The following is a 45,408-nucleotide window of genomic DNA, read 5'->3' on the forward strand; positions in this document are numbered from 1 at the left end:
AGGAGAAGCTCCGCTTCGCCATCCGTGAGGGCGGCCGCACCGTCGGCGCGGGCGTTGTCTCCAAGATCCTCAAGTAAACCCCGGCAGTTCTGCTCCCAGGCGGCCGGGGGCCACGCGCCCCCGGCCGCCGACGTTGAGTTTCCTGCCTTTCGGAGAACCAGAGCCATGACAGGCCAGAACATCAGGATCCGCCTGAAGGCGTTCGACTACCGGGTGCTGGATGCCAGCACCCAGGAGATCGTCGACACCGCCAAGCGGACCGGCGCGCAGGTGCGGGGCCCCATCCCCCTGCCCAACAAGATCGAGAAGTTCACCGTTCTGCGCGGCCCGCACATCGACAAGAAGTCGCGCGAGCAGTTTGAGATCCGCACCCACAAGCGGCTCCTGGACATCGTCGACCCCACGCCGCAGACGGTGGACGCGCTGATGAAGCTCGACCTCGCCGCCGGCGTCGACGTCGAAATCAAGCTCTGAGGAGGGTATCATGCGCTCCGGAGTGATCGCCAAGAAGCTGGGCATGACCCGGCTGTTCATGGAAGACGGCCGCCAGATCCCGGTGACCGTTCTCCAGATGGAAAACGTTCAGGTCGTGGCCCAGCGCACGTCCGACAAGGACGGCTATTCGGCCGTCCAGCTCGGCGCCGGCGCGGCCAAGGCCAAGAACACCACCGCCCCGATGCGCGGCCATTTCGCCAAGGCGAACGTGGCCCCCAAGCGCAAGCTGGCGGAGTTCCGCGTGGCCCCCGAGAACCTCATCGAGGTTGGCGAGGAGATCACGGCTGACCACTACTTCGAGGGTCAGTTCGTGGACGTCGCCGGCACCTCGATCGGCAAGGGCTTTGCGGGCGCGATGAAGCGGCACAACTTCGGCGGCCTCCGGGCGTCGCACGGCGTGTCCGTCTCGCACCGCTCGCATGGCTCCACCGGCCAGTGCCAGGACCCGGGCAAGGTCTTCAAGGGCAAGAAGATGGCCGGTCACATGGGCGCCGCCCGCGTGACCGTTCAGAACCTGCAGGTGATCAAGACCGACTCCGAGCGCGGTCTGGTCATGGTCAAGGGCGCGGTTCCGGGCTCGCGCGGCGGTTGGGTGACCATCCGCGACGCGGTCAAGAAGGCCACGCCCGAGAACGTGATCCTGCCGGCCGCCCTGCGTTCGGCCGCCGAGGAGGCCCGCAAGGCCGCCGAAGCCGCCGCCGCCGAAGCCGCAGCGGCCGAGGCTGCCGCGGAGGAGGAGCGGCTCGCCGCCGAGGCCGCGGCTCAGGAGGCTGCGCTGAAGGAAGCCGAGGCGTCCACCGATGAGGACGACGCATCGAAGACCCCCGAAGGAGGCGATGAGAAATGAAGACCGAAGTGGTCACTCTCGACGCCGGCGCGGCGGGCGAGATCGAACTCGACGACGCGATCTTCGGGCTCGAGCCGCGCGCCGACATTCTGCACCGTGTGGTGCGCTGGCAGCTGGCGCGTCGCCAGGCCGGCACCCACAAGACCAAGTCGCGCGGCGAGGTCTCCTACTCGACGAAGAAGATCTATCGTCAGAAGGGCACCGGCGGCGCGCGGCACGGCGACAAGGCCGTCTCGCAGTTCCGCCACGGCGGCACCGTGAAGGGTCCGGTCGTGCGCTCGCATGCGCATGACCTGCCCAAGAAGGTCCGCAAGCTGGGCCTGAAGATGGCGCTGTCGGCCAAGGCGCGCGACGGCAAGATCATCGTCGTGGACAAGGCGGAGCTCGACGCGGGCAAGACCAAGTCGCTGAAGGCGGGGCTCGAGAAGCTCGGTCTGAAGCGGGTCCTGATCCTCGACGGGGCCGCGATCCAGGAGAACTTCTCCCGGGCCGCGCGCAACATCGCCGACGTGGACGTGCTGCCCTCCCAGGGCGCCAACGTCTACGACATCCTGCGGCGCGATACGCTGGTTCTGACCAAGGCCGGCGTCGAGGCTCTGGAGGCTCGACTGAAATGACCGCGAAGCACGAGCTCTATGACGTGATCCGCAAGCCGATCATCACCGAGAAGTCCACGATGGCGTCCGAGCAGAACGCCGTGGTCTTCGAGGTGGGGATCGACACGACGAAGCCGAAGATCAAGGAGGCCGTCGAGACTCTGTTCGGCGTCAAGGTGAAGGCCGTGAACACGACCGTCACCAAGGGCAAGACCAAGAAGTTCAAGGGCAAGCCCGGCCGCCGCAAGGATGTCAAGAAGGCCTACGTCACCCTCGAAGAGGGTAACACGATCGACGTGACGACCGGGCTCTGAGCCCGGTCATCACGCTGAACCCTATCCCCAGGCGCAAGCCTGGACGGCAACGGAAGACAGCAAGATGGCGTTGAAAACTTACAACCCCACGACGCCGGGCCAGCGCGGGCTGGTTCTGATCGACCGTTCGGAGCTGTACAAAGGTCGTCCCGAGAAGAAGCTCACGCACGGGCTTACGAAAAAGGGCGGCCGCAACAACACCGGACGGATCACGGCGCGTCGGATCGGCGGCGGGGCCAAGCGGCTCTACCGCATCGTCGACTTCAAGCGGCGCAAGTGGGACGTGCCCGCCACCGTCGAGCGGATCGAATACGATCCCAACCGGACCGCGTTCATCGCGCTGATCCGGTACGAGGACGGCGAGGTGGCCTACATCCTGGCGCCGCAGCGCCTGGCGATCGGCGACAAGGTCGTGGCCGGCTCGAAGGTCGACGTGAAGCCCGGCAACTCGATGCCCTTCTCGGGCATGCCTGTCGGCACGATCGTGCACAACATCGAGCTGAAAGCGGGCAAGGGCGGGCAGATCGCGCGCGCCGCCGGCTCCTACGCCCAGTTCGTGGGTCGCGACGGCGGCTACGCCCAGATCCGTCTGAGCTCGGGCGAGCTGCGCATGGTCCGTCAGGAGTGCATGGCCACGGTGGGCGCGGTGTCGAACCCCGACCACTCGAACCAGGACTTCGGCAAGGCCGGCCGCACGCGGCACAAGGGCAAGCGCCCCTCGGTCCGCGGCGTCGCGATGAACCCGATCGACCACCCCCATGGCGGCGGCGAAGGCCGCACCTCGGGCGGCCGCACGCCGGTCACCCCCTGGGGCAAGGACACGAAGGGTCGACGCACGCGCAAGAACAAGTCGACTCAGAAATACATCATTCGCTCGCGGCATGCCCGCAAGAGCGGCCGCTGAGGAGGGACGATAGATGGCACGTTCCGTCTGGAAAGGTCCGTTCGTCGACTCCTACGTCTTGAAAAAGGCGGAGAAGGCACGGGAATCCACGCGAGCCGAGGTGATCAAGATCTGGTCGCGTCGCTCCACCATTCTGCCGCAGTTCGTCGGTCTGACGTTCGGCGTCTACAATGGTCAGAAGCATATCCCGGTGAACGTCACCGAGGACATGATCGGGCACAAGTTCGGCGAGTTCGCGCCGACGCGCACGTACTACGGCCACATGGCCGACAAAAAAGCCAAGCGGAGGTAACTGGGCGATGAGCAAGTCTTCCAACCCCCGCCGCGTGGCGGACAACGAAGCGATGGCGGTCTCCCGCATGCTTCGCATCAGCCCGCAGAAGCTGAACCTTGTGGCGGGCCTGATCCGCCGCAAGCCGGTCGGCAAGGCGCTGAACGAGCTGGCGTTCTCCAAGAAGCGGATTGCGCTCGACGTGCGCAAGACGCTGCAGTCGGCGATCGCCAACGCGGAGAACAACCACGGGCTCGACGTTGACGAGCTGATCGTGGCCGAGGCCTGGGTGGGCAAGAACCTGGTGCTGAAGCGCGGGCGCCCCCGGGCGCGCGGCCGCTTCGGGCGGATCGAGAAGCCGTTCAGCCAGATCACCATCAAGGTCCGGCAGGTCGAGGAGAGCGCCTGATGGGCAACAAGGTCAATCCGATCGGGCTGCGCCTGCAGGTCAACCGGACCTGGGACAGCCGCTGGTACGCGAACGCCAAGGACTACGGCGCGCTGCTTCACGAGGACATCCGGATCCGGGAGTTCATCAAGAAGAAGTGCGCCAACGCCGGGGTCAGCCGCGTGGTGATCGAGCGTCCGCACCGCAAGTGCCGGGTGACGATCCACACGGCGCGTCCGGGCGTGATCATCGGCAAGAAGGGCGCCGACATCGAGAAGCTCCGCCGCGAAGTGGCGAAGCTGACCTCGTCGGAGCTGCACCTCAACATCGTCGAGGTGCGCAAGCCCGAGACCGACGCCCAGCTGGTCGGCGAGAACATCGCCCAGCAGCTCGAGCGTCGCGTCGCCTTCCGTCGTGCGATCAAGCGCGCGGTGCAGAACGCCATGCGCATGGGCGCGCTGGGGATCCGCATCAACGCCGGCGGCCGTCTCGGCGGCGCCGAGATCGCGCGGACCGAGTGGTATCGTGAGGGCCGCGTGCCCCTGCATACCCTGCGGGCCGACATCGACTACGCGCATGTCGAGGCGAAGACCGCCTACGGCATCATCGGGATCAAGGTCTGGATCTTCAAAGGCGAGATCATGGAGCACGATCCCCAGGCGCGCGACCGTCGCCAGCAGGAGCTGCAGGAGGGCGCCTCGCGCCCGGCCCGCGGCTGAGCCTGAGGAGTTGACAGGATGCTTTCTCCGAAGCGCACCAAGTTCCGCAAGCAGCACAAGGGTCGTATCCACGGCCTGGCGAAAGGCGGAACCGAGCTGAATTTCGGCTCGTTCGGGCTCAAGGCCATCGAACCGGAGCGCATCACCGCGCGCCAGATCGAGGCCGCCCGCCGCGCCATGACGCGTCACATGAAGCGTCAGGGCCGCGTGTGGATCCGGATCTTCCCGGATGTGCCCGTCACCCAGAAGCCCACCGAAGTCCGTATGGGCAAGGGCAAGGGTTCGGTCGAATACTGGGCCGCGAAAGTGAAGCCCGGCCGCGTCATGTTCGAGATTGACGGGGTGTCCGAACCTGTGGCACGGGAGGCCCTCCGGTTGGCGGCGATGAAACTGCCGATCAAGAGCCGATTCGTGCAGAAAGAAGACTGGTGATCCCGGGCCCGCTGAGGCGGGCCACGGCGGTCGCCTGACTGCTGCCGACAGGCATGAGGCGAGGGGCTGGCGTTGCCGGCCCCGCGTCTTCGTCAGATGAGATGGCCGGGGCGGATCCGGCGTGATTGCGGGCGCGGCCGGGACCGAACTCCCAGGCCCGCGGCCCGCTTGGATGCGAGAGAGAGGATTTGAGGCTCATGAAAGCCGCCGATCTGCGCGAGAAGACGCCCGATCAGCTGCGCGACGAGCTCGCGGCGCTGAAGAAGGAGCAGTTCAATCTGCGCTTCCGGGCCGCTACCGGCCAGAACGAGAACACCGCGCGGATGAAGACCGTGCGCCGCGATGTGGCGCGCGTGCTCACCGTCCTGAACCAGAAGGCCGCCGCTGCGGTCTCGCAGGAGGCCTGACATGCCCCGTCGCATTCTCCAGGGCACCGTCGTCTCGAACAAGAACGACAAGACCGTCACCGTGCTGGTGGAGCGTCGCTTCACCCACCCGCTGATGAAAAAGACCGTGCGCATGACCAAGCGGTACCATGCGCATGACGAAGGCAACGCGTGCCAGGTGGGCGAGACCGTTCGCATCACCGAGTGCCCGCCGCGCTCGAAATCGAAATCCTGGGAAGTCCTGACCGGAGAGGCTGGCGCCTCGCGGGACTGACCTACCAGTAGTCGAAACCGCAGGACGCGTTCCTGCAGGTCGGGAGAAACTGCCATGATCCAGATGCAGACCAACCTCTCGGTCGCCGACAACAGCGGCGCCCGTCGGGTTCAGTGCATCAAGGTGCTCGGCGGCGCGAAGCGCAAGTACGCTTCGGTCGGCGACATCATCGTGGTCTCCGTGAAGGAGGCCATTCCGCGCGGTCGCGTGAAGAAGGGCGATGTCCGCAAGGCCGTCGTCGTTCGCACCGCCAAGGAGGTGCGTCGCGCCGACGGCACCGCCATCCGCTTCGACGACAACGCCGCCGTCCTGCTGAACAACCAGGGCGAGCCGATCGGAACCCGCATCTTCGGGCCGGTCGTGCGTGAGCTGCGCTCGAAGAACTTCATGAAGATCATCTCGCTGGCGCCGGAGGTGCTCTGATGGCCGCGAAGCTCAAGAAGGGCGACAAGGTCGTCGTTCTCGCCGGCCGCGATCGCGGCAACGAGGGCGAGATCCTCAAGGTCATGCCGACCGAGAACCGCGCGCTGGTCTCCGGCGTGAACATGGTCGTGCGCCATCAGCGTCAGACCGCGCAGGCGCAGGGCGGCCGCATCTCGAAAGAGGCGACGATCGACCTGTCCAACCTGGCGCTCGTCGACCCCAAGACCGGCGGCGCGACCCGCGTCGGGTTCAAGATGGTCGACGGCAAGAAGGTCCGCTTCGCCAAGAAGTCGGGGGAGGTGATCGATGCTTGACGCAGCCGCTTACACGCCGCGCCTTCGCGCGCACTACCGCGATGTGGTGCGTCCCGCGCTGAAGGAAGAGTTCGGCTACAAGAACGACATGCAGATCCCCCGCCTGGACAAGATCGTCCTCAACATGGGCGTGGGCGAGGCGGTGTCGGACTCCAAGAAGATCAAGGCCGCGGCGGACGATCTGACCAAGATCGCCGGCCAGAAGGTCGTGATCACCAAGGCGCGCAACTCGATCGCCGGCTTCAAGGTCCGCGAGGAGATGCCCCTCGGCGTCAAGGTCACGCTTCGCAAGGAGCGGATGTACGACTTCCTGGACCGCCTGATCACCATCGCGCTGCCCCGCGTCCGCGACTTCCGCGGCGTGAAGGGCACGGCTTTCGACGGCCGTGGCAACTACGCCATGGGCCTGAAGGAGCACATCGTGTTCCCCGAGATCGAGTACGACAAGATCGATCAGATGTGGGGCATGGACATCGTGATGGCGACCACTGCCAAGACCGACGCGGAAGCCAAGGCGCTGTTGAAGCTTTTCAACATGCCCTTCGCGAGCTGAGCGCGGGAAAGGAATTCGACATGGCCAAGACGAGCATGATCGAGCGTCAGAAGAAGCGCGAGAAGCTGGTGGAGAAGTACGCCGCCAAGCGCGCCGCGCTGAAGGAGCAGATTCGCGATGAGAATCTGGGCCTGGCTGACCGCGTGAAGCTTTCGATGAAGCTGGCGAAGCTGCCGAGGAACTCCTCGGCGACCCGCCTGCACAACCGCTGCGAGATCACGGGCCGCCCCAAGGCCTACTATCGCAAACTGAAGATGTCGCGCATCGCGCTGCGGGATTACGCCTCTGTGGGCCAGATCCCCGGCATGGTGAAATCGAGCTGGTGAGGAGCGCACAATGAACGTGAACGATCCCATCGGCGACATGCTGACCCGCATCCGCAACGCGCAGATGCGTTTCAAGTCGACCGTCCGCACCCCCGCCTCCAAGCTGCGGGGCCGTGTGCTCGATGTTCTCCAGGCCGAGGGTTATATCCGCGGCTACGAGGGCGTCACCGTGGACTCCCACGCAGAGTACGAGATCAGCCTGAAGTACTTCGATGGCATGCCCGCCATCAAGGAGATCAAGCGCGTCTCCAAGCCCGGCCGCCGGGTGTACTCGCCCGTCGAGACGCTGCCCTCGGTCCGTCAGGGCCTGGGCGTTGCGATCGTCTCGACGTCCAAGGGCGTCATGTCCGATGCGCAGGCCCGCGCCGACAAGGTCGGCGGCGAGGTCCTGTGCACCGTGTTCTGAGGAGACTGTAATGTCCCGCATCGGAAAGAGGCCGGTCGAGCTTCCCAAGGGCGTGACGGCCACCGTCTCCGGCCAGACCGTCGAGGTGAAGGGCCCCAAGGGGACCCGCGCCTTCACGGCTACGGACGACGTGACCGTCGCGATCGACAACGAGACCATCACGGTCACCCCCCGCGGCACGTCCAAGCGGGCGCGCCAGCAGTGGGGCATGTCCCGCACCCAGGTCGCGAACCTGGTGCAGGGCGTGACCGAGGGTTTCAAGAAAGAGCTCGAGATCCAGGGCGTCGGCTACCGCGCCCAGGTTCAGGGCAAGGTCCTGAAGCTGGCGCTCGGCTATTCGCATGACGTCGAGTATGCGATCCCCGAGGGGATCGACATCGTCTGCGCGAAGCCCACGGAGATCGCGATCACCGGCACCGACCAGCAGCAGGTCGGCCAGGTGGCGGCGAACATCCGCGACTGGCGCCGCCCGGAGCCCTACAAGGGCAAGGGCATTCGCTACAAGGGCGAGTACATCTTCCGCAAGGAAGGCAAGAAGAAGTAACCGGAGGCCGACATGGCACTGAGCAAGCGAGAGCTGTTTCAGCGGCGCCGCCTTCGGGTGCGCAACCGTCTGAAAAAGGTGGCGAACGGACGTCCGCGTCTGTGCGTTCACCGGTCTAACAAGAACATCTCGGTCCAGGTGATCGACGACGTCGAGGGCAAGACCCTCTGCGCGGCGTCGACGCTGGAGAGCGCCCTGGGCGTGATCGGGAAGAACAACAAGGATGCCGCCGCCAAGATCGGCGCCGCGATCGCCGAGCGCGCCAAGGCCGCCGGCATCGAGGAAGTGGTGTTCGACCGCGGCGGCTACCTCTTTCACGGGAAGGTCCAGGCGCTCGCCGACGCCGCCCGTGAAGGCGGCCTGAAGTTCTGAGGAGGGCGACCATGGCCAGGGAAGACAACCGCGGCAATCGTCGTCGCGACCGGGACGAGGATCCTGAGTTCCAGGATCGCCTCGTCGCGATCAACCGCGTGTCCAAGACGGTGAAGGGCGGCAAACGCTTCGGCTTTGCAGCGCTCGTCGTCGTGGGCGACCAGAAAGGCCGCGTGGGCTTCGGCAAGGGCAAGGCCCGCGAAGTCCCCGAGGCGATCCGCAAGGCGACCGAGCAGGCCAAGCGCGGCCTGATCCGGGTGCCCCTGCGGGAGGGCCGGACCCTGCATCACGACGTCAACGGGCGTCATGGCGCGGGCAAGGTGGTGATGCGGACGGCCGACGCCGGCACCGGCATCATCGCCGGCGGCCCGATGCGCGCGGTGTTCGAGATGCTGGGCGTTCAGGACGTGGTGGCCAAGTCCATCGGGTCCCAGAACCCCTACAACATGATCCGCGCCACCATCGACGGGCTGCGCAACGAGGCGTCTCCGCGCCAGGTTGCCTCGCGTCGTGGCAAGAAGGTCGCCGACATCCTGCCCAAGCGGGACGAGGCCCCCGAGGCCAAGACCGCTGGCGAGGCCGTCGAGGCCGCCGGCGCCGAGGCCTGAGGAGCGAGAGCATGGGCAAGACCATCGTGGTGAAGCAGATCGGGTCCCCGATCCGCCGTCCGAAAAGCCAGCGCGACACCCTCAAGGGTCTCGGGCTGAACAAGATGCACAAGACCCGCGAGCTCGAGGACACCCCCTCGGTGCGCGGCATGGTCAACTCGATCCCGCATCTCGCGGTGATCGTGGAGGAAAAGGGCGAGTAATCGTCCGCTTCGCCCGGGCGCTTCCGGCGCCCGGGCCCTTTATCGCAGGTCGATGGCCCGCCGCGGATGACGCCGCAGGCAGGGTCCGACAGAAGGAATACGCGTCATGAAGCTCAACGAACTCCGCGACAATCCCGGGGCCACGAAGGCGCGCAAGCGCGTCGGCCGCGGCCCGGGCTCGGGCGTCGGCAAGACCGGCGGCCGCGGCATCAAGGGCCAGAAGTCCCGCTCCGGCGTGGCGATCAACGGCTTCGAGGGCGGCCAGATGCCGATCTATCGGCGCCTGCCCAAGCGCGGCTTCACCAAGCCGTTCCGGGACGAGTTCGCCGTGATCAACCTCGACAACCTCTCCAAGTTCATTGAAGAGGGCAAGATCGACGCCTCGGCCAAGATCGACGAGGACGTGCTGGTCGCCTCGGGCCTGGTGCGCCGCAAGCGCGACGGCGTGCGTCTGCTGGGTCGCGGCGAAGTCACGCAGGCCCTGACGATCGAGGTCACCGGCGCCTCCAAGTCCGCGCTGGCGGCCGTGGAAAAGGCCGGCGGCTCGGTCACCGTCCTCGCCCCGGCGAAGCCGGCGGCCGAGAGCGACGCCGAATGACATTGCGGGCGATCAGCCCCTCCTTTAACTAAACCGCGACGCCGCCGCGGGGCTCGTCCCCCGGCGGCGTCCGTATGACAGCCTGCGGGAGAGAAGCATGGCGTCCGCCGCCGAGCAGATGGCCCAGAACATGAGCTGGAGCGCCTTTGGCAAGGCCAAAGAGCTCCAGAGCCGGATCCTATTCGCGCTGGGCCTGCTGGTGATCTACCGGCTGGGGACCTACATCCCGATGCCCGGGATCGACCCCGTCCAGCTCGCGAGATTCATCGAACAGACGCAGTCCGGTATCCTGGGCGTGTTCAACATGTTCGCCGGCGGCGCGGTCAGCCGCATGGCGATCTTCGCGCTGGGCATCATGCCCTACATCTCCGCCTCGATCATCATGCAGCTGATGACCTCGATGGTGCCGTCGCTGGAGGCTCTCAAGAAGGAGGGCGAGGCCGGCCGCCGCAAGATCAACCAGTACACGCGCTACGGCACGGTCGTGCTGGCCGCGGTGCAGGCCTACGGCATCGCCGTGGGTCTCGAGGGGCAGGGCCTGGCGCTCGATCCCGGCTGGTACTTCCGCGCCTCGACCGTGATCACGCTGGTCGGCGGCACCATGTTCCTGATGTGGCTGGGCGAGCAGATCACCGCGCGGGGCATCGGCAACGGCATCTCGCTGATCATCTACGTCGGCATCATCGCCACCATGCCCAGCGCGCTGGCGCAGCTGTTCGAGCTGGGCCGCACCGGGCAGCTGGCCGCGGGAATCGTCGTGGCGGTGATCGTGGGCGCGGTCGCGGTGATCGCGGCCGTGGTCTATATCGAGCGGGCGCAACGGCGGATCCTGGTCCAGTATCCCAAGCGCCAGGTCGGCCAGAAGATGTACGGGGGCGAGAACTCGTTCCTGCCGCTGAAGGTCAACACCGCCGGCGTGATCCCGCCGATCTTCGCCTCGTCGCTGCTGCTGCTGCCCGCCACCGTGGCCGGCTTCTCGGCGGACGGCGGCGCGGGCGGGGTGATGGGCTACGTCTCGGCCTACCTGGGCCGCGGGCAGCCGCTGTACCTGCTCAGCTTCGTGGCGCTGATCGTGTTCTTCGCGTTCTTCTATACCTCGGTCGTGTTCAATCCCGACGATGTGGCGGACAACCTGAAGAAGAACGGCGGCTATGTGCCGGGGATCCGTCCGGGCGCCAAGACCTCGCAGTATCTCGACTATGTGCTGACGCGACTCACGGCGGTCGGCGCGATCTACCTGTCGATCATCTGCGTGATGCCCGAGATCCTGATCTCGAACGTCGGCATCCCGTTCTACTTCGGCGGCACATCGCTGCTGATCGTGGTCTCGGTGACGATGGACACCGTCACGCAGGTTCAGAGTCACCTGCTGGCGCACCAGTACGAAGGACTGATCGAACGGTCCCGTCTTGGACGGCGAGGGAAGAGGAAAAAATGAACATCATTCTGCTCGGGCCGCCGGGGGCCGGCAAAGGCACCCAGGCGCGGCGGCTGGTCGAGGAGCGGGGCATGGTGCAGCTCAGCACCGGCGACATGCTCCGCGAGGCGCAGGCCTCCGGCTCCGAGATGGGCGAGATCGTCAAGGACATCATGGCGCGCGGCGACCTGGTGACCGACGAGATCGTCATCGGACTGATCAAGGAACAGCTCGAGAGCGGCGTCGCCGCCAAGGGCGCGATCTTCGACGGCTTTCCCCGCACGCTGGCCCAGGCCGACGCGCTGGGCGAGCTGCTGAAGGCGCAGGGCCTGGCGCTCGACGCCGTGGTCGCCATGCAGGTGGACGACGAGGCGCTGGTGGACCGCGTCTCCGGCCGCTTCACCTGCGCCAGCTGCGGCGAGGTCTATCACGAGACCGCGCACCCCCCGAAGGTCGAGGGCGTATGCGACAAGTGCGGGTCGACCGAGTTCAAGAAGCGGCCCGACGACAACGCCGAGTCGATGCGCACGCGGCTCCTGGCTTACTACCGGGACACCTCGCCGCTGATCGGCTACTACCACGCGCTCGGCAAGCTGACGCGGGTGGACGGAATGGCTCCGCCGGACGACGTGGCAGGCCAGGTCAAGGCCGCGCTGGACGGTTAAACGCCATCCGGATGCGCGGAGAGATAAAAAGGGACTGGATCCGGGCCCGCCCGGGTTGACGCGGAACCATCCCTTCATATACTCCGCGCCTCCGAACAAGGGGAGTCGTCGGACGGCGCTCTGGACCCCGGTCCAGAGAATCGCCGGGCCGGCGCTCGTTCGCAGACCGGGCAGGGGGTCGCTTGACCCTCCCCGGTTCGACCCGCGAACAGGATTTCAGCCCGACGCCGCCGGCGGGGGCGACGACAGGAACGTTGGAACCTTCGGCCCCCCGGGCGGCGGACCGGATCGAGATACGGAGCAGCACCTTGGCGCGCATCGCTGGCGTGAACATTCCCACGAACAAGAGGACGCACATCGCCCTCACCTACATCCATGGCATCGGCCATTCCTCCGCGAAGGAGGTGTGTTCGGCCGTGGGCATCGCTGAAGAGCGTCGGGTCAACGAACTGTCCGACGCCGAAGTTCTGGCGATCCGCGAGTACATCGACGGCAACCTCGCTGTGGAAGGCGACCTCCGCCGTGAGGTCGCGGTCAACATCAAGCGGCTGATGGATCTGGGCTGCTACCGCGGCCTGCGTCATCGCCGCCAGCTGCCCGTCCGCGGCCAGCGCACCCACACGAACGCCCGCACCCGCAAGGGCAAGGCGAAGCCGATCGCCGGCAAGAAGAAGTAAGGAGAGGCGTCGATGGCTCGCGAAAAGCAGCGCGTAAAGCGCAAAGAGCGGAAGAACATCACGTCCGGCGTCGCCCACGTGAACTCTTCTTTCAACAACACCAAGATCCTGATCGCCGACGCGCAGGGCAACGCGATCGCGTGGTCCTCCTCGGGCGCGATGGGCTTCAAGGGCTCGCGCAAGTCGACCCCCTACGCGGCCCAGGTTGCCGCCGAGGATGCCGGCAAGAAGGCCCAGGAGCATGGGATGCGCACCCTCGAGGTCGAGGTGCAGGGTCCGGGTTCGGGGCGCGAGAGCGCGCTGCGCGCCCTGCAGGCGGTGGGCTTCACCATCACCTCGATCCGGGACGTGACCCCGATCGCCCACAACGGTTGCCGTCCCCCGAAGCGCCGTCGCGTCTGACGCGTCGCTCTTCGGTGGCCCCGGCCCGCGCCCGCCGCGCGGGCCTTCGGCCGTTTACGTGGACGGAAATTAATTCCTCGGGACGCCCGGGCGGTCTGCGGATCCCGCTCAGGCACGGATGGAGGACCATCGCATGATCCACAAGAACTGGCAGGAGCTGATCCGGCCGACAGCCCTGGACATTCGTCCGGGCGCCGACGCCCAGCGCCAGGCCACCGTGATCGCCGAGCCGCTCGAGCGGGGCTTCGGCCTGACGCTCGGCAACGCCCTGCGTCGCGTCCTTCTCTCGTCGCTCCAGGGCGCCGCGATCGTCTCGATCCAGATCGACGGCGTGCTGCACGAGTTCTCGTCCGTCGCCGGCGTCCGTGAGGACGTGACCGACATCGTCCTGAACATCAAGGGCGTCGCGGTCAAGATGGACGTCGAGGGACCCAAGCGCCTGACGCTGCGGGGCGAGGGCCCCGGCCTTGTCGTCGCCGGCGACATTCAGGAGACGGCGGGCATCGAGATCCTGAACCCGGATCACGTGATCTGCCACCTCGACGAGGGCGCGAGCTTCCACGTGGAGCTGGTTGTGGACACCGGCAAGGGCTACGTCCCCGCCGACCGCAACAAGTCCGAGGACAGCCCCATCGGCCTGATCCCGGTCGACGCGCTGTTCAGCCCTGTCAAGAAGGTCAGCTACAAGGTCGAGCCCACCCGCGAGGGCCAGGTGCTGGACTACGACAAGCTGACCCTGCAGATGGAGACGGACGGCTCGCTGACCCCGGACGACGCGGTCGCCTACGCGGCCCGCATCCTCCAGGATCAGCTGTCGATCTTCGTCAACTTCGACGAGCCCGAGGCCGCCGGCCGTTCGGACGACGAGGAGCTGCCGGGCGGCATCAATCCGATCCTCCTCAAGAAGGTGGACGAGCTGGAGCTGTCGGTGCGGTCGGCCAACTGCCTGAAGAACGACAACATCGTCTACATCGGCGATCTCGTTCAGAAGACCGAGGCCGAGATGCTGCGCACGCCGAACTTCGGCCGCAAGTCGCTCAACGAGATCAAGGAGGTCCTCACCCAGATGGGCCTCCACCTCGGGATGGACGTGCCGGACTGGCCGCCGGACAACATCGAGGACCTGGCCCGCAAGTACGAGGACCAGTTCTAAGGAGCCGGATAGCCGGTTTCGGTTCGCAGATCTGGAGGGCGGCGCGGAGGACGCGCCGCCCTTCCGCATTTGTCGAACCTGCCAGACAGGCCCGGATCGAGGCAGGGCGGCTGAAGTTGATCAATTCTGTTACCCTTAGTAATCTTGGCGCCTGGGGGTGGACTTGGACGCGCTGAGTCGCGCCGGCGCGTCCGCGATTTGGGGACGATTATTGATGACCACGGTTTACGGGACCTTGGGCGACGACCTGATCGACGCCACCGACACCTATCATGTCTACGCGTTGGACGGGGATGACACGATCGTCTCCACCGCCGGCGCGACGGTCTACGGCGGCGACGGCTACGACGTTGTCGACTACGGCGCCGAAGACTACAGCTACGACCAGTTCCTCATCTCGTTCCTGGCGAACGGGAGCGTGACCGTCTGGCTCTGGGGCGTGAGCCACGGCGATCGTTTCACCGACACTTTGTGGGGGATCGAGGAACTCCGGTTCGCCGACGGCCAGGTGGTGGAGCTTCCCGAAGTGAGGCCGGTGATCCTGTATGGCGGCGACGGCAGTGACAACCTCAAGGGCGGCAGCTTGGGAGACTCCCTGTACGGAGGGGGCGGCGCGGACTGGGTCTATGGCGAATACGGCGATGACCACCTCGAAGGTGGCGACGGCCCCGACCGTATCTACGGCGGCAAGGGCGTCGACACACTCTACGGCGGCGAGGGCGTCGACACGCTGTACGGCGGCGAAGACAATGACACGTTGTATGGCGGAACGGGCGACGACCACTTCGTTCTGGTGGGCGGCTCTAACCCAGATGGCGCCGATGTAATCTACGGCGGCGACGGTGTCGATTATTTCCACTTGACTGATCGCCAGTTTAGCGAGGACTGGCTTCTGCGCACCGGCTCCGCGCGGACCGGAGATGGCGGCGCGCGGATCGACGTCCATATCCTGGAAGGCGTCGAGTTCCTGAAATTCAACTACGGCGACGCTGTTTCGATCGACGCCTTGCCATCTTTGGTCAAGGGCACGTCGGGCGACGACACTTTGGTCGGCGACGAAGGGTACGGCAGGCTTGAGGGCGACGACGGCGACGATGTGATTTTCGGCGGCGGGGGGCGCGACCTGATCTTCGGCGGCGACGGCGACGACGTGATCACGGGCGGCGACGACGACGACTTCGTCTCCGGCGGCGCCGGAGACGATGATGTCGCGATCTTCGAAGGGCCCGCCTCCCGTTACGAGGTGCTGCTCTGGGCGCCGGGCAAAGCGCAGGTGACGGACCTGATCGGAGATGGCGGGGTCGACATGCTGGAAGGCGTCGAGACGCTCCGCTTCGACGACGGCGACATGGTCGTACGTCAGGACGTCACCCAGTCCCCCACCGAGGGCGACGATCTCCTGTTCCAGGACTATTTCGAGTCCGACGTCTCGGCGCTCGGCGGCGACGACGTGTTCTACGCGGGCTACACCCAAGGGATCACCAATGTCGACGGTGGCGACGGCTACGACGTGGTCCGCTTCGACGCCCCCGCCTATGCGGACCCGCTCTCCCGCCGATTTTGGGAGACGACGCTCTCGCGGGACGATTTCTCGGTCAGTCTCGACGCTCTTGGCGGCGCGAGTGTCTTCTGGTCCCAGAACCCGGACGGGGACGGGCCGAAGGCGTTGTACAGGTTGACCGGCGTCGAGCGGCTGGTCTTCGCCGACGGCGTCTATATCGACATCCCCCAGGACCCCAGCATGACGCTGATCGGGACCGACGACGACGACACGCTGGTCGGCGGGGATTCCTTTGACACGCTCCAGGGCGGCGGCGGGGCGGATCTCCTGCTGGGCCGGGCTGGAAACGACTTGCTGGAGGGCGGCGACGGCGACGACGTGCTCGAGGGCGACGGCGGCGCGGACAGTCTCTACGGCGGCGACGGCGCAGACACGCTGATCGGCGGCGACGGGGACGACCTGCTGTTTGGCGGCGACGACGAGTATCTCGACGAGGGCGATGACATCGACGTCGCCGTGTTCGACGGTGACTTCGCGGACTACGAAGTCGTTGTGTCGGCGCCGGGGCGCGCCACGGTGAGGGACCTGGTTGGCGAGGGCGGGACGAACACGCTGCTGAATGTCGAACTGATGCGCTTCGCCGACCGCGATGTGCCGACGTCCGGTCCCGGGGACGATCCCTCGGAGGGCGATGACGATATCTACGCGGCATTCCAGACCGGGCCTGTCGACGCGCTCGACGGCGACGACGTGATCCATGCGTCGTTCGGCGGCATGTCCGTCGATGGCGGCGCGGGCTTCGACATCGTCGACTACGCAAGCTTCGCATGGCTTTACGGCTACGAGCGCAGCGATTTCCTGATCACGATTTCCGGCGACGGCTCCGTGGAGGTCTCTCTAACGGCCGCCGCCGAGGGGGACGGCTTCACCGACCAGCTGGTCAATGTCGAGCGGCTGCTGTTCGCCGACGGCGTCAGCGTGGAGGTTCCGCAGCCGCTGACCCTGCCCGGCGGCGCCGGTGCGGACGAACTGGTCGGGGGCGGGGCCGACGATGTGCTGCGAGGGCGTCGCGGCGCCGACCTGCTGGATGGCCTGGGCGGCGCGGACAAGCTTGTCGGCAATCGCGGCGCAGACCGTCTGCTGGGGGGCGACGGTCGCGACGATCTCGACGGCGGCCTCGGGGCGGATCGGCTGCGGGGCGGGCGCGACGCCGACGACCTCGACGGCAGCCGAGGCGGAGACCGCCTGTTCGGCGGGGGCGGCGCCGACGACCTCGACGGCAGCCGAGGCGCCGACCGCTTGTTCGGCGGGCGCGGCGCCGACGTCCTCAACGGAGGCGGCCAGCGCGACAAGTTGTGGGGTGGCGACGGCGACGACCGTCTGTCCGGCGGGCGTGGCAAGGACGTGCTGTGGGGCGGAGACGGCGCGGACCGGTTCGAGGTCGACTCCGGAGACGGTCGCGACGTGGTGAAGGACTTCGCCATCGGGGTCGATCGCCTCGACTTCGGGGATGGCATCGACGGGATCGGCGAGCTCGAATTCCGCCAGAACGGCGGCTCGGCGGTAGTGATCTACGACGGCGGCCGCCTGGTTCTGCGCGGCGTCGACGTGGACGACCTGGCACACGACAGCCTGCTGTTCTGACCGATCCGGGGCGGCGGTATTCGTCGCCCCCGCGCTCCCGCCCTTGCCCCGGCGGGCGGAATCCTGTATCGGCGCGCACGAAATGGGTCTGCGGGCATTCCGCGGGACCCCAAGGAGGGGGACGCCATGGACGTCTCCCGGACAAAGCATAACGCGAAAGGATCACTCCCATGCGCCACGGTCACGGTTACCGCAAACTCAACCGCACCCATGAGCATCGCAAGGCGATGTTCGCGAACATGGCCAGCTCGCTGATCGAGCATGAGCAGATCAAGACGACTCTGCCCAAGGCCAAGGAAATGAAGCGGATCATCGACAAGCTGATCACGCTGGGCAAGCGCGGCGATCTGCACGCCCGCCGGCTGGCCCATGCCGAGCTGAAGCAGGACGCGGCCGTCAAGAAGCTGTTTGACGTGCTGGGCCCGCGCTACAAGGAACGCTCGGGCGGCTACTCGCGCGTGCTGAAGGCCGGCTTCCGCTATGGCGACATGGCCCCGATGGCCTTCATCGAGCTGGTCGAGCGCGACGCCTCCGCCAAGGGCAAGGGCGACAAGGAGCGTGTCGCCGCCGAGGAAGCCGCCGCCGACTGATCGCGCCGCGCGATGTCGACGCCGCACGCAGGAGCCGCCCCCCTCGGGGCGGCTCTTTCGATTCGCCCTTCCGGGCGGCCGCGGCGCCCCCGGCCCGCATTGCCGCGACCCGCCTTCTCTTTCCCGTCCGCCGCACCTAGGTTCCCCTTCGCATCCCCCCTCGCCGCACCCGCCAGGAGGCGCCTCATGCCCATCGTCCGCACCGCCCTTGCGACCGCCCTCGCGCTCGCCGTCGCGACCGGTCCGGGCGTCGCCCGGGCGGAGACGACGGTTCCCGGCTCGATGACCGAGATCCAGCTGTCCTTTGCGCCGGTGGTGAAGGCGGCGGCGCCCTCGGTCGTGAACATCTACGCCAAGCGGGTGGTGGAGCGCGGCGGCCTCGCCGGGCCCTTCGCGCAGGACCCGTTCTTCCGCCGCTTCTTCGAGGGCATCGCGCCCAGGACCCAGCAGGTGCAGAACTCGCTGGGCTCGGGCGTGATCGTGCGGGCGGACGGGCTGGTGGTGACCAACCTGCACGTCGTCGGCCAGGCCACCGAGATCCGCGTGGTGCTGACCGACCGGCGCGAGTTCGAGGCCGAGATCCTGCTCGCCGACGAGGACAGCGACCTGGTGGTCCTGAAGCTCGACGGGGCGCAGGATCTGCCCGCCCTGCCGCTGCGCGACACCGCCGAGGTGGACGTGGGGGACCTGGTGCTGGCCATCGGCAACCCGTTCGGGGTGGGGCAGACGGTGACCTCGGGCATCGTCTCGGCGCTGGCGCGCACGCGCGAGGCGCCGGGCGGGGGCGCGGGCTATTACCTGCAGACCGATGCGGCGATCAACCCGGGCAATTCGGGCGGGGCGCTGGTCGACATGCGCGGGCGGCTGCTGGGGATCAACACGGCGATCCTGTCGCGCTCGGGCGGCTCGATCGGGATCGGCTTTGCGGTGCCCTCCGACCTCGTGGCGCAGGTGGTGACGCAGGCCGAGGCCGGGCGCTCGACGCTCGCGCGGCCGTGGGCGGGGATCTCGGGCCAGCCGGTCGACGGGGCGCTGGCCGAGGCGCTGGGGCTCGAGCGGGCGCAGGGCCTGGCGATCTCGGAGGTGCATCCGCGCTCGCCCTTCGCGCAGGCGGGGCTGGCGCGCGGCGACGTGCTGCTGTCGGTCGACGGCCGCACGGTGGGGGCGGAGCCGGAGCTGGCGTTCCGCCTCTCGGCGCTTGGCGTGGGGCGCGAGGCGGCGGTCGTCTGGCTGTCGGACGGCGAGCGGCGCGAGGCGAGGCTGCGGCTGGTCGCGGCGCCCGACGAGCCGGCGCGCGACCTGCGCCGTCTGCCCGGACCCTCGCCGCTGGGCGGGCTCGAGGTGTCGAACCTGAACCCGGCCGTGGCGATGGAGACGGGGTTGCCAGACGACGCGACCGGCGTGGTGGTGGTGGACGTGGCCGACGCGGCCGCCCGCGCGGGCTTTCGCGAGGGGGACCGGATCCTCGCGATCAACGACGCCGAGATCGCCGACACCGCCGCGCTGGAAGCCATCGCCAAGAGCCCGCCGCGGGTCCTGGAGCTGGCCGTCGAGCGCGCCGGGCGCCGCGGCTCGATGCGCTTCTCGCGCTGAACCGATGGCGGATCTGTTCGACCGTTCCGGAGACAAGGCGGGGGGCGAGGCTCCGGCCTCGTCTGGGGCGCGCCCGGCCTCCCGCCCGCTCGCCGACCGGCTTCGCCCGGGCGCGCTGGGGGAGGTGATCGGCCAGGACCACCTGCTGGGCGAGGGCGCGCCGCTGGCCGCCATGGTGGCCGCGCGGGAGCTGCCGAGCCTGGTGCTGTGGGGCCCGCCTGGGGTGGGCAAGACCACCATCGCGCGGCTGCTGGCCGAGGCGACGGACCTGTCCTTCGTGCAGATCTCGGCGATCTTCACCGGGGTCGCGGACCTGCGGAAGGTCTTTGACGGTGCGCGGGTGCGGGCCGGGAACGGGCAGGGCACGCTGCTGTTCGTCGACGAGATCCACCGCTTCAACAAGGCCCAGCAGGATGGGTTCCTCCCGCACATGGAGGACGGGACGATCACGCTTGTCGGGGCGACGACCGAGAACCCCTCCTTCGAGCTGAACCGGGCCTTGCTGTCGCGCGCCCAGGTGCTGGTGCTCAACCGGCTGGAGACGCCGGCGCTGGAGGCGATGCTGGATCGGGCCGAGGCGCTGGAGGGGCCGCTGCCGCTGACGCCCGAGGCGCGCGCGGCGCTGGTCAACCTCGCCGACGGGGACGGCCGGGCGCTGTTGAACCTGGCCGAGCAGGCGTTCCGGATGGGGCCCGGCCCGGTGGATGCGCAGGCGCTGGCCAAGCGCCTGACGCGGCGGGCGGCGCAGTACGACAAGTCGGGCGACGGGCACTACAACCTGATCTCGGCGCTGCACAAGTCGGTGCGCGGCTCGGACCCCGACGCGGCGCTCTACTGGCTGGCGCGGATGATCGAGGGGGGGGAGGATCCGCGGTTCCTGGCCCGCCGCATCACCCGCATGGCGGTCGAGGACATCGGGCTGGCCGATCCGCAGGCGGTGGGCCTGTGCCTCGAGGCCTGGCAGACCTATGAGCGGCTGGGCAGTCCCGAGGGGGAGCTGGCGCTGGCCCAGGCGGTGGTGCATCTCGCGCTCGCGCCCAAGTCGAACGCGGTCTACACGGCCTGGAAGCAGGCGGTGTCGCTGGCCAGGAAGTCGGGGTCGAGCGCGCCGCCCGCCCATATCCTCAACGCGCCGACGCGGTTGATGAAGGAGCAGGGGTTCGGAGCCGGCTACGCCTATGATCACGATGCCGAGGACGGGTTCTCCGGGCAGGACTATTTCCCCGAGGGGATGGAGCGCCCCTCGCTGTATCGCCCCGTCGAGCGGGGGTTCGAGCGGGAGCTGGGCAAGCGGGCGGAGTATTTCGCCCGGTTGCGCGCGAAGCGGCGCGGCGAGGACTGAGAGCGGCGAAGACTGGGGGCGGCGAGGACTGGGGGCGGCGAGGACTGGGGGCGGCGGCCGGGACGGATCTCGTCGGCGCTGCGCGCCAACGTCGCCCGCCCGGCCGCCCTCATCCCGTGCGCGCCGCGCTCAGCCGAACAGGATGTCGCTCTCGGGATCGAAGCTCCGAACGGGATCCTCGACGATCACGCGGGTCTTCGCCCAGGTGATGTGGACGTCGCCCTTCCTGGTGTCGATTTCCAGGTCGTCCAGGCTGTTGACGCCCTTCATGTCGACCACGACCGTGTCGTTGATGGGGTTGAAGTCCTTGATGACGTCGACGCCGCTTTTCCGGGAGGTGTAGACGAAGAAGTCGCGGCCGGTCCCGCCCCAGAGCTTGTCGTCTGCAGCGTCCCGTAGAGGAAGTCAGCGCCCTCGCCTCCGTAGAGCTTGTCGTTGCCGGCGCCGGCATGGATCCGGTCGCTGCCCGCGCGGCCGTAGCCCTTGTCGTTGCCGCTCATCAGTTCGAAGCGGTCGTCGCCGGCGCCGAGCTTGAAGACGTCCTTGCCTCTGAGCTCCTGCAGCCAGAGCTTGCGGTTGTCCGTGTCGCTGTTCGTGCCCGAGACGGCGAAGAAGTCGGCGGCGTCGATCTTGAACGTGAGGGTGATCGCGCGGCCCTCGGAATACGTGGTGATCGTGCCCGAGTTCGGCACCAGGTTGGGCCCCGAGGGCGTGTCGACCGCCGTGTAGCCGAGGCCTTTGCCCTCGCAGGGCCCGCCGCCCCCGTCGCCGTAGCGCACGTCGAACCCGGACTCGGACGGGTTCCGGACCTGGACGTTGTCCTCGATCTCGGCCCGGGTGAAGCCGAAGCCCCGGGTCAGGAGGTCCACGCTCTCAGATACGGACTTTCGCACAAGGAATTTCATGAAGGTCTCCGTGGCTCTGTCAGATTTGAATGTTTCGGGCAGGGCGCCTGTGCAGGTGGGTTTCATCAACAAGGAACGGGGGGCGGCGGCGGCGCAGGGTCCGGACGTCGTCCGGCGGGCTCGCGCCGGGCGAAACGACTGTCGCAAGGTCGCGGCCGCAACGCCGCGCCGGCTTGACCGGCGCGGCCGGGGGGCGCAGAAGCGGCGGATGACGATCCTCTATGTTGCTCTGGGCGGCGCCTGCGGCGCCGCGTTGCGGTTTCTGTTCGGCCGCTGGGCGATGCGCGTGTCGGGCGCGGAGTTTCCGTGGGGCACGCTCGGGGTCAACGTCATCGGCTCCTTCGTCATGGGCCTCGCTGCGGTGCTGCTGATCGAGCGGACCGAGGGCGGCTGGGCGCGGTTTGCGCCCTTCGTGATGACGGGGCTGCTGGGGGGGTTCACCACCTTCTCGGCCTTCTCGCTGGATGCGCTCTACCTGATGGAGCGGGGGCGGATGGCGGGGGCGGCGATCTATGTGGCGGGCTCGGTGGCGCTGTCGGTGGCCGCCCTGTTCGCGGGGCTGGCGCTGGCGCGCGCGGCCTGGGGCCAGGGCTGAGGGAGGAACCGGCGATGCCCGGCGTGCAGACCGTGACCGTTGACGAGGACGAGGCCGAGAGCCGCGTCGACCGCTGGCTGCGCCGGCGGTTTCCGCAACTGACCCAGGGGCGCATCGAGAAGATGCTGCGCAAGGGCGAACTGCGCGTGGACGGGGCGCGGGCCAAGGCCTCGACCCGGCTCGAGGCGGGGCAGTCGGTGCGCGTGCCGCCGATCCCCGACGAGATCCTCGAGGGCGACAGGCCCGCGGCGGGGCCCGAGATCTCGGGCGCCGACGCGCGGATGATCCAGGACTGCGTGATCTATCGCGACGACCACCTGATCGCGCTGAACAAGCCCGCCGGCCTGCCGGTGCAGGGCGGCTCGGGGCAGAGCGGGCGGCATGTGGCGGGGCTCGCCTCCGCGCTGCGCTTCGGGCGGGACGACGATCCGCGGCTGGTGCATCGGCTGGACCGGGACACTTCGGGCGTGCTGGTGATGGCGCGCTCGGCCAACGCGGCCAAGGCGCTGGCCGGGGCGTTCAAGGCGCGGGCCACGCGCAAGATCTACTGGGGGGTGTCCGCCGGCGTGCCCGATCCCAAGGCCGGCACCATCAAGTGGGGGCTGGTCAAGGCTCCGGGCCACGGCAAGGGGGGCGAGGGCGAGAAGATGCGCGTCGTCCACCCCGACGAGATCGCGACGACCGAGGGCGCCAAGCGCGCCGTCACCGACTACATGGTCATCGAGGCCGCCGCCCGCCGCGCCGCCTGGGTGGCGCTGAGCCCGATCACCGGGCGCACCCACCAGCTGCGCGCCCACATGGCCGCGCTGGGCACGCCGATCGCGGGGGACGGCAAGTACGGCGGCTCGGGCCAGACCAACGAGGGCGAGGGCTGGGGGGCGCAGCTGGGCGGCGTGATCAGCCGCAAGCTGCACCTGCATGCGCGCGCGTTGATCCTGGCGCATCCGGGCACGGGGCGGCAGATGAAACTGGTCGCCCCGCTGCCCGAGCACATGGCCCGCACCTGGGAGGTGTTCGGCTGGCGGCCGGAGGATGCCCTGGACGATCCGTTCCTCGACGAGGAGTGAGGCGGGAGGCGCCCTGCGGGCGGGCCTGGCTGCGGGGCGCATGAGGGGCAGGGGGCGCCCGGAGCTTGGGGCGCGGGAGCCTCCGGCGGGCTCCTGACTCTCCAAAGAACAGGCCCCGCGCCTGGTCTCCGGATCCGCCTCTCGCTGATTGATGCCTGAGCGACTCGCCCGCAGGGGTCAAGGACAAGCCGCCTTCGGCGGTCGCTGCGCGATCCCTGACCCCTGCGGACGAGTCGCTCTGATTGGCATCAGCGAGAGACGGCTCCGGAGAACAGGCGCTTGCCGAGGGGGCTCGGGGTCGCGCGCGGAGCAGGGCGGCTCGGCTGGACAGAGGGGGCGGCGGGGGCTACCCCTCGCCGGTCCGTCACGACCCTTCGGAGCCCTGTCTTGGCCACGTCCCCGCGACCCGACCGGCTGAAGCTCGCCGTCTTCGACATGGACGGCACACTCATCGACAGCCAGCGCATGATCGTGGCCGCCATGGCGCACGGGTTCGCCGATGCCGGGCTGGCGGCGCCGACGCCCGCGCAGACGCTGTCGATCGTGGGCCTGTCGCTGCCGGTGGCGGTGGCCCGCCTGGCGCCGGGGCTGAGCGGGGCCGAGGTCGACCACGTGGTCGAGCGCTACAAGGCCGCCTTCATCCGCATGCGCAAGGAGACGGGAGGCGAGGCCGCCTCGCCCCTCTATCCCGGCGCCCGCGCGGCGCTGGAGCGGCTGGCCGCGCGCGACGAGGTGCTGATGGGGGTCGCCACCGGCAAGGCCATGCGCGGGCTGACCCATGCGCTCGCGGCCCATGACCTGGGGCGTTTTTTCCAGACCCTGCAGACCGCCGACGGGCATCCCTCGAAGCCCCATCCCGCCATGCTGCTCGACGCGCTGGCCGAGACCGGGACGCAGGCGGAGGACGCGGTGATGGTCGGGGACACCGAGTTCGACATCGAAATGGCCCGCGCCGCCGGCATGACCGCCATCGCCGTCACCTGGGGCTACCACCCCGAGACGCGCCTGCGCGACGCCGGCGCGCATCACGTGATCCATGGCTGGGACGAGCTCGACGCCGCCCTGGCCCTGAGCTGGGGGGAAGTCTGATGGCCGCGCCGAAACGCTTCTGGACGCAGGCGGCCGCCACCCAGACCGCCGAGGGCTGGGGCGTGGCGCTGGACGGCCGCCCCCTGCGCACGCCCGGCAAGGCGGCGCTGATCGCCCCCACCCGGGCGCTGGCCGAGGCGCTGGCCGCCGAGTGGGACGCGCAGACGGAGATCGTGGACCCGTCCTCGATGCCGCTGACCCGCAGCGTCAACACCGCCATCGACCGGGTGGCCGACAAGCACGCCGAGGTGGTCGAGGCCGTCGCCGCCTACGCGGGCTCGGACCTTCTGTGCTATCGCGCCCCGCATCCTGCGCGGCTGGCCGCGCGCCAGGCCGAGGCCTGGGACCCGCTGCTGGACTGGGCCGCGCGGGAGCATGGCGCCCGGCTGCTCTGCGCCGAGGGGGTGATGCACGTCTCCCAGCCCGAGGCGGCGCTGGTCCGCCTGCATGCCGCGACCGCCGCCCACGATCCGCTGGCGCTGGTCGCCCTGCACGAGCTGACGGTGCTGTCGGGCAGCCTGGTGATCGCGCTCGCCGTCTCGGCGGGGCAGATCGGGGCCGAGGACGGCTGGGCCCGCTCGCGCGTGGATGAGGAATGGCAGGCCGAGCAATGGGGCGAGGACGGCGAGGCGGCCGCCATGGCCGCCCGCAAGCGCGCCGATTTCCTCGCCGCGCGACGCCTGCTCGACCTGATCTCCGACTGACCGCCGAAGGATCGCCGCATGACCGACACGCCCCCCGCCTCCCCCCGCTGGCCCGAGACGCTGGAGGACATCCCCGGCCTCGCCGAGGCCGCCAAGTACTCGGGGATCGAGATGCTGGAGGCGATCCGCACCGGGCGCCTGCCCTCGGCGCCGATGTCGCGCACGGTCAACTTCCTGATCCACACGGTCGAGACGGGGCGGGTGGTGTTCCGGGGCGAGCCGGGCTTTGACGTCTACAACCCCCTCGGGTCCGTGCATGGCGGCTGGTACGGGGTGATGCTCGACAGCGCCATGGGCAGCGCGATCCATACGCATCTGCCGGCCGGAAAGGCCTATACGACGCTCGAGTACAAGGTGAACATCCTGCGCGGGGCGCGGGCGGACAGCGGGCCGATGCTGGCGATCGGGGAGTCGATCCATGTCGGCCGCTCGACCGGCACGGCGCAGGGGCGGCTGGTGGGGGAGGCGGACGGGAGGCTCTATGCCACCGCCACCACCACCTGCCTGATCATGGATTTCGCCTGACAGGGCGCAACGGGGGCTGACGGGCCCGGAGGGAGGACGCGATGAAACTGCTGCGCTGGGGCCCGAAAGGGGCCGAGAGGCCGGGGATGCTGGACGGGGACACGGTCCGCGATCTCTCCGGCGCGATCCCCGACCTGACGCCGGCGACGGTGAGCCTGGAAAGCCTCGCGCGGCTGCGCGAGCTGGACCCCGCCACGCTGCCCGCCGTGAGCCCGGAGCGGATCGGCGCCTGCCTCTCGCGCGTCGAGACCTTCCACGCCATCGGCCTGAACTACCGCCTGCACGCGGACGAGACCGGCAACCCCTGGCCCAAGGAGCCGATCGTCTTCGCCAAGGCGGCCTCCTGCCTCGCAGGTCCCGACGACGCGCTGGTGATCCCCAAGGACAGCGTGAAGACCGACTGGGAGGTCGAGCTGGGCGTGGTCATCGGCCGGGTGAGCGAGCATGTCTCGGAGGCCGAGGCGCTGTCCTGCGTGGCCGGTTACTGCGTGGCCAACGACGTCTCCGAGCGCGAGTGGCAGCAGGAGCGCGGCGGCACCTGGTGCAAGGGCAAGGGCGCGCCGGGCTTCGGTCCGCTGGGGCCGTGGCTGGTCACCGCCGACGAGGTGCCCGACCCCCAGGCCCTGCCGATCTGGCTGAAGCTCAACGGCGAGACGGTGCAGGAGTCGACCACCGGCGACATGATCTTCTCGGTCGCCGAGATCGTCAGCTACCTCAGCCGCTTCGTGCGGCTGGTGCCGGGCGACGTGATCGTGACCGGCACCCCCTCGGGCGTGGGGCTGGGCATGAAGCCGCCGCGCTTCCTCGCCCCCGGCGACACGCTGGAGCTGGGGATCGAGGGGCTGGGCGTGCAGCGTCAGGCGGCGGTGGCCTATCCGGGCTGAGACCCGCAGGGAGGGCAGGGCGATGGCGACCTGGGAACGGCTGGCGATCTACTATGCGCCGCCCGCCGACAGCGGCCTCTGGGCCTTCGGCTCGGCCTGGCTGGGCTGGGACGCGGAGGCGGGCGCGGTCCCGCCCCGCCCCGCGGTCGAAGGGCTGCCCGAGGATCCGCTCTCGCTGACCGTCTCGCCGCGGCGCTACGGCTTCCACGGCACGCTGAAGCCGCCGTTCTTCCTGGCCGAGGGGACCTCGGCCGGGGAGCTGGAGAGAGAGGCCGAGGCGCTGGCCGCCTCGCTCGCGCCCTTCGAGGCGCCGGCGCTGTCGTTGCAGACCACCGGGCGCTTCGGTTTCCTGGGGCTGTCGGCGCCCTCGCCGGAGATGGCCGCGCTCGCCTCGGCCTGCGTCGAGCGGCTGGACCGGTTCCGCGCGCCCCCCTCGCAGGCCGAGCTCGCGCGGCGGCGGAAGATGAGCCTCACCCCGGCGCAGGAGGACAACCTCGCGCGCTGGGGCTACCCTTACGTGTTCGAGCAGTTCCGCTTTCACCTGACGCTGACCTCGGCGCTGGCGCCCCGGACCCTGGCCGCCACGGTCGAGGCGCTGGCCCCCCACGCGGCGCCCTTCTGCGAGGCGCCGCTGCCGGTGCGCGAGATCGCGCTGTTCGGCGATCCCGGGGGCGGGGCGCCGTTCCGCCTGCTGCGCCGCCTGCCGCTGGGCGGCTGAGGCGGGCCCGGGACGGTCGGATCTGGCAAGGTCGACTGATATTTGATGCCGCTCCGCCCGACGCCTTTTGCGAAACGGTTCGGCGCGCTAGGTTGTCGTCGGTTCGCAATCGGGCGCGCACGGACGCGCCCCAGCCCGAGGACGCCGCATGCATCAGGTCGCCATCCTCGCCGTCGTGCGCGGCCGGGTGCAGATGGTCGGCTTCCGCGACTGGACCTGCAGCGCGGCGGACCGCCTCGGGGTCTGGGGCTGGGTCCGCAACCTGCCCGACGGCGCGGTCGAGCTGCTGGCCGTGGGTCCCGAGGATCAGGTCCAGGCGCTGTGCGACGCCTGCGCCGACGGCCCCCCCGCGGCGGCTGTCGAGCGGGTCGAAACCCGCCCCTTCCCGCATGAGCCCCGGATGCCCGACGGCGCCCCCCTGGGCGGTTTCCTGCGCGCCAACTGAATTTCAACCGGAAGTGTCGCGACGGCGCCCCGGCGCTGGCGCGAATCGCTTGTTTCATTGAGACTTGCTCAACGCCCGCGAATGAGGCGCCCTGCTGTCCGGGCGCCTTGAACACCGGCGTTTTCTTCGCCGGCGCCGCAGGATTTCGGCGCCGCGGCGCGAGGGGTTGACCTTCTGTGAAGCCCCCGTTCATTGTTCGTGATGGGCCGAGGGGGGCCCGGTTCCCGAGCCTGGCTCGGAGCCCACGAATGACGATGCTCGCCGCGGTCGGAGGGGCCGTGGCGATCCAACCCGGAAACCGCCCGCCAAACAGGGCGAGGAGCCGGATCCACAGGAAGAGGTGTACCGACTTATGAAACGCAACCTTCTGATCGGCGCGCTGGCCGCCGCAGCCGGCCTCTCGGCCGGCGCCGCCTCCGCCGCGACGCTCGACGACGTGAAGGCCAAGGGCTTCGTCCAGTGCGGCGTCGCCACCGGCGTGCCGGGCTTCGCCTACACCGAGGCGTCGGGCGAGTGGACCGGCTTCGACGTGGCCGTCTGCCGCGCCGTGGCCGCGGCCGTGTTCGGGGACGCCCAGGCGGTGAAGTTCACCCCCACCACCGGCAAGACCCGCTTCACCGCGCTCGCCTCCGGCGAGATCGACATGCTGGCGCGCAACACCACCTGGACGTTCAGCCGCGACGTCGACCTGAAGTTCACCTTCATCGGCGTGAACTACTACGACGGCCAGGGCTTCATGGTGCCGCGCGCGCTGGGCGTGACCTCGGCCAAGGAGCTCGACGGCGCCACGGTCTGCATCCAGACCGGCACCACCACCGAGCTGAACCTCGCCGACTACTTCCGCGTCAACGGCATGTCCTATGAGCCGGTGCCGATCGAGACCAACGCCGAGGCCCAGCAGAAGTACCTGGCCAACGCCTGCGACGTGTACACCACCGACGCCTCCGGTCTCGCCGCCACCCGCTCGACCTTCGAGGCGCCCAAGGATCACGTGATCCTGCCCGAGATCATCTCCAAGGAGCCGCTGGGCCCGCTGGTCCGTCACGGCGACTCCGAGTGGGGCGACGTCGTGCGCTGGGCCTTCAACGCGATGGTCATCGCCGAGGAGCTGGGCGTCACCTCCGAGAACGTCGCCGAGATGGCCAAGGGCACCGACAACCCCGAGATCAACCGCATGCTCGGCTCCGAGGGCGAGTACGGCGCGATGCTGGGCCTGCCCGCGGACTTCGCGGTGAAGGTGATCTCGTCGGTCGGCAACTATGGCGAGGTGTTCAACGAGTTCATCGGCCCGGACACCGCCATCGGCCTCGAGCGCGGCCTGAACGCTCAGTGGACCCAGGGCGGCCTGCTCTACGCGCCGCCGTTCCGTTGATCGGTTGACCAACGAGGGGCGCGCCGGAAACGGCGCGCCCCTCTCGCTTTGCACAACATGACGCCCGCCATGGCACGACCGGAACAACCGGCGGCCCAGGGGAGGCCGGGCGCGACGACAGGCGAAGGATGAGCCGAATGACGGCGATAACGGACCCGCCCCGCGCGGACTTCCGCCTCGGGATGCTATGGACCGACACCCGCTACAGGTCGCTGACCATCCAGGTCATCGCCCTGATCCTGGTGTTGCTGGGGGGAAGCTACCTGGTGTCCAACGTGCTGGCGAACCTCGCCGCGCTGGGCAAGGACTTCAGCTTCGGCATCCTGACGGGGCCGGCCTCCTACGACATCAACCAGCGCCTGATCGACTACACCTCGCGCTCCTCCCACGCCACGGCGGCGGTGGTGGGCATGCTCAACACCCTGCTGGTCGCGGTGATGGGCTGTCTGCTGGCCACCATCATCGGCGTGGTCGCGGGCGTGCTGCGCCTGTCGAACAACTGGCTGATCTCCAAGCTGATGACGGTCTACATCGAGACCGTCCGCAACATTCCCGTGCTGATCCAGATCCTGCTGCTGGCCGCCGTCTTCGACGAGTTCCTGCCCTCGCCCCGCCAGGCGGGCGCGGACGCGGCCGTGATGGGCATGGTGGCCACCAACCGCGGCTTCTACATCCCCGGCCCGGTGTTCGGCGCCGGCTCGATCTTCGTGGTCGCCGCGCTGATCGCGGGCGTCATCGGCTCGGTCTGGTACGCGCGGATGGCCAAGCGCGTGCAGCAGGACACCGGCCGCCTGCTGCCGATCATGCGCGTGCGCCTGGCCCTGATCGTGGGGCTGCCGCTGCTGGTCTGGCTGGTGATCACGCTGATCGCCGGCGCGCCGATCACGCTGCAGTATCCCGAGCTGCAGGGCTTCAACTTCGAGGGCGGCATCTACATGCGCAACAGCCTCGTGGCGCTGTGGCTGGCCCTGTCGATCTACACCGGCGCCTTCATCGCCGAGAACGTGCGCGCGGGCATCCTCTCGGTCTCCAAGGGCCAGACGGAAGCCGCCTTCGCGCTGGGCCTGCGGGCCAACCGCACGATGAGCTTGGTGATCCTGCCCCAGGCGCTGCGGGTGATCATCCCGCCGCTGATCTCGCAGTATCTCAACCTGACCAAGAACTCCTCGCTGGCGATCGCGGTGGGCTACATGGACGCCACCGGCACACTGGGGGGCATCACCCTCAACCAGACGGGGCGCGAGTTCGAGACGCTGCTGCTGCTGATGGCCTTCTACCTGTCCATCTCGCTGACGATCTCGATGATCATGAACCTCTACAACGAGCAGGTGAAACTGGTCGAGCGGACCTCCGCCTCGGGCACCGCGTTCAGCTTCAGCCGGCTGTTCGACAGCATGACCGGCCCGTGGGACACGCTCAAGAAGGGCGACGCGGCCCACCAGCCCAACTTCGGGGTGGCGAGCTGGCTGAACCTGGTGGTGCTGCTCTATGCCGGGATGCTGGCGGCCGAGCTCGCCTATCTGTTCCTCGCCGACGTGCCGCAGCTGCGGACCCCCTACTTCAGCTGGCCGCTGGCCGAGCAGCTGACCTTCCTGGCGCTGGTGGCGATGACGCTCTCGACGCTGCTGACGGCGCTGTTCAAGCACTTCCGGGTCGTCGACCTGGCGGTCGCCACGCTGGCGATGTGGATCATCGCGCTGGTGGCGGGCAACCAGCTGGGCTCGCTGATCCCGGCGATCTCGGACCCGGTGGTGATCGTGGGCTGCGCGGCCGCCCAGATCGGCGCCATCGCCTACCTGGTGTTCGGCGCGAGGCCGAACGTCACCTACTTCTGTCGCGTGCGGAGGGCTGAGTGATGTCGGACGTTCACGCGCAGACCGTCGCCTTCGTCGCCCCCAGCCAGATCCCGCCCTCGCCGCCCCCGGCGCGCGAGCGGGGGGCGCTGAAGTGGCTGCGGGCGAACCTGTTCTCGTCGGTGGCCAACGGCATCCTGACGGTGCTGGCGATCCTGGTGATCGTCTGGTCGCTTCCCGCCCTGATCCAGTGGGCCTTCATCGACGCGGTGTGGTCGGCCGACAGCCTGAGCCAGTGCCGCGAGATCGCGGCCTCGCGCGGGGTCGAGGGCGCCTTCGCCTGCTGGGCGGTGATCAACGAGCGGTTCAACCAGTTCATCTTCGGCTTCTACCCCGAGGAGCTCTACTGGCGCCCGATCCTGACCTTCGTGCTGCTGTTTGCGGCCGCGGCGCCCGTGCTGTTCAGCGCGCTGCCGCGGCAGGCGCTGATCGTGACCGCGCTGTTCCCCTTCGCGGCCTACTGGCTGCTGTGGGGCGGCCCGGTGCTGCCGGTGCTGCTGGCCATCGTCGGTCCTGCGGTGGGCTACGCCGCCTTCCGCGGCGTCGAAAAGGCGATGCACGGCGACGCCGGCGCCGCGGGCATGGTGGTCGGCGCGCTGGTCACCATCGTGTGGTGGTCGATCGTGCCGGGCATGGTCGACGCCGGCCCGGGCCTCGAGCCGGTCGAGAGCGCGCGCATGGGCGGCTTCATGCTGGCGCTGATCATCGGCATCACCGGCATCGCGGCCTCGCTGCCCTTCGGGATCCTGCTGGCGCTGGGGCGCAAGTCGGACCTGATCTTCATCAAGACGCTGTCGGTGATCTTCATCGAGTTCATTCGCGGCGTGCCGCTGATCACGCTGCTGTTCGTGGCCTCCTCGGTGCTGAACTACTTCTTCCCGCCGGGAACCGCGCTCGACCTGATCCTGCGCGTGGTGATCATGGCCACCCTGTTCGCCTCGGCCTACATGGCCGAGGTGATCCGCGGGGGTCTCGCCGCGCTGCCCTCGGGCCAGTACGAGGCGGCGGATTCGCTGGGTCTCGACTACTGGAAGTCGATGCGCCTGATCATCCTGCCCCAGGCGCTGAAGATCTCGATCCCCGGCATCGTCAACACCTTCATCGGCCTGTTCAAGGACACCACGCTGGTGTCGGTGATCGGCCTGCTGGACCCCGTCGGGATCATCAACCCGATCCGCGCGGACTCGAACTGGAACGGCATCGTCTGGGAGTTCTACGTCTTCGTGGGCCTGTTCTTCTGGGTCTTCTGCTTCGGCATGTCCCGCTACTCCATGTACCTCGAGCGCAAGCTCCAGACCGAAAACCGCTGAGCCCAGGGAAGGAATGAGAAAATGACCGAGACCGCCTTCTCGAACGAGGCCCCCGTCGACGCCACCAAGATGAAGGTGTCGAACGAGGTCGCGATCCAGATCACCAACATGAACAAGTGGTATGGCGAGTTCCACGTGCTGCGGAACATCGACCTGACCGTTCATCGCGGCGAGCGGATCGTCGTGTGCGGGCCTTCGGGCTCGGGCAAGTCGACGCTGATCCGCTGCATCAACCGGCTGGAGGAGCATCAGCAGGGCACGATCACGGTGGACGGGACCGAGCTGACCTCGGACCTCAAGAACATCGACACGATCCGCAAGGAAGTCGGGATGTGCTTCCAGCACTTCAACCTGTTCCCGCACCTCACGATCCTCGAGAACTGTACGCTCGCCCCGATCTGGGTCCGCAAGGTCCCCCGCCGGGAGGCGGAGGAGACGGCGATGCACTTCCTCGACAAGGTCAAGATCCCCGACCAGGCCCACAAGTATCCAGGCCAGCTCTCGGGCGGTCAGCAGCAGCGCGTGGCGATCGCCCGCTCGCTGTGCATGCGGCCGCGGATCATGCTGTTCGACGAGCCGACCTCGGCGCTCGATCCCGAGATGATCAAGGAGGTGCTCGACACCATGATCGAGCTCGCGCAGGAGGGCATGACCATGATCTGCGTGACGCACGAGATGGGCTTTGCGCGCCAGGTCGCCAACCGCGTGATCTTCATGGACCAGGGCCAGATCGTCGAGCAGAACGAGCCGGAGGAGTTCTTCAACAACCCCCGCTCGGACCGCACCAAGCTGTTCCTCTCCCAGATCCTGGGCCACTGAGCCAGGCCGCGAGGGCTTCGCGCCCCAACCGTCTAGATCTTTCGCGACCCCGCCGGCGACGGCGGGGTCGCGTCGTTCCGGCCGGACTGTTGCCAGGCGAAACAGGTTCGGCCCGGCAATTTCGCTGATGCAACCAACGCCCTCGCAGTTGCGGCGATTGTCTCTCAACCCATTGTCTATGCTGCATATTGGATCGTTGATCCGCCCATCCGCCTGGCTATAATCTCGCTCACGGGGGCGCAATTTGCGTAGGATGAGTGCATGACCCGCGACACCAGTTTCAATCCACGCTCCGCCTTCCGGGCGGGGCTGCTGCTGGCGGCCGTGGCCGCGGCAGGGCCCGCACAGGCGGCGGCGGTGCATGGGCTGGCGGGGAGTTTCTGGGATCTCGACGGCAGCATCAGTTCGCTCGCCGCCGCGCGGACCGAGATCGAGGGCCGCACACCCGACGCGACCTTCCGCGCCACGACGCTCGACTACCCCGCCGGCGAGCCTCAGCAGGCCGAGGACGGCAGCACCTCCCTGAGCGAGCTGCTGGGCGACAATGCCGAGGATCTGACGGGCGCGAACCCGGATATCGTGTCCACCAGCGTCTGGGTGATGACGGGGTGGCTGGACCTTGCCCCCGGGACCTATTCGATGAGCCTGGGCTCGGACGACGGGTTCTCGCTGTCGCTGAACGGCGCCACGGTCGCCGAACACTCCGAGCCCCGCGGCTTCGCCTACAGCGATTTCACCTATGAGGTGATCGGCTCCGCGCCGGTGGCGGTCAGCCTGTTGTGGTACGAGAACTGGGGCTACACCGGGATGGAGTTTCTCGCCGGGGGAACCCCGCTGGGCGGCGACGCGCTGCTGATGGCGGCCGAGGACGACCCGGACTTCGCCGCCGTTCCCGCGCCGCCCGCCGCCGCCCTGCTGGTCGCCGCGATCGCCGCGCTGGGGCTGCACGCCCGTCGCCGCAGGGCCTGACGCGACCGGGCCCCGCCGCGTTTTTCGGCGCGGCGGGGCCCGGTGGTTCTGCGCGACGTCGATGTTCGGGCAAGCCGGCCCGACGCCGCGTGGCCCTGCGCCCTGATCGCGGCAGGGGCCGGCGCGGCTGAGCGTTGGCGGGGCCTCAGCGCTCCTTCAGCTTGGTGTACTTGGCGCCTTCCAGGCTCACGCCGGCCATCAGGCCCTCCTGCCCGTAGACCACCGCGATCACCGGATGCTGGGTGGTGCGCGAGGTGACGGTGCCGGCGAGGTTGTTGTTCAGCGCCGTCACCTCGGCGTCGGCCGCAAGCTCCCACCCAGAGGAGCGGCGGAAGTTCTCGAGCGCCGAGGTGGTCATGAAGAACAGCGCCTGGTCGAATTTCTGCATCCCGGCCTGCAGCCCGATCGAGGCCGCGCCGACCGAGTAGTAGCCCACCGACTGCCCGCCGATGCGCAGCGCGCCCTCGCCGTACATGCCGCCGACCAGCAGGCCCGCCTTGGTGATCGAGGGCATGACCAGCACGCCCTTGGCCCGCGACATCAGCTCGCGCGCGCCGTTGACCGAGGTCATCAGGTCGTCGATCGAGTGCTGGACCCGCAGGTCGATCACGTCGGCCGGATCGGCCGCGCTTGCCGGCGAGAGCGGCGCGATCGCCAGCGTGGCGGCGGCCAGGCCCGCGCCAAGCAGACGGCGGCGGATGGGGTCGGGGCGGGCGCCGGCGGCGGCGGCCTCGGCGCGAAGGGCGCGGGTCATGGGAACTGCTCCTGTCCTCACGGATCGCCATCGTTGCGGCGATGGAATTGGACGGCGCAGGTCGCAAACCGACCTCGCCGTCGCGGAAAAGCATACATGGGACGGGGGACCTTGTCCCGCCATCCCTCCCGCACACGCTCAGTCCGCCGGGGCCATGCGCATCAGCCGCCCCTCCTCGGCGTCGGTCAGGAACCACACGGCGCCGTCGGGGCCCACGCGCACGTCGCGGATGCGCCCGAAGGCGTCCTCGACCAGGTCCTCCTCGCCCACGATCTCGCCGTTCTCGACCTCCAGCCGCACGATCTTGCGGAACTTCAGCGCGCCGGCCAGCAGGTCGCCGTCCCAGGCCGGGAACAGGTCCCCGCGGTAGACCGCAAGGCCCGAGGGCGCGATCGAGGGATCCCAGTAGTGGGCCGGCTGCGCGACGCCCTCGGCCGCGCTTCCTTTGGGGAACTCGCGGCCCGAGTAATGCGTGCCGTAGGAGACTTCGGGCCAGCCGAAGTTGGCGCCGGCCCGGGGCAGGTTGACCTCGTCGCCGCCGCGCGCGCCGTGCTCGGTCACCCAGAAGGTCCCGGTCTGCGGGTCGATCGCGGCGCCCTGCGGGTTGCGGTGGCCGAGCGACCAGATCGAGGCGAGCCCGCCGCCGTCCACGAACGGATTGTCCTGCGGGATCGACCCGTCGGGCAGGATCCGGTGCACCTTGCCGTTGGCGACGTTGGGGTCCTGGGCCGAGGGGCGGTTGCCCCGCTCGCCCATCGTCACGAACAGGGTCCCGTCGGGCGCGTGGGCGAGGCGCGAGCCGAAGTGGCGCCCGCCGCTTTCGTTGGACTCCATGGCCAGCACCACCTCGACGTCGACCAGCCGCCCCGCCTCGCGGTCGAGGCGGGCGCGCGCCACGTGGGTGTTGGCGCGTCCGCCGTTGGCGGGGGCCGAGTAGGTCAGGTGGATCGTCCCGGTTTGGGCGAAGTCGGGCGAGACGGCGACGTCGAGCAGCCCGCCCTGGCTCTGCGCGTAGATCTCGGGCAGGCCCTCGATCGCTTGGGCGCCCTCGTGGCTGACCAGGATCAGGCGGCCGGGGCGCTCGGTCACCAGCAGGGCGCCGGTCCGGGCGAAGTCGGGCAGGAAGGCGAAGCCCCAGGGATGATCGAAGACCGGGCCGACGGGGAGGATGTCGACCGGACCGGCCGAGGTCTCGAACACCTCGGCGCGGGTCGGGGCGCAGGCCACGGCGGCGGCGAAGGCGACGAGGGCGAGCGCCAGGGCGGCGCGAAACGGTCGGGCGGTCATGCGGGGCTCCCTGTCCGGCGGTCGGCAGGCGCGCGGCCGGGCGCGCGTCCGCCTCACGAGGTGGGCGCGCGCGCGGGTCCGGCAAGGGCTCAGGCGGGCGCAGGGCCCTCGGCCGCCGCAACACAGATCACGTGTCCGTCAGGGTCGCGCAGGAAAAGCTCCCGCATCCCGTACCAGGCGGTCTCGGGCGCCTTGAGGACGGCCCCCTCGGGCAGGCGGGTCAGCACTTCGTCGGGGGAGAGGTCGCGCAGATAGATGCCGATCCCGGGCCGGTCGGGCAGGCCGCCGGCGAAGCTCGGCAGGTCGGCGGCCAGGCTTTCGACCGTCTGCAGCATCAGCTGGCCGCCGGCGCCTTCAAGGATCGTGAACACCGAGGCGTCCGGGTCCGCCTCGGGGCCGAAGCGGCTTTCCCGCGCCGCATCGACGGTCATCGTCACCGCAAAGCCCAGCGCGTCGCGCCAGAAGGCGACCGAGCGGGCCATGTCGGTCACCATCAGGTTGGGAATGATCATCTCGATCTCCGGGCAGGAAAGGAACATTTCGCGAACATTCTTGCCCGATTCCCGCCCGTGCGTCGAGCGGGCGCATGAGGCGCCGCGCCCGCCTCGGAGGCGCGGGGCCGATCTGTGCCGCGCTCAGACCAGGAGGTCGAACCTGGTCAGCGGCGCGTCGCTCTCGATCTCGATTTAGCGGGCGCCGAGGTCCACGCGCCAGGGCCGCCCGGCGGTCTGGAAGACGCTCAGGTCCCGCCAGGGGACGTCCGCCGGCCCGCAGGACGGGCGGCGGCGCCTGTCGGTTGCTTCCCGCGGGGGGAGGCTCAGCCGGCGGTGTCGAGCAGTTCGGCCGCCTGCGGGGCGAAGTAGGTCAGGATCCCGTCGCAGCCGGCGCGGCGGAAGGCGCCCAGGCTCTCGAGGATCACCCGGTCGCCGTCGAGCCAGCCGTTGGCGATGGCCCCGGCCAGCATCGCGTACTCGCCCGACACCTGGTAGGCGAAGGTGGGCACCTGGAAGGTGGTCTTCACCCGGTGGCAGATGTCGAGATAGGGCATCCCGGGCTTCACCATCACCATGTCGGCCCCTTCCTCGAGGTCGGCGGCGACCTCGCGCAGGGCCTCGTCGGTGTTGGCGTAGTCCATCTGGTAGGTCTTCTTGTCCCCGCGCAGCGCGCCGGTGGCGCCGACCGCATCGCGGAACGGGCCGTAGAAGGCCGAGGCGTACTTGGCCGCGTAGGACATGATCATCGTGTCGGGGAACTCGTTCTCCTCGAGCGCGCGGCGGATCACGCCGATGCGCCCGTCCATCATGTCCGAGGGACCCAGGATGTCGCAGCCGGCCTCCGCCTGGGCGAGCGCCTGTTTCTCGAGCGCCAGCAGCGTCTCGTCGTTGAGGATCACGCCGTCGCGCACGATGCCGTCGTGGCCGTCGGAGTTGTAGGGATCCAGCGCCACGTCGAGCAGCACGCCCATGTCGGGCAGCGCCTTCTTGATCGCGCGGGTCGCGGTGTTGACCAGGTTGTCGGGGTTCCAGGCCTCCTCGGCCTCGGGCGACTTGTTCTCGGCCTCGGTGTAGGGGAACAGCGCCACGCAGGGGATGCCGAGGTCGGCGGCCCGGCGCGCGGCCTCGACCGCGCGGTCGACGGTCAGGCGGGAGACGCCGGGCATCGAGGGGATCGGCTCCTCGGCGTCGACGCCCTCGCGCACGAACATCGGCCAGATCAGGTCCTCGGGGCGCAGCCGCGTCTCGCGGACCAGGTCCCGGATCCAGCCGGCCTGGCGCAGGCGGCGGGGACGCGAGAACGGAAAGGGCGCGAGGCGGGCGGGGCTCATGGCTGCGGTCCTCCTGGAGCAGGGCCCCGCGGGAATGCCATGAACGCAGGGGGCGGGACAAGCGTGGGGAGATCGGGGACGGAGGCGCCCTGCGGGCGGGCTAGGCAGGCGCGCCTGCCGGCGCGCGCGGGCGGGCGCCCGCGGAAGGCCGCTTCCGGACCCACCAGGGAACAGGGCCGCGCCTGTTCCCCGAAGCCGCCCGTCGCTGAAGATGCCTGAGCGACTCGCCCGCCCCGGTCAAGGACAAGCCTCGCTTCGCTCGGTCGCTGCGCGATCCTTGACCGGGGCGGGCGAGTCGCTCTTCACGGCATCAGCGACGGACGGCTCCGGGGAACAGGCGCTCCGCGGCGACCACCCTGGCGGGGCGGGCGTCGCGCGGGGCGGCGGCGGAGTTGACAGCTGTCAACGCTGCAAGTCCGCCGGGCCTGAGGGTCAGCGCGGGCGGCGGTCGGGCTGGGCGAGGGCCATGAACTCGGCGCGCAGGGCGGGGGTCTCCTTGAAGGCGCCGGTCAGGCGGGTGGTGACCATCGAGACGCCCGGACGGTGCACGCCGCGCGTGGACATGCAGTGATGCTCGCCCTCGATCAGCACCGCCACGCCGCGGGGCTTGAGCGCGCGCTCCAGCGCGCCGGCGATCTGGGCGGTCAGCTTCTCCTGCACCTGCAGGCGCTTGGAATACACATCGACCACGCGCGCGAGCTTCGAGATCCCCACCACCCGGTCGGTGGGCAGGTAGGCGACATGGGCCTTGCCGATGATCGGGGCGAGGTGATGCTCGCAATGGCTCTCGAAGCGGATGTCGGTCAGCAGGACCATCTCGTCGTAGCCCTCGACCTCCTCGAAGGTGCGCTGGAGCATCGCCTCGGGGTCCTCCTCGTAGCCGGCGAACCACTCGCCATAGGCGCGCGCGACCCGGGAGGGGGTGTCGAGCAGGCCCTCGCGCGCAGGATCGTCGCCGGCCCAGCGCAGCAGGGTGCGCACGGCCGCCTCCGCCTCCTCGCGGCTGGGACGGTCCATGGGGGCGATCTCCTCGGGGTCCGGAAAGCCGGTCTGACGGATGTTCATGAGCGGTCTCCGCTGGGGGCGACGTGTGTCCTGGCGGATACGTCGGGCCTCCAGCGGTTGGATCAACCGTTTCGGAAGAAATTTCCGCGCACCGGCGCCCGCGCGTCGGGGGGGCAAGGGAGCAGGGACCGGAGCGCGGGACGGCCGCAGGCGCCTTCCGGGACGCCCGCGGCCTGCGCGGGTCAGCCCAGGGCGGCGCGGGCGGCGGCCTCGAGACCGGCCATCGCCTCGCGCCAGGGCCGGGGGCCGTAGCTGATCCGCGCCACGCCCAGCGCGGCGAGCGCGGCCACGCCTTCGGGTCCGCCCGGGGGGCCGAAGATGTTGGTGGGCGCCGGGCAGCTCGCGCAGAACTCCGCCACCAGCTCGGGGTCCGAGAGGGTGATCGGGTAGATCGAGCCGGCCCCGGCCTCGGCGTAGGCGGCGGCGCGCTCCAGAGCCTCGGCCATCAGCCCGCGGTGGGCGGCGGGGTCGCCCGCGCGGATGAACAGGTCGATGCGGGCGTTGACGTGCACCGGCAGGCCGGCCTCGGCGCAGGTCGCGACGATGGCGGCGATGCGCGCGGCCTGGGCGGGCGCCGGGTGCACGCCCTCGCCGCCGATCACGCTGTCCTCGAAGTTGATCCCCACCGCCCCGGCGCGAGCCAGCCGCAGGGCGTTGGCCGAGGCCGGCGCGGGATCGGCGGCGTAGGCGCCCTCGAAGTCGATGCTGACGGGCAGGTCGCCGGCGGCCAGGACCACCCGCTCGGCGATCGTGACCAGCAGGTCGAGGGGCAGCGCCTCGCCGTCCTCGAAGCCCATCGCCTGGGCGACCGAGGCGCTGCCGGTCGCCACCGCGGCCGCGCCCGAGCGGGCGACCGCTGCGGCCGAGCCCGCGTCCCAGGCGTTCCACAGCACCAGCGGCGCGCCGGGGCGGTGCAGGGCGGCGAAGCGGGCGAACTTGTCGTCTCGGGTAGCGGTCATAGCGGCAGTTGCTCCTGTCTTGGACGGGCGGGGGCTAGCGGCGCCTCATGGGCCAGCAGGGCGCGCTTGCGCCAGAGGCCGCCGCCGTAGCCGGTCAGCGTGCCGTCGGCGCCGATCACCCGGTGGCAGGGGATCAGCAGGGCGATCGGGTTGGCGCCGTTGGCCGCCGCGACCGCGCGCGTCGCGGTCGGCCGCCCGATCCGCGCCGCGACCTGCGCGTAGGAGCGGGTGGCGCCCGAGGGGATCTCGCGCAGCGCCGCCCAGACCTGCGCCTGGAACGGCGTGCCGAGCGGCGCCAGCGGCACGTCGACCGGCGCGCCAGGGTCGGCGAAGACCCCCTCCACCACCGCCCGCGCCCGGTCGAGCATCGGCGAGCGGCCCTCCCGCACCGGGCCCAGCGCGGCGCGCAGGCGGCGGAACTCGGCGTTCAGGACGGCGCGCTCGGGGAACTCCAGCAGGCGCAGGGCCTCGTCGTCGGCCACGGCCAGCATCGGGCCGAGCGGGGTCTCGATCCAGGTCGCAAGCGGGCCGGGCGCGTCGCCGGGCGGGTCCAGATGAGCGCTCGCCTCGGCGCGCGCGGCGGCGAACTCGGCGTCCGTGGGGCGCCGGGCGCGGGGATCGGAGGGGCGAATCGCGGACATGCGCTCAGGGATAGCGCGGATCGGGGCGGCGGGGCGCCCGGATCTTGCGGGGCAGGGGGATTGCGGGCGCCGCGGGCCTCAACACTCCGGGACGTTGACGGCGAGGCCGCCGCGGGAAGTCTCGCGGTACTTCTCGTTCATGTCGAGGCCGGTCTGGCGCATCGTCTCGACCACCTGGTCGAGCGTCACCCGGTGCTGGCCGTCGCCCTGCAGCGCGAGGCTGGCGGCCAGGATCGCCTTGGTCGCGCCGAAGGCGTTGCGCTCGATGCAGGGGATCTGGACGAGGCCCGCGACCGGGTCGCAGGTCATGCCCAGGTGATGCTCGAGCGCGATCTCGGCGGCGTGCTCGACCTGCGCAGGCGTGCCGCCCTGGGCGGCGGTCAGACCGGCGGCGGCCATGGCGGCGGCGGTCCCGACCTCGCCCTGGCAGCCGACTTCCGCGCCCGAGATCGAGGCGTTGCGCTTGACGATCCCGCCGATGGCGGCGGCCGCGAGCAGGAAGCGGCGCGGCCCCTCGCGGTCGACCAGCGGGCAGAACTCGCGCGCATAGCGCAGGGCGGCGGGGATCACGCCCGCCGCCCCGTTGGTGGGGGCGGTGACGACGCGGCCGCCGGCGGCGTTCTCCTCGTTCACTGCGATCGCCCAGGCGGCGACCCGGCGCATCGGCGCGTCGGCCGGCTGCATGTTGACGCCCGAGGCGCGGTCCATGCCCTCGGTCAGCGTGCGCGCCCGCCGGCGCACGCGCAGGCCGCCGGGCAGCATCCCCTCGGCCCCCAGGCCTCGCTCGATGCAGGCCAGCATCTCGTCGGCGATCCGGTCGACCAGCGCCAGGGTCTGGGCGCGGGGGCGGAAGCGGTCCTCGTTGGCCAGCGCCATCTCGGCGACCGACAGGCCCGAGGTCTCGGCGGCCCTGAGCATCCCCTCGGCCGAGATCCAGCGGTGGGCGGGATCGGGGATCGGGGCGCCGGCGGAGGTCTCCTCGCCCTCGCGCTCGATGAAGCCGCCGCCGACGGAATAGTACATCTCCTCGGCCACGGTGACGCCGGCGGGGGAGACGGCGGCCAGCGACATGGCGTTGGGGTGGCGGGGCACGTGGGTGCGCCGGTCGAGGTGGATGTCGGCGTCGGGATGGAAGGGGATCGTTTCGCCGTGGGGCAGGGTGAGGGTTCGGGTCTCGCCGATCTCGCGCCACATGCGCTCGGCCTCGGCGGGGTCGACCTCGTCGGGGCGGGCGCCGGTCAGGCCCAGCGCGATGGCCTTGTCGGTTCCGTGCCCCTTGCCGGTCCAGGCGAGCGAGCCGTAGGCGGTGACCTGCAGCCGCGCCACCGCCATCCCCTCGAGCGCGGCGGCGAAGGCGGCCGCGGCGCGCATCGGCCCGACGGTGTGGGACGAGGACGGGCCGAGCCCGATCTTGAACAGGTCGGCAAAGCCCGCGGGCCAGCCGGCGGCGGCGGGGCCGGGAAGCCTGGAACCCGGCTGGGGGGCGGTGTCGGACATCGGGCCTCTGGCGCTGACATGGGGGGAGGGCGCTTGGCGGGCACACTGCCACGGGCGGGCCGCCCGGCGAAGCGCGCATGCGACGCCGCGCCGGTCTGGCGCGACTCGGATGGGATCGAGGGTCGCCTGCGGGAGGCCGGAACGAAAAAGGCCCTCCCGCGAGGGGAGGGCCTTTCGGCGCGCAAGGCCGGGAATTGGCTCCGGCGGTAGGATTCGAACCTACGACCAGCGGATTAACAGTCCGATGCTCTACCACTGAGCTACGCCGGATCAGGTCCGGCCTTGCGCGGCGCGGCTGCCTATTAGCAACCGCGGGAGGGCGCGTCCAGAGGGGTTTCGCAACATATCGCCCCCCATGGCGGGCGGCGCAGGCGCGCAGGGGGGCCGCGCAGGCGCGCCGGCCGGTCAGCCGCCCGCCGGGCGGCCGCCGTATTCGCGCGTCACCTCGGAAACGATGCGCCCCACGGCGTCGCGCAACTGCTCGAGCCGCTCGTCGCTGATCCGGCTGCGCGGGCCCGAGACCGAGATCGCCGCCGCCGCCGTGCCGTTCTCGCTGACCACCGCCGAGCCGACGCAGCGCAGGCCGTCGGCGTGCTCCTCGTCGTCCACGGCCACGCCCTCGGCGCGGATGCGGTCCAGCTCGCTAACCAGGGCAGAAGGGTCGGTGATGGTCCGCGCGGTGGCGCGCGCCATGCCCTGCTCCTCCAGCACGCGGCGGGCGCGTTCGGGGCGCATCTGCGCGAGGATCGCCTTGCCCGCGGCCGACCAGTGCATCTTGGTGCGCCCGCCCACCCGGGTCAGGGCGCGCATGGCGTGTCGGCTCTCGACCTGGCCCATGCAGACGATCTCGCCGCCGGACTCGAGGTATATGTTCGCCGTCTCGCCGGTGCTTTCCATCAGCCGGCGCATGTAGGGCTTGGCCAGCACGATCACGTCGCGGGTGCGGGCGAAGGCGGCCCCGACGGTGAAGGCGGCGACGCCCACGTGCCAGCAGCCGCTGGCGGTCTCGAAGCGCACGAATCGCTCGCTTTCGAGCGTGGTGAGGATCCGGTGCGCGGTGGAGGCGGCCAGTCCGGATTGCGCGGCGGTTTCGGAGAGAGTCAGGCCGTCCGCGCTCTCGGACAGGGCGCGCATGACGGTGACCGCCCGGGTGATCGCCCGAACCTGTCCCGCTCGCCCATTGGTGTCCTTGGGAGACATCTGCAGCTTCCTTTCTGTTCGGAAATCAATCTAGGTCCCCGTAACGGAAGGGCCATAGCCGCCCTGACATGGCCCCGGTTGTACGCAGATCGCCTTGGAATGGCCGTCTCCGGCCTCGACAGGGGCGAGATCTGGGCGATAGTTGTATACAACTCGGCCGCCCCGCTCCGGGCGGCGGCCACGCGCGGGCCCCGTGCCCGCCGCAATCGGGGGGAGGGACTCCATGCACGCGCTCCGCGCAGACGGCGCCGTCATCCACTACCGCGACGAGGGCGATCGCGGCGGCCTGCCGGTGGTCTTCGCCAACTCGCTGGGGTCGGACCTGCGGGTCTGGGACGCGATGGTCCGGGCGCTGCCCGCCCGCCTGCGCCTGATCCGCTACGACAAGCGCGGCCACGGCCTGTCGGACTGCCCGCCGGGGCCCTATTCGATCGAGGCGCTGGCCGACGACCTCGCGGCCCTTCTCGATCACCTGGAGGTGAGGCGGGCGCTGGTGGTGGGCCTGTCGATCGGCGGACTGATCGCGCAGTCGCTGGCCGCCCGGCGGCCGGAGCTTGTTCGGGCGCTGGTGCTGATGGACTCCGCGGCCAAGGTCGGCGACGCGGTCATGTGGAACCAGCGCATCGAACAGGTGCGCGCGCGGGGGCTCGAGTCCCTCGCAGACGGCCTGATGCAGCGCTGGTTCTCGGCCGCCTTCCGCGCCAACCGTCCCGAGGAGGTCGCGATCTGGCGCAACATGGTCTGCCGGCAGACGGCCGAGGGCTATGCCGGCTGCTGCGCGGCCCTGCGCGAGGCCGACCTGCGCGAGGCGGCCCGCCGCCTGTCGCTGCCGGTGCTGGCGATGGTGGGCGACGAGGACGGCGCCACGCCCCCCGCGGTGGTCGAGGCCACCGCCGAACTGATCGCCGGCGCCCGCTTCGAGATCGTGCGCGAAGCCGGCCACATTCCCTGCGTCGAGCATCCGCGGACCTGCGCCGCGATGCTCCTGTCCTTCATCTCGGAGCACAACCTTGACTGACCGCCGCGCGACCGGAGAAGCCACCCGCCGCAGCGTCCTGGGCGACGCCCACGTGGACCGCAGCCAGGGGACCGCCACCCCCTTCGACGCCCCCTTCGTCGACTTCATCACCGAGGGCGCCTGGGGCACGGTCTGGTCCGGCGACCAGCTCACCAGGCGCGAACGCTCGCTGATCACGCTGGCGCTGCTGGCGGGCCTCGGGCGGGAGGAGGAGTTCCAGCTTCACTGCCGCGCCACGCAGAACACCGGCGCCAGCCCCGAGGACATCCGCGAGATGCTGCTCCACGTCGCCGTCTACGCCGGCGTGCCTGCGGCCAACACCGCCTTCCGGCACGCCAAGACGATCCTGGCCGACCGCATTGCGGAGGCGGACGATGCGCAATAGTCCCGGCGGCCTCCCCGGCGCGTTCTTCACGCGCGACCGCAGCCAGCATCCCCCCGCGTTCGCGCCGGGCTACAAGACCTCGGTCACCCGCTCGCCCGACAAGCCGCTGATCGGGCTCGACAACACGCTGTCCGAAATGACCGGGCCCGCGTTTGGCCATGACCGGCTTGGCCCGCTCGACGACGACCTGATCCTGAACTTCGCGCGGCCCGGAGAGCTTCCGGTCGGCCCGCGGATCATCGTCCACGGACGGGTGCTCGACGAGAACGCCCGCCCCGTGCCCGAGGCGCTGGTCGAGGTCTGGCAGGCCAACGCCGGCGGGCGCTACCGGCACAAGAAGGAAAGCTATCTCGCGCCGCTCGACCCCAATTTCGGCGGCTGCGGGCGCTGCCTGACGGACGAGGCGGGCTGGTATCGCTTCCGCACCATCCAGCCCGGCGCCTATCCCTGGCCCAACGGGCCGAACGACTGGCGGCCGGCGCATATCCACTTCTCGGTCTTCGGCCACGGCTTTGCGCAGCGCCTGATCACCCAGATGTATTTCGAGGGCGACCCGATGATCTGG

57 protein-coding genes, 1 tRNA gene and 1 pseudogene are annotated in these 45,408 nt (G+C 69.8%); 47 read left to right on the forward strand and 12 right to left on the reverse strand.

From position 1 onward, the window contains the following. The 31 genes from AAC134_RS16830 to AAC134_RS16980 all read left to right on the forward strand — a co-directional run. Positions 1 to 77, forward strand: a 77-nt coding sequence (locus AAC134_RS16830) for a hypothetical protein (protein ID WP_261496019.1), incomplete at its 5' end; no start/stop codon positions are given. Positions 78 to 165: 88 nt separating this feature from the next. Beyond that, entirely contained in the window at positions 166 to 474 is a 309-nt protein-coding gene (rpsJ, locus tag AAC134_RS16835; protein WP_339950285.1) for a 30S ribosomal protein S10, read from the forward strand. A 7-nt stretch (positions 475 to 481) separates the two neighbouring features. Continuing rightward, a complete protein-coding gene (gene rplC, locus AAC134_RS16840; RefSeq protein WP_339950336.1) occupies positions 482 to 1,342 on the forward strand; it encodes a 50S ribosomal protein L3 in 861 nt (286 codons plus the stop codon). Beyond that, entirely contained in the window at positions 1,339 to 1,959 is a 621-nt protein-coding gene (rplD, locus tag AAC134_RS16845) for a 50S ribosomal protein L4 (protein ID WP_339950286.1), read from the forward strand. Before rplC ends, rplD begins: the two co-directional genes overlap by 4 nt. Continuing rightward, positions 1,956 to 2,252, forward strand: a complete 297-nt coding sequence (locus tag AAC134_RS16850; RefSeq protein WP_339950287.1) for a 50S ribosomal protein L23 — start codon at positions 1,956 to 1,958, stop codon at positions 2,250 to 2,252. Before rplD ends, AAC134_RS16850 begins: the two co-directional genes overlap by 4 nt. 64 nt (positions 2,253 to 2,316) lie before the next feature. Then, positions 2,317 to 3,156, forward strand: coding sequence for a 50S ribosomal protein L2 (gene rplB / locus AAC134_RS16855; RefSeq protein WP_339950288.1), 840 nt, complete (start codon positions 2,317 to 2,319; stop codon positions 3,154 to 3,156). A gap of 13 nt (positions 3,157 to 3,169) precedes the next feature. After that, positions 3,170 to 3,448 carry a 30S ribosomal protein S19 gene (rpsS, locus tag AAC134_RS16860; protein WP_092864350.1) on the forward strand — a complete coding sequence of 93 codons (279 nt, stop codon included), beginning with the start codon at positions 3,170 to 3,172 and terminating at the stop codon, positions 3,446 to 3,448. 7 nt (positions 3,449 to 3,455) lie between these two features. Next, entirely contained in the window at positions 3,456 to 3,836 is a 381-nt protein-coding gene (gene rplV, locus AAC134_RS16865; protein WP_339950289.1) for a 50S ribosomal protein L22, read from the forward strand. After that, positions 3,836 to 4,534, forward strand: coding sequence for a 30S ribosomal protein S3 (gene rpsC, locus AAC134_RS16870; protein WP_339950290.1), 699 nt, complete (start codon positions 3,836 to 3,838; stop codon positions 4,532 to 4,534). The genes rplV and rpsC overlap by 1 nt, the downstream gene beginning before the upstream one ends. A gap of 18 nt (positions 4,535 to 4,552) precedes the next feature. Further along, complete coding sequence (gene rplP, locus AAC134_RS16875; RefSeq protein WP_339950291.1) at positions 4,553 to 4,966, forward strand: 50S ribosomal protein L16; 414 nt, start codon at positions 4,553 to 4,555, stop codon at positions 4,964 to 4,966. A 197-nt stretch (positions 4,967 to 5,163) separates the two neighbouring features. After that, positions 5,164 to 5,373, forward strand: a complete 210-nt coding sequence (gene rpmC, locus AAC134_RS16880; protein WP_092864361.1) for a 50S ribosomal protein L29 — start codon at positions 5,164 to 5,166, stop codon at positions 5,371 to 5,373. Position 5,374: 1 nt separating this feature from the next. Further along, the gene (gene rpsQ / locus AAC134_RS16885; RefSeq protein ID WP_339950292.1) at positions 5,375 to 5,626 is read left to right on the forward strand and encodes a 30S ribosomal protein S17; all 252 of its coding nucleotides are present in this window, start codon (positions 5,375 to 5,377) and stop codon (positions 5,624 to 5,626) included. A gap of 54 nt (positions 5,627 to 5,680) precedes the next feature. Beyond that, positions 5,681 to 6,049 carry a 50S ribosomal protein L14 gene (gene rplN / locus AAC134_RS16890; RefSeq protein WP_339950293.1) on the forward strand — a complete coding sequence of 123 codons (369 nt, stop codon included), beginning with the start codon at positions 5,681 to 5,683 and terminating at the stop codon, positions 6,047 to 6,049. Continuing rightward, positions 6,049 to 6,363 carry a 50S ribosomal protein L24 gene (gene rplX, locus AAC134_RS16895; protein WP_339950294.1) on the forward strand — a complete coding sequence of 105 codons (315 nt, stop codon included), beginning with the start codon at positions 6,049 to 6,051 and terminating at the stop codon, positions 6,361 to 6,363. The genes rplN and rplX overlap by 1 nt, the downstream gene beginning before the upstream one ends. Then, the gene (rplE, locus tag AAC134_RS16900; RefSeq protein ID WP_339950295.1) at positions 6,356 to 6,916 is read left to right on the forward strand and encodes a 50S ribosomal protein L5; all 561 of its coding nucleotides are present in this window, start codon (positions 6,356 to 6,358) and stop codon (positions 6,914 to 6,916) included. The genes rplX and rplE overlap by 8 nt, the downstream gene beginning before the upstream one ends. A 20-nt stretch (positions 6,917 to 6,936) precedes the next feature. Further along, positions 6,937 to 7,242: a 30S ribosomal protein S14 gene (rpsN, locus tag AAC134_RS16905; protein ID WP_339950296.1), complete on the forward strand. Its 306-nt coding sequence runs from the start codon at positions 6,937 to 6,939 to the stop codon at positions 7,240 to 7,242. A gap of 10 nt (positions 7,243 to 7,252) precedes the next feature. Then, a complete protein-coding gene (gene rpsH, locus AAC134_RS16910; protein ID WP_339950297.1) occupies positions 7,253 to 7,648 on the forward strand; it encodes a 30S ribosomal protein S8 in 396 nt (131 codons plus the stop codon). A gap of 10 nt (positions 7,649 to 7,658) precedes the next feature. Continuing rightward, positions 7,659 to 8,192, forward strand: coding sequence for a 50S ribosomal protein L6 (gene rplF, locus AAC134_RS16915; protein WP_339950298.1), 534 nt, complete (start codon positions 7,659 to 7,661; stop codon positions 8,190 to 8,192). Between the two features lie 12 nt (positions 8,193 to 8,204). Beyond that, positions 8,205 to 8,564 carry a 50S ribosomal protein L18 gene (rplR, locus tag AAC134_RS16920; RefSeq protein ID WP_339950299.1) on the forward strand — a complete coding sequence of 120 codons (360 nt, stop codon included), beginning with the start codon at positions 8,205 to 8,207 and terminating at the stop codon, positions 8,562 to 8,564. Positions 8,565 to 8,575: 11 nt separating this feature from the next. After that, a complete protein-coding gene (gene rpsE / locus AAC134_RS16925) occupies positions 8,576 to 9,172 on the forward strand; it encodes a 30S ribosomal protein S5 (RefSeq protein WP_339950300.1) in 597 nt (198 codons plus the stop codon). Between the two features lie 11 nt (positions 9,173 to 9,183). Continuing rightward, positions 9,184 to 9,375 (forward strand): 50S ribosomal protein L30, encoded by a 192-nt coding sequence (gene rpmD, locus AAC134_RS16930; RefSeq protein ID WP_339950301.1) that lies wholly within the window; start codon positions 9,184 to 9,186, stop codon positions 9,373 to 9,375. Positions 9,376 to 9,481: 106 nt separating this feature from the next. Further along, positions 9,482 to 9,973 carry a 50S ribosomal protein L15 gene (gene rplO, locus AAC134_RS16935; RefSeq protein WP_339950302.1) on the forward strand — a complete coding sequence of 164 codons (492 nt, stop codon included), beginning with the start codon at positions 9,482 to 9,484 and terminating at the stop codon, positions 9,971 to 9,973. A 97-nt stretch (positions 9,974 to 10,070) separates the two neighbouring features. Further along, positions 10,071 to 11,411 (forward strand): preprotein translocase subunit SecY, encoded by a 1,341-nt coding sequence (gene secY, locus AAC134_RS16940; RefSeq protein ID WP_339950303.1) that lies wholly within the window; start codon positions 10,071 to 10,073, stop codon positions 11,409 to 11,411. Next, complete coding sequence (locus AAC134_RS16945) at positions 11,408 to 12,055, forward strand: adenylate kinase (RefSeq protein WP_339950304.1); 648 nt, start codon at positions 11,408 to 11,410, stop codon at positions 12,053 to 12,055. Before secY ends, AAC134_RS16945 begins: the two co-directional genes overlap by 4 nt. 308 nt (positions 12,056 to 12,363) lie before the next feature. Further along, positions 12,364 to 12,732 (forward strand): 30S ribosomal protein S13, encoded by a 369-nt coding sequence (gene rpsM / locus AAC134_RS16950; RefSeq protein ID WP_339950337.1) that lies wholly within the window; start codon positions 12,364 to 12,366, stop codon positions 12,730 to 12,732. A 12-nt stretch (positions 12,733 to 12,744) separates the two neighbouring features. Beyond that, positions 12,745 to 13,134, forward strand: a complete 390-nt coding sequence (gene rpsK, locus AAC134_RS16955) for a 30S ribosomal protein S11 (RefSeq protein WP_339950305.1) — start codon at positions 12,745 to 12,747, stop codon at positions 13,132 to 13,134. A gap of 133 nt (positions 13,135 to 13,267) precedes the next feature. Beyond that, entirely contained in the window at positions 13,268 to 14,287 is a 1,020-nt protein-coding gene (locus AAC134_RS16960) for a DNA-directed RNA polymerase subunit alpha (RefSeq protein ID WP_339950306.1), read from the forward strand. A 214-nt stretch (positions 14,288 to 14,501) separates the two neighbouring features. Further along, entirely contained in the window at positions 14,502 to 17,432 is a 2,931-nt protein-coding gene (locus AAC134_RS16965; protein ID WP_339950307.1) for a calcium-binding protein, read from the forward strand. A 170-nt stretch (positions 17,433 to 17,602) separates the two neighbouring features. After that, positions 17,603 to 18,022: a 50S ribosomal protein L17 gene (gene rplQ / locus AAC134_RS16970; RefSeq protein WP_339950308.1), complete on the forward strand. Its 420-nt coding sequence runs from the start codon at positions 17,603 to 17,605 to the stop codon at positions 18,020 to 18,022. Positions 18,023 to 18,214: 192 nt separating this feature from the next. Further along, positions 18,215 to 19,615 (forward strand): trypsin-like peptidase domain-containing protein, encoded by a 1,401-nt coding sequence (locus tag AAC134_RS16975; protein WP_339950338.1) that lies wholly within the window; start codon positions 18,215 to 18,217, stop codon positions 19,613 to 19,615. A 4-nt stretch (positions 19,616 to 19,619) separates the two neighbouring features. Next, entirely contained in the window at positions 19,620 to 20,957 is a 1,338-nt protein-coding gene (locus AAC134_RS16980) for a replication-associated recombination protein A (protein ID WP_339950309.1), read from the forward strand. A gap of 129 nt (positions 20,958 to 21,086) precedes the next feature. Here the strand turns inward: AAC134_RS16980 and AAC134_RS16985 are convergent, their stop codons facing one another. Next, positions 21,087 to 21,236 carry a hypothetical protein gene (locus AAC134_RS16985; protein ID WP_339950310.1) on the reverse strand — a complete coding sequence of 50 codons (150 nt, stop codon included), beginning with the start codon at positions 21,234 to 21,236 and terminating at the stop codon, positions 21,087 to 21,089. Then, positions 21,224 to 21,862, reverse strand: a complete 639-nt coding sequence (locus AAC134_RS16990) for a hypothetical protein (RefSeq protein WP_339950311.1) — start codon at positions 21,860 to 21,862, stop codon at positions 21,224 to 21,226. The genes AAC134_RS16985 and AAC134_RS16990 overlap by 13 nt, the downstream gene beginning before the upstream one ends. A gap of 208 nt (positions 21,863 to 22,070) precedes the next feature. On the opposite strand from AAC134_RS16990, the gene crcB reads away from it, so the two are divergent. From crcB to AAC134_RS17055, 13 genes and pseudogenes are all read left to right on the forward strand, one after another. Beyond that, entirely contained in the window at positions 22,071 to 22,457 is a 387-nt protein-coding gene (gene crcB, locus AAC134_RS16995) for a fluoride efflux transporter CrcB (RefSeq protein ID WP_339950312.1), read from the forward strand. 14 nt (positions 22,458 to 22,471) lie between these two features. Further along, a complete protein-coding gene (locus AAC134_RS17000; protein ID WP_339950313.1) occupies positions 22,472 to 23,524 on the forward strand; it encodes an RluA family pseudouridine synthase in 1,053 nt (350 codons plus the stop codon). Positions 23,525 to 23,911: 387 nt separating this feature from the next. Beyond that, a complete protein-coding gene (locus tag AAC134_RS17005) occupies positions 23,912 to 24,613 on the forward strand; it encodes an HAD-IA family hydrolase (protein ID WP_339950314.1) in 702 nt (233 codons plus the stop codon). Then, positions 24,613 to 25,317 carry an ATP12 family protein gene (locus AAC134_RS17010; RefSeq protein WP_339950315.1) on the forward strand — a complete coding sequence of 235 codons (705 nt, stop codon included), beginning with the start codon at positions 24,613 to 24,615 and terminating at the stop codon, positions 25,315 to 25,317. Before AAC134_RS17005 ends, AAC134_RS17010 begins: the two co-directional genes overlap by 1 nt. Positions 25,318 to 25,335: 18 nt before the next feature. Continuing rightward, a complete protein-coding gene (locus AAC134_RS17015) occupies positions 25,336 to 25,842 on the forward strand; it encodes a PaaI family thioesterase (RefSeq protein ID WP_339950316.1) in 507 nt (168 codons plus the stop codon). Positions 25,843 to 25,883: 41 nt separating this feature from the next. Next, positions 25,884 to 26,726 (forward strand): fumarylacetoacetate hydrolase family protein, encoded by an 843-nt coding sequence (locus AAC134_RS17020; protein ID WP_339950317.1) that lies wholly within the window; start codon positions 25,884 to 25,886, stop codon positions 26,724 to 26,726. Between the two features lie 22 nt (positions 26,727 to 26,748). Then, positions 26,749 to 27,444, forward strand: coding sequence for a DUF1045 domain-containing protein (locus AAC134_RS17025; protein WP_339950318.1), 696 nt, complete (start codon positions 26,749 to 26,751; stop codon positions 27,442 to 27,444). A gap of 148 nt (positions 27,445 to 27,592) precedes the next feature. Beyond that, positions 27,593 to 27,889: an acylphosphatase gene (locus AAC134_RS17030; RefSeq protein WP_339950319.1), complete on the forward strand. Its 297-nt coding sequence runs from the start codon at positions 27,593 to 27,595 to the stop codon at positions 27,887 to 27,889. Positions 27,890 to 28,241: 352 nt separating this feature from the next. Next, positions 28,242 to 29,261 (forward strand): amino acid ABC transporter substrate-binding protein, encoded by a 1,020-nt coding sequence (locus AAC134_RS17035; protein WP_339950320.1) that lies wholly within the window; start codon positions 28,242 to 28,244, stop codon positions 29,259 to 29,261. Between the two features lie 137 nt (positions 29,262 to 29,398). Beyond that, a pseudogene (locus AAC134_RS17040) lies at positions 29,399 to 30,607 on the forward strand (ABC transporter permease subunit); the annotation flags it as partial. Positions 30,608 to 31,116: 509 nt separating this feature from the next. Beyond that, positions 31,117 to 32,424: an amino acid ABC transporter permease gene (locus tag AAC134_RS17045; RefSeq protein ID WP_339950321.1), complete on the forward strand. Its 1,308-nt coding sequence runs from the start codon at positions 31,117 to 31,119 to the stop codon at positions 32,422 to 32,424. 21 nt (positions 32,425 to 32,445) lie between these two features. Beyond that, entirely contained in the window at positions 32,446 to 33,243 is a 798-nt protein-coding gene (locus tag AAC134_RS17050) for an amino acid ABC transporter ATP-binding protein (protein WP_339950322.1), read from the forward strand. A gap of 261 nt (positions 33,244 to 33,504) precedes the next feature. Further along, complete coding sequence (locus AAC134_RS17055) at positions 33,505 to 34,212, forward strand: hypothetical protein (RefSeq protein ID WP_339950323.1); 708 nt, start codon at positions 33,505 to 33,507, stop codon at positions 34,210 to 34,212. Positions 34,213 to 34,357: 145 nt separating this feature from the next. Here AAC134_RS17055 and AAC134_RS17060 read toward each other — a convergent pair whose 3' ends face one another. From AAC134_RS17060 to AAC134_RS17105, 10 genes are all read right to left on the reverse strand, one after another. Next, entirely contained in the window at positions 34,358 to 34,966 is a 609-nt protein-coding gene (locus AAC134_RS17060; RefSeq protein WP_339950324.1) for a YSC84-related protein, read from the reverse strand. Positions 34,967 to 35,104: 138 nt separating this feature from the next. Beyond that, positions 35,105 to 36,253 (reverse strand): PQQ-dependent sugar dehydrogenase, encoded by a 1,149-nt coding sequence (locus AAC134_RS17065; RefSeq protein WP_339950325.1) that lies wholly within the window; start codon positions 36,251 to 36,253, stop codon positions 35,105 to 35,107. An 89-nt stretch (positions 36,254 to 36,342) separates the two neighbouring features. After that, complete coding sequence (locus tag AAC134_RS17070) at positions 36,343 to 36,765, reverse strand: VOC family protein (RefSeq protein ID WP_339950326.1); 423 nt, start codon at positions 36,763 to 36,765, stop codon at positions 36,343 to 36,345. A 305-nt stretch (positions 36,766 to 37,070) separates the two neighbouring features. After that, complete coding sequence (hemB, locus tag AAC134_RS17075; protein WP_339950327.1) at positions 37,071 to 38,078, reverse strand: porphobilinogen synthase; 1,008 nt, start codon at positions 38,076 to 38,078, stop codon at positions 37,071 to 37,073. A 432-nt stretch (positions 38,079 to 38,510) separates the two neighbouring features. After that, positions 38,511 to 39,143 carry a GTP cyclohydrolase I FolE gene (gene folE, locus AAC134_RS17080; protein ID WP_339950328.1) on the reverse strand — a complete coding sequence of 211 codons (633 nt, stop codon included), beginning with the start codon at positions 39,141 to 39,143 and terminating at the stop codon, positions 38,511 to 38,513. A gap of 182 nt (positions 39,144 to 39,325) precedes the next feature. Next, entirely contained in the window at positions 39,326 to 40,102 is a 777-nt protein-coding gene (locus tag AAC134_RS17085) for an isocitrate lyase/phosphoenolpyruvate mutase family protein (protein ID WP_339950329.1), read from the reverse strand. After that, positions 40,099 to 40,743 (reverse strand): methylated-DNA--[protein]-cysteine S-methyltransferase, encoded by a 645-nt coding sequence (locus AAC134_RS17090; RefSeq protein ID WP_339950330.1) that lies wholly within the window; start codon positions 40,741 to 40,743, stop codon positions 40,099 to 40,101. Before AAC134_RS17090 ends, AAC134_RS17085 begins: the two co-directional genes overlap by 4 nt. Before the next feature lie 78 nt (positions 40,744 to 40,821). Then, the gene (locus AAC134_RS17095) at positions 40,822 to 42,240 is read right to left on the reverse strand and encodes an L-serine ammonia-lyase (protein ID WP_339950331.1); all 1,419 of its coding nucleotides are present in this window, start codon (positions 42,238 to 42,240) and stop codon (positions 40,822 to 40,824) included. Positions 42,241 to 42,435: 195 nt separating this feature from the next. Beyond that, positions 42,436 to 42,510, reverse strand: a tRNA-Asn gene (locus AAC134_RS17100). Positions 42,511 to 42,645: 135 nt separating this feature from the next. Next, positions 42,646 to 43,440 (reverse strand): IclR family transcriptional regulator C-terminal domain-containing protein, encoded by a 795-nt coding sequence (locus AAC134_RS17105; RefSeq protein WP_339950332.1) that lies wholly within the window; start codon positions 43,438 to 43,440, stop codon positions 42,646 to 42,648. Positions 43,441 to 43,663: 223 nt separating this feature from the next. Here AAC134_RS17105 and pcaD point away from each other — a divergent pair, with 223 nt between their 5' ends. From pcaD to AAC134_RS17120, 3 genes are all read left to right on the forward strand, one after another. Beyond that, entirely contained in the window at positions 43,664 to 44,458 is a 795-nt protein-coding gene (gene pcaD, locus AAC134_RS17110) for a 3-oxoadipate enol-lactonase (protein ID WP_339950333.1), read from the forward strand. Then, a complete protein-coding gene (gene pcaC, locus AAC134_RS17115; protein ID WP_339950334.1) occupies positions 44,451 to 44,843 on the forward strand; it encodes a 4-carboxymuconolactone decarboxylase in 393 nt (130 codons plus the stop codon). The genes pcaD and pcaC overlap by 8 nt, the downstream gene beginning before the upstream one ends. Then, on the forward strand, positions 44,833 to 45,408 hold a 576-nt coding region (locus AAC134_RS17120; RefSeq protein ID WP_339950335.1), incomplete at its 3' end, for a protocatechuate 3,4-dioxygenase subunit beta. The genes pcaC and AAC134_RS17120, both read left to right, overlap by 11 nt.

It is taken from the genome of uncultured Albimonas sp. (genome assembly GCF_963977235.1).
Lineage (GTDB): Bacteria > Pseudomonadota > Alphaproteobacteria > Rhodobacterales > Rhodobacteraceae > Albimonas.

Bases quoted from the DNA above. Each gene is read 5' to 3' on its own strand.
- rpsJ (WP_339950285.1), top strand. From the start codon at position 166: ATGACAGGCCAGAACATCAGGATCCGCCTGAAGGCGTTCGACTACCGG.
- rplD (WP_339950286.1), top strand. From the start codon at position 1,339: ATGAAGACCGAAGTGGTCACTCTCGACGCCGGCGCGGCGGGCGAGATC.
- AAC134_RS16850 (WP_339950287.1), top strand. From the start codon at position 1,956: ATGACCGCGAAGCACGAGCTCTATGACGTGATCCGCAAGCCGATCATC.
- rplB (WP_339950288.1), top strand. From the start codon at position 2,317: ATGGCGTTGAAAACTTACAACCCCACGACGCCGGGCCAGCGCGGGCTG.
- rpsS (WP_092864350.1), top strand. From the start codon at position 3,170: ATGGCACGTTCCGTCTGGAAAGGTCCGTTCGTCGACTCCTACGTCTTG.
- rplV (WP_339950289.1), top strand. From the start codon at position 3,456: ATGAGCAAGTCTTCCAACCCCCGCCGCGTGGCGGACAACGAAGCGATG.
- rpsC (WP_339950290.1), top strand. From the start codon at position 3,836: ATGGGCAACAAGGTCAATCCGATCGGGCTGCGCCTGCAGGTCAACCGG.
- rplP (WP_339950291.1), top strand. From the start codon at position 4,553: ATGCTTTCTCCGAAGCGCACCAAGTTCCGCAAGCAGCACAAGGGTCGT.
- rpmC (WP_092864361.1), top strand. From the start codon at position 5,164: ATGAAAGCCGCCGATCTGCGCGAGAAGACGCCCGATCAGCTGCGCGAC.
- rpsQ (WP_339950292.1), top strand. From the start codon at position 5,375: ATGCCCCGTCGCATTCTCCAGGGCACCGTCGTCTCGAACAAGAACGAC.
- rplN (WP_339950293.1), top strand. From the start codon at position 5,681: ATGATCCAGATGCAGACCAACCTCTCGGTCGCCGACAACAGCGGCGCC.
- rplX (WP_339950294.1), top strand. From the start codon at position 6,049: ATGGCCGCGAAGCTCAAGAAGGGCGACAAGGTCGTCGTTCTCGCCGGC.
- rplE (WP_339950295.1), top strand. From the start codon at position 6,356: ATGCTTGACGCAGCCGCTTACACGCCGCGCCTTCGCGCGCACTACCGC.
- rpsN (WP_339950296.1), top strand. From the start codon at position 6,937: ATGGCCAAGACGAGCATGATCGAGCGTCAGAAGAAGCGCGAGAAGCTG.
- rpsH (WP_339950297.1), top strand. From the start codon at position 7,253: ATGAACGTGAACGATCCCATCGGCGACATGCTGACCCGCATCCGCAAC.
- rplF (WP_339950298.1), top strand. From the start codon at position 7,659: ATGTCCCGCATCGGAAAGAGGCCGGTCGAGCTTCCCAAGGGCGTGACG.
- rplR (WP_339950299.1), top strand. From the start codon at position 8,205: ATGGCACTGAGCAAGCGAGAGCTGTTTCAGCGGCGCCGCCTTCGGGTG.
- rpsE (WP_339950300.1), top strand. From the start codon at position 8,576: ATGGCCAGGGAAGACAACCGCGGCAATCGTCGTCGCGACCGGGACGAG.
- rpmD (WP_339950301.1), top strand. From the start codon at position 9,184: ATGGGCAAGACCATCGTGGTGAAGCAGATCGGGTCCCCGATCCGCCGT.
- rplO (WP_339950302.1), top strand. From the start codon at position 9,482: ATGAAGCTCAACGAACTCCGCGACAATCCCGGGGCCACGAAGGCGCGC.
- secY (WP_339950303.1), top strand. From the start codon at position 10,071: ATGGCGTCCGCCGCCGAGCAGATGGCCCAGAACATGAGCTGGAGCGCC.
- AAC134_RS16945 (WP_339950304.1), top strand. From the start codon at position 11,408: ATGAACATCATTCTGCTCGGGCCGCCGGGGGCCGGCAAAGGCACCCAG.
- rpsK (WP_339950305.1), top strand. From the start codon at position 12,745: ATGGCTCGCGAAAAGCAGCGCGTAAAGCGCAAAGAGCGGAAGAACATC.
- AAC134_RS16960 (WP_339950306.1), top strand. From the start codon at position 13,268: ATGATCCACAAGAACTGGCAGGAGCTGATCCGGCCGACAGCCCTGGAC.
- AAC134_RS16965 (WP_339950307.1), top strand. From the start codon at position 14,502: ATGACCACGGTTTACGGGACCTTGGGCGACGACCTGATCGACGCCACC.
- rplQ (WP_339950308.1), top strand. From the start codon at position 17,603: ATGCGCCACGGTCACGGTTACCGCAAACTCAACCGCACCCATGAGCAT.
- AAC134_RS16980 (WP_339950309.1), top strand. From the start codon at position 19,620: ATGGCGGATCTGTTCGACCGTTCCGGAGACAAGGCGGGGGGCGAGGCT.
- AAC134_RS16990 (WP_339950311.1), bottom strand. From the start codon at position 21,862: ATGAAATTCCTTGTGCGAAAGTCCGTATCTGAGAGCGTGGACCTCCTG.
- crcB (WP_339950312.1), top strand. From the start codon at position 22,071: ATGACGATCCTCTATGTTGCTCTGGGCGGCGCCTGCGGCGCCGCGTTG.
- AAC134_RS17000 (WP_339950313.1), top strand. From the start codon at position 22,472: ATGCCCGGCGTGCAGACCGTGACCGTTGACGAGGACGAGGCCGAGAGC.
- AAC134_RS17010 (WP_339950315.1), top strand. From the start codon at position 24,613: ATGGCCGCGCCGAAACGCTTCTGGACGCAGGCGGCCGCCACCCAGACC.
- AAC134_RS17015 (WP_339950316.1), top strand. From the start codon at position 25,336: ATGACCGACACGCCCCCCGCCTCCCCCCGCTGGCCCGAGACGCTGGAG.
- AAC134_RS17020 (WP_339950317.1), top strand. From the start codon at position 25,884: ATGAAACTGCTGCGCTGGGGCCCGAAAGGGGCCGAGAGGCCGGGGATG.
- AAC134_RS17025 (WP_339950318.1), top strand. From the start codon at position 26,749: ATGGCGACCTGGGAACGGCTGGCGATCTACTATGCGCCGCCCGCCGAC.
- AAC134_RS17030 (WP_339950319.1), top strand. From the start codon at position 27,593: ATGCATCAGGTCGCCATCCTCGCCGTCGTGCGCGGCCGGGTGCAGATG.
- AAC134_RS17035 (WP_339950320.1), top strand. From the start codon at position 28,242: ATGAAACGCAACCTTCTGATCGGCGCGCTGGCCGCCGCAGCCGGCCTC.
- AAC134_RS17045 (WP_339950321.1), top strand. From the start codon at position 31,117: ATGTCGGACGTTCACGCGCAGACCGTCGCCTTCGTCGCCCCCAGCCAG.
- AAC134_RS17050 (WP_339950322.1), top strand. From the start codon at position 32,446: ATGACCGAGACCGCCTTCTCGAACGAGGCCCCCGTCGACGCCACCAAG.
- AAC134_RS17055 (WP_339950323.1), top strand. From the start codon at position 33,505: ATGACCCGCGACACCAGTTTCAATCCACGCTCCGCCTTCCGGGCGGGG.
- AAC134_RS17060 (WP_339950324.1), bottom strand. From the start codon at position 34,966: ATGACCCGCGCCCTTCGCGCCGAGGCCGCCGCCGCCGGCGCCCGCCCC.
- AAC134_RS17065 (WP_339950325.1), bottom strand. From the start codon at position 36,253: ATGACCGCCCGACCGTTTCGCGCCGCCCTGGCGCTCGCCCTCGTCGCC.
- AAC134_RS17070 (WP_339950326.1), bottom strand. From the start codon at position 36,765: ATGATCATTCCCAACCTGATGGTGACCGACATGGCCCGCTCGGTCGCC.
- hemB (WP_339950327.1), bottom strand. From the start codon at position 38,078: ATGAGCCCCGCCCGCCTCGCGCCCTTTCCGTTCTCGCGTCCCCGCCGC.
- folE (WP_339950328.1), bottom strand. From the start codon at position 39,143: ATGAACATCCGTCAGACCGGCTTTCCGGACCCCGAGGAGATCGCCCCC.
- AAC134_RS17085 (WP_339950329.1), bottom strand. From the start codon at position 40,102: ATGACCGCTACCCGAGACGACAAGTTCGCCCGCTTCGCCGCCCTGCAC.
- AAC134_RS17090 (WP_339950330.1), bottom strand. From the start codon at position 40,743: ATGTCCGCGATTCGCCCCTCCGATCCCCGCGCCCGGCGCCCCACGGAC.
- AAC134_RS17095 (WP_339950331.1), bottom strand. From the start codon at position 42,240: ATGTCCGACACCGCCCCCCAGCCGGGTTCCAGGCTTCCCGGCCCCGCC.
- AAC134_RS17105 (WP_339950332.1), bottom strand. From the start codon at position 43,440: ATGTCTCCCAAGGACACCAATGGGCGAGCGGGACAGGTTCGGGCGATC.
- pcaD (WP_339950333.1), top strand. From the start codon at position 43,664: ATGCACGCGCTCCGCGCAGACGGCGCCGTCATCCACTACCGCGACGAG.